Source organism: Terriglobia bacterium (assembly GCA_020073185.1).
Lineage (GTDB): Bacteria > Acidobacteriota > Terriglobia > Terriglobales > Acidobacteriaceae > JAIQGF01.
The window spans coordinates 1-49,341 of record JAIQFT010000029.1 but is presented as its reverse complement, the minus strand read 5'-3'; the positions used below and the strand labels follow the sequence as shown (position 1 = coordinate 49,341).

The 49,341-nt window shown below is 60.2% G+C and carries 36 protein-coding genes; 20 read left to right on the top strand and 16 right to left on the bottom strand.

The features are described 5' to 3' along the window. Window positions 1–164: 164 nt before the first annotated feature. The 5 genes from LAN64_12170 to LAN64_12150 all read left to right on the top strand — a co-directional run bounded on the left by LAN64_12170 (window position 165) and on the right by LAN64_12150 (window position 5,224). Entirely contained in the window at window positions 165–722 is a 558-nt protein-coding gene (locus LAN64_12170) for a sigma-70 family RNA polymerase sigma factor (GenBank protein ID MBZ5568596.1), read from the top strand. Window positions 723–747: 25 nt separating this feature from the next. After that, window positions 748–1,080, top strand: a complete 333-nt coding sequence (locus LAN64_12165) for a hypothetical protein (protein MBZ5568595.1) — start codon at window positions 748–750, stop codon at window positions 1,078–1,080. A gap of 177 nt (window positions 1,081–1,257) precedes the next feature. Next, window positions 1,258–1,479, top strand: a complete 222-nt coding sequence (locus LAN64_12160) for a DUF4386 domain-containing protein (GenBank protein MBZ5568594.1) — start codon at window positions 1,258–1,260, stop codon at window positions 1,477–1,479. Window positions 1,480–1,660: 181 nt separating this feature from the next. Then, the gene (locus tag LAN64_12155) at window positions 1,661–3,634 is read left to right on the top strand and encodes a CocE/NonD family hydrolase (GenBank protein MBZ5568593.1); all 1,974 of its coding nucleotides are present in this window, start codon (window positions 1,661–1,663) and stop codon (window positions 3,632–3,634) included. A 249-nt stretch (window positions 3,635–3,883) separates the two neighbouring features. After that, window positions 3,884–5,224: an amidohydrolase family protein gene (locus LAN64_12150; GenBank protein ID MBZ5568592.1), complete on the top strand. Its 1,341-nt coding sequence runs from the start codon at window positions 3,884–3,886 to the stop codon at window positions 5,222–5,224. A 348-nt stretch (window positions 5,225–5,572) separates the two neighbouring features. Here the strand turns inward: LAN64_12150 and LAN64_12145 are convergent, their stop codons facing one another. Both LAN64_12145 and LAN64_12140 read right to left on the bottom strand, forming a co-directional pair. After that, window positions 5,573–6,535 (bottom strand): hypothetical protein, encoded by a 963-nt coding sequence (locus LAN64_12145; protein MBZ5568591.1) that lies wholly within the window; start codon window positions 6,533–6,535, stop codon window positions 5,573–5,575. An 826-nt stretch (window positions 6,536–7,361) separates the two neighbouring features. Then, window positions 7,362–7,832, bottom strand: coding sequence for a response regulator (locus LAN64_12140; protein ID MBZ5568590.1), 471 nt, complete (start codon window positions 7,830–7,832; stop codon window positions 7,362–7,364). Between the two features lie 392 nt (window positions 7,833–8,224). Between LAN64_12140 and LAN64_12135 the strand changes: the two genes are divergently transcribed. The 5 genes from LAN64_12135 to LAN64_12115 all read left to right on the top strand — a co-directional run bounded on the left by LAN64_12135 (window position 8,225) and on the right by LAN64_12115 (window position 15,800). Further along, on the top strand, window positions 8,225–10,621 hold the full coding sequence (locus tag LAN64_12135; GenBank protein ID MBZ5568589.1) for a response regulator: 2,397 nt from the start codon (window positions 8,225–8,227) through the stop codon (window positions 10,619–10,621). A gap of 7 nt (window positions 10,622–10,628) precedes the next feature. Then, complete coding sequence (locus LAN64_12130; protein MBZ5568588.1) at window positions 10,629–11,009, top strand: Hpt domain-containing protein; 381 nt, start codon at window positions 10,629–10,631, stop codon at window positions 11,007–11,009. A gap of 9 nt (window positions 11,010–11,018) precedes the next feature. Then, on the top strand, window positions 11,019–11,390 hold the full coding sequence (locus LAN64_12125; protein MBZ5568587.1) for a response regulator: 372 nt from the start codon (window positions 11,019–11,021) through the stop codon (window positions 11,388–11,390). Window positions 11,391–11,470: 80 nt separating this feature from the next. Further along, a complete protein-coding gene (locus LAN64_12120) occupies window positions 11,471–15,211 on the top strand; it encodes a PAS domain S-box protein (protein MBZ5568586.1) in 3,741 nt (1,246 codons plus the stop codon). Further along, window positions 15,192–15,800: a response regulator transcription factor gene (locus LAN64_12115; protein MBZ5568585.1), complete on the top strand. Its 609-nt coding sequence runs from the start codon at window positions 15,192–15,194 to the stop codon at window positions 15,798–15,800. The genes LAN64_12120 and LAN64_12115 overlap by 20 nt, the downstream gene beginning before the upstream one ends. Window positions 15,801–15,834: 34 nt before the next feature. Here LAN64_12115 and LAN64_12110 read toward each other — a convergent pair whose 3' ends face one another. Beyond that, window positions 15,835–16,560 carry a hypothetical protein gene (locus tag LAN64_12110; GenBank protein ID MBZ5568584.1) on the bottom strand — a complete coding sequence of 242 codons (726 nt, stop codon included), beginning with the start codon at window positions 16,558–16,560 and terminating at the stop codon, window positions 15,835–15,837. A 70-nt stretch (window positions 16,561–16,630) separates the two neighbouring features. Between LAN64_12110 and LAN64_12105 the strand changes: the two genes are divergently transcribed. The 4 genes from LAN64_12105 to LAN64_12090 all read left to right on the top strand — a co-directional run bounded on the left by LAN64_12105 (window position 16,631) and on the right by LAN64_12090 (window position 24,010). Beyond that, the gene (locus LAN64_12105; GenBank protein MBZ5568583.1) at window positions 16,631–18,553 is read left to right on the top strand and encodes a multicopper oxidase domain-containing protein; all 1,923 of its coding nucleotides are present in this window, start codon (window positions 16,631–16,633) and stop codon (window positions 18,551–18,553) included. 878 nt (window positions 18,554–19,431) lie between these two features. Further along, on the top strand, window positions 19,432–21,021 hold the full coding sequence (locus tag LAN64_12100) for a DUF262 domain-containing protein (GenBank protein ID MBZ5568582.1): 1,590 nt from the start codon (window positions 19,432–19,434) through the stop codon (window positions 21,019–21,021). A 239-nt stretch (window positions 21,022–21,260) separates the two neighbouring features. Beyond that, window positions 21,261–21,563, top strand: coding sequence for a HigA family addiction module antidote protein (locus tag LAN64_12095; GenBank protein MBZ5568581.1), 303 nt, complete (start codon window positions 21,261–21,263; stop codon window positions 21,561–21,563). 257 nt (window positions 21,564–21,820) lie between these two features. Beyond that, window positions 21,821–24,010 (top strand): protein kinase, encoded by a 2,190-nt coding sequence (locus LAN64_12090; GenBank protein ID MBZ5568580.1) that lies wholly within the window; start codon window positions 21,821–21,823, stop codon window positions 24,008–24,010. A 183-nt stretch (window positions 24,011–24,193) separates the two neighbouring features. Here the strand turns inward: LAN64_12090 and LAN64_12085 are convergent, their stop codons facing one another. The 10 genes from LAN64_12085 to LAN64_12040 form a co-directional block, all read right to left on the bottom strand. Beyond that, window positions 24,194–25,039, bottom strand: coding sequence for an HD-GYP domain-containing protein (locus LAN64_12085; GenBank protein MBZ5568579.1), 846 nt, complete (start codon window positions 25,037–25,039; stop codon window positions 24,194–24,196). A 21-nt stretch (window positions 25,040–25,060) separates the two neighbouring features. Continuing rightward, window positions 25,061–25,753: a hypothetical protein gene (locus tag LAN64_12080; GenBank protein MBZ5568578.1), complete on the bottom strand. Its 693-nt coding sequence runs from the start codon at window positions 25,751–25,753 to the stop codon at window positions 25,061–25,063. A gap of 1,022 nt (window positions 25,754–26,775) precedes the next feature. Beyond that, window positions 26,776–27,261: a LytTR family transcriptional regulator gene (locus tag LAN64_12075; protein MBZ5568577.1), complete on the bottom strand. Its 486-nt coding sequence runs from the start codon at window positions 27,259–27,261 to the stop codon at window positions 26,776–26,778. 157 nt (window positions 27,262–27,418) lie between these two features. Then, the gene (locus tag LAN64_12070) at window positions 27,419–28,618 is read right to left on the bottom strand and encodes an aminotransferase class V-fold PLP-dependent enzyme (protein ID MBZ5568576.1); all 1,200 of its coding nucleotides are present in this window, start codon (window positions 28,616–28,618) and stop codon (window positions 27,419–27,421) included. A 329-nt stretch (window positions 28,619–28,947) separates the two neighbouring features. Further along, entirely contained in the window at window positions 28,948–31,863 is a 2,916-nt protein-coding gene (locus tag LAN64_12065) for an FAD-binding protein (GenBank protein MBZ5568575.1), read from the bottom strand. Between the two features lie 183 nt (window positions 31,864–32,046). Next, window positions 32,047–35,415, bottom strand: a complete 3,369-nt coding sequence (locus tag LAN64_12060) for a carboxypeptidase regulatory-like domain-containing protein (GenBank protein MBZ5568574.1) — start codon at window positions 35,413–35,415, stop codon at window positions 32,047–32,049. 151 nt (window positions 35,416–35,566) lie between these two features. Next, the gene (locus LAN64_12055) at window positions 35,567–36,502 is read right to left on the bottom strand and encodes a hypothetical protein (GenBank protein MBZ5568573.1); all 936 of its coding nucleotides are present in this window, start codon (window positions 36,500–36,502) and stop codon (window positions 35,567–35,569) included. A gap of 13 nt (window positions 36,503–36,515) precedes the next feature. Continuing rightward, complete coding sequence (locus LAN64_12050) at window positions 36,516–37,085, bottom strand: zf-HC2 domain-containing protein (GenBank protein MBZ5568572.1); 570 nt, start codon at window positions 37,083–37,085, stop codon at window positions 36,516–36,518. Further along, window positions 37,070–37,648, bottom strand: a complete 579-nt coding sequence (locus LAN64_12045) for an RNA polymerase sigma factor (protein ID MBZ5568571.1) — start codon at window positions 37,646–37,648, stop codon at window positions 37,070–37,072. The genes LAN64_12050 and LAN64_12045 overlap by 16 nt, the downstream gene beginning before the upstream one ends. 359 nt (window positions 37,649–38,007) lie before the next feature. After that, window positions 38,008–38,373: a PilZ domain-containing protein gene (locus LAN64_12040; protein MBZ5568570.1), complete on the bottom strand. Its 366-nt coding sequence runs from the start codon at window positions 38,371–38,373 to the stop codon at window positions 38,008–38,010. Between the two features lie 598 nt (window positions 38,374–38,971). Here LAN64_12040 and LAN64_12035 point away from each other — a divergent pair. Genes LAN64_12035 through LAN64_12015 form a run of 5 tightly spaced genes read left to right on the top strand, consistent with a single transcriptional unit; the run spans window position 38,972 to window position 45,536 of the window. Next, window positions 38,972–39,586 (top strand): type II secretion system GspH family protein, encoded by a 615-nt coding sequence (locus LAN64_12035; GenBank protein MBZ5568569.1) that lies wholly within the window; start codon window positions 38,972–38,974, stop codon window positions 39,584–39,586. After that, complete coding sequence (locus tag LAN64_12030; protein ID MBZ5568568.1) at window positions 39,583–40,158, top strand: prepilin-type N-terminal cleavage/methylation domain-containing protein; 576 nt, start codon at window positions 39,583–39,585, stop codon at window positions 40,156–40,158. Before LAN64_12035 ends, LAN64_12030 begins: the two co-directional genes overlap by 4 nt. Before the next feature lie 5 nt (window positions 40,159–40,163). Next, complete coding sequence (locus LAN64_12025) at window positions 40,164–41,231, top strand: prepilin-type N-terminal cleavage/methylation domain-containing protein (protein MBZ5568567.1); 1,068 nt, start codon at window positions 40,164–40,166, stop codon at window positions 41,229–41,231. Between the two features lie 46 nt (window positions 41,232–41,277). Next, the gene (locus LAN64_12020; protein MBZ5568566.1) at window positions 41,278–44,277 is read left to right on the top strand and encodes a hypothetical protein; all 3,000 of its coding nucleotides are present in this window, start codon (window positions 41,278–41,280) and stop codon (window positions 44,275–44,277) included. A 47-nt stretch (window positions 44,278–44,324) separates the two neighbouring features. Next, complete coding sequence (locus tag LAN64_12015) at window positions 44,325–45,536, top strand: hypothetical protein (GenBank protein ID MBZ5568565.1); 1,212 nt, start codon at window positions 44,325–44,327, stop codon at window positions 45,534–45,536. Window positions 45,537–45,612: 76 nt separating this feature from the next. Here the strand turns inward: LAN64_12015 and LAN64_12010 are convergent, their stop codons facing one another. After that, entirely contained in the window at window positions 45,613–46,314 is a 702-nt protein-coding gene (locus LAN64_12010; protein MBZ5568564.1) for an ABC transporter ATP-binding protein, read from the bottom strand. A gap of 105 nt (window positions 46,315–46,419) precedes the next feature. On the opposite strand from LAN64_12010, the gene LAN64_12005 reads away from it, so the two are divergent. Beyond that, window positions 46,420–47,112 carry an anti-sigma factor antagonist gene (locus LAN64_12005; protein ID MBZ5568563.1) on the top strand — a complete coding sequence of 231 codons (693 nt, stop codon included), beginning with the start codon at window positions 46,420–46,422 and terminating at the stop codon, window positions 47,110–47,112. A gap of 14 nt (window positions 47,113–47,126) precedes the next feature. Here the strand turns inward: LAN64_12005 and LAN64_12000 are convergent, their stop codons facing one another. Both LAN64_12000 and argH read right to left on the bottom strand, forming a co-directional pair. Continuing rightward, on the bottom strand, window positions 47,127–47,687 hold the full coding sequence (locus LAN64_12000) for a metal-dependent hydrolase (protein MBZ5568562.1): 561 nt from the start codon (window positions 47,685–47,687) through the stop codon (window positions 47,127–47,129). Window positions 47,688–47,698: 11 nt separating this feature from the next. After that, window positions 47,699–49,144 carry an argininosuccinate lyase gene (gene argH, locus LAN64_11995; GenBank protein ID MBZ5568561.1) on the bottom strand — a complete coding sequence of 482 codons (1,446 nt, stop codon included), beginning with the start codon at window positions 49,142–49,144 and terminating at the stop codon, window positions 47,699–47,701. Between the last annotated feature and the right edge of the window lie 197 nt (window positions 49,145–49,341).

The following is a 49,341-nucleotide window of genomic DNA, read 5'->3' as shown; positions in this document are numbered from 1 at the left end:
CTCCCGCGCCGGGAAGATCGGAATCGGCCGTGCAGAAGTGGAATCTCGATGTCCCGCGCGAAAAACTTGGCGAACTCACGCAACCGAGTACGCCGCTGCCCGTGCCGAAATTCAGCTACTTACACCACGGGCTGCTAGATGAAGGACGCGGCGAGCCTGGAGCGATGGCACTCGAACAGGACCAGCGGATCTCCGAGGTGGTCAAGCGGGAGCAGTCCCGGCTGCGCAACTTCATTCGCCGGCGCGTGCCCGACCCGCGCGACGCCGAGGACATTCTGCAGGACGTCTTCTACAAGCTGGTGGAAGCGAATCGCCTGCTGATGCCCATCGAGCACGTCACCGGCTGGCTGTTTCGCGTGGCGCGCAATCGCATCACCGACCTCTTCCGCAGGAAGAAGCCGGAGAGCTTCAGCGATACCGCCGTCGCCGACGAAGACGGCGAACTGCTGCAGGTGGAAGACCTGCTGCCTTCGCCCGATGCCGGACCGGAGGCGCTTTACGTCCGCAACCTGCTTCTCGATGAACTCGAGTTGGCCGTCGACGAGTTGCCGGAGGAGCAGCGCGAGGTGTTTGTAGCGCACGAGTTGGAAGGGCGCAGCTTCAAGGAGATGGCCGCCGAGACCGGCGTGAGCCTGAACACCCTGCTCTCCCGCAAACGCTATGCGGTGCTGCATCTCCGCGAGCGATTGCAAGACATTCACGACGAATTTACCAAAGCGTGAGGGACTAAACATGAGACCGAGATGGATGAGACTGATTTTCATTGCTCCGCTGGCGATCCTGGGGATGCTGCTATTTGTCTTTATTGGCGGCGAACTGGTGCTGCATCTGTGGAATTGGCTGCTGCCGCCGCTCTTCGGCTGGCGCCAGATTACCTTCTGGCAAGCGCTTGGGATGCTGGCGCTGTGCCGGATCCTCTTCGGCGGATTTGGATGGCGCGGTCCCGGTCGCTCCAATTTCCGCCGTCGCATGGCCGAGCGCTGGGAGCACATGACCCCTGAGGAGCGGGAACGGCTCCGGCAAAGCTGGCGCGGACGTTGGGGCTTCTGCCCATCCACCAGTGAGAGCAAGGAGCAATGAAGCCGTGTCGACAGGCCCAGGGCAATGCCGCTATCCCGGCCCAATCGGCAAGGTCGCCTCAGCGGGAAACGAAATGACTATCAGCGGTATCGGCCAGTCACAACGCAAAGCTGCAAAAGTCGCGGGATTTACTTGCCTATTCACGATGGCGGCCGTGGTCTTTGAGCTAATTTTCTTATCCACGAACGGCTGATTGTCGCGGGCAAGGCTGCGGAAACCGCTCGGAATATCATGGCGCACGAACGGCTGTTTCGTATCAGTATCGTCTGCGATCTGGTTTACTGCGCCGGCCTTGTAGTACTACTCACAGCGCTTTACGTGATTCTCAAGCCAGTAAGTCGGGGCCTTGCTTTGTTGCGGCATTCTGGAGGCTCGTATATGCCTCCATCTCCGGGTTAGGATCGTACGGACGTACGAATCTCGCACCACAAGGCACCGAGTGCCTCGACCCAATCCCAACACTGCAATATTCCTATTGATACAGCACCGGTTGCTTTCATGCTTGCATTTCAGCAGCGCCTTGCCTTACACCTTCCTAGCGCAGCGATCCTGCGGAACGAGGCTAGCGGGGGAACTCTAAATGACAATTCACGACCGTTCTTACGTCTTCCTGCGACTGATCGTGGTGGTGGGCACCGTGCTGTTCCTGGAAACAGGCCTGGCGCAAACGCCGCCGCGACCGCAGTACCCCGGCTTGGCCAGCGAAACCCCGGCTCGGTTCGAGCCGGTCACGAGCAGCTTCGATTACGTCAGGCGCGAGGTGATGATTCCCATGCGCGACGGTGTCAAGCTGCACACGGTCATCATTGTTCCGACGGGCGCCATTCGCGCGCCCATCCTCCTTACGCGCACACCGTACGACGCCAACAAACTCACCCGCCACGCTGATAGCTCGCACCTCGGGCCGATTCTGTACGGATACGACAACGCTACCGACGTGATCGTCGACGGCGGCTACATCCGCGTCGTGCAGGACGTGCGCGGCAGATATGGTTCCGAAGGCGACTATGTGATGAACCGGCCGCTCCGGGGCCCGCTGAATCCTACGCCCGTGGACCACGCTACCGACACCTACGATACGATCGATTGGCTTGTGAAGAACGTTCCCGAAACCAACGGCAAGGTTGGAATTCTCGGTATCTCTTATGACGGCTTCCTGCCTTTGATGGCGCTCGTCAATCCGCACCCCGCACTCAAAGTTTCCGTCCCCATGAACCCGATGGTGGACGGATGGATGGGGGACGACTGGTTTCACAACGGCGCATTCCGCGAACAGGGAATGGGCTACATCCACGACCAGGAGGCGACTCGCGATTCCCGCGTGAAGTGGTGGACGAGCCACTTCGACATGTATGACGAGTTCCTGCAGTTTGGCTCCGCCGGCGAACTCGGACGTCGCCATGGCCTGGAGCAGGTTGGGTTTTGGCGCAAGATCCTCGACCACCCGAGCTACGACGCCTTCTGGCAAGACCAGGCGGTGGATAAGATTCTGGCCAAGGAACCGCTCAATGTTCCGGTGATGCTGGTGCACAGCCTCTGGGACCAGGAGGACATCTATGGAGCCATCTCCGTTTACATCGCGATCGAGCCGAAGGACAAGAACAACGACAAAATCTTCCTCGTCATTGGCCCTTGGCATCATGGGCAGGAGATCCACGAGGGCAGCAGCCTTGGCGAGATTAGATTCAACAGCGATACTGCGCTGTATTTCCGGGAGCACATTCTGACGCCATTCCTGGCTCATTACCTGAAAGACGAAGCGCCGAGGCTGGACGTTGCGCCCGTCAACGCCTTCGAGACCGGAACCAATCGGTGGCTGCGGCTGCCGGCTTGGCCCGCGGGGTGTGCAAGCGGTTGCACGGTTCGCCCGGCGCCGCTTTACCTGGGCGCCGGTTTGAAACTGAGCTTCGTGGCGCCTAAGGCGGGCGATGCCACATATGACGAATACGTTTCTGACCCCGCCCGGCCTGTTCCGTTTCGCTTGCGGCCGATCGACTCCAGCTTCTCCAGTCACGGTAAGACGTGGTCGCAGTGGCTTGCCGACGATCAACGCGAGTTCTCCAGCCGCACCGACGTTCTGGCCTTCGTGTCCGACCCGCTGACCGCGCCCGTCAAGATCAGCGGTCAACCGGTAGCCAACCTTGTCGCCTCGACCAGCGGCACCGACTCCGACTGGGTCGTGAAGCTCATTGACGTCTACCCCGACGAGGTTGCCGGGCAGCCTTCCATGGGCGGTTATCAGCTTATGATCTCCGCCGACATCTTTCGCGGCCGTTATCGTGAGAGCCTCGAATCGGCGAAACCGATCGCCCCGGATCAGCCGCTGCTTTACCGGTTCGCCCTTCCGACTGCCAATCATGTTTTTCGCGCTGGTCACCGCATCATGGTGCAGGTGCAGTCGAGCTGGTTCCCGCTCTACGACCGCAATCCGCAGACCTTCGTACAGAACATCTTCTGGGCAAAACCTGAGAACTACCGGAAAGCCGTACAGCGGGTCTACCACGCTCCAGGACAAGCGAGTTTCATTGAGCTGCCGGTGGCAAGCACGCCATGAGCAACTTAACTGGCTCACTGCTCGCGTCTCGTCCGCTCCGTGCAACACCTCCGGAGCCATGCTTTGCATCGTGCCGCCGAATCGTTTTCTTGTGCGTCAGCGGCAAGGTCTGCGCCGTTATAGCGGCGGGAGATTCGTGCGATAGTGTCGCTCTCCTGGTGACCGCGCAAGCGCGATCGGAAGATTAAACTGGCCGGTTGACACTGCATGTCGCGTTCGTATTTGATTCCTGCTTCAGTCGAGGTGAGTATGCGAATTGCTCGCGTTGCCGCAGCCCTACTGCTATCCATCCTCGCGTTTGGCCAGCTCTCGCCGGGGCCGCAGTCCGCCCCCGCCACTGCGCCCGCCGAGGTCGTGGTCATCCGCGCCGGGCAGCTCATTGACGGCGAGAGCGATCAGCCGCGCGCCAATCAGGTGATCATCATCCGTGGCAACAGGATCGAGAGCGTCGGAGATGCGGCGGCCGCGCACCCGCTGGCGAATGCGCGCGTCATCGATCTGTCTCGCGCGACCGTGCTGCCCGGCTTGATCGAGTCGCATACTCACATCTTCTTGCAAGGCGAAGACCCCGCCGAGGGAGGCTACGACGCCAACATCCTGAGCCATCCCCTGGCCTATCGCGCGGCGCGGGCCGCGATAGCGGCGCGACGCGCGCTGGAGCAGGGCTTCACCACCATTCGGGACGTTGAGACCGAGGGCGCGGGCTACGGTGACGTCGGCATCAAGGAAGCGATCAACGACGGGTGGATCCCGGGACCGCGTATGTTCGTGGTTACTCGCGCGCTCTCGACCACCGGCGGGTATCCGCTGGAAGGCTACGCGCCAGAGTTTGACATGCCGAAAGGCGTGCAGATCGCCGACGGTCCCGTCGAATTCCGCAAGGCGACGCGCGAACAGCTCTCGAATGGAGCGGACTGGATCAAAGTCTACATGACGCATCGCTCGTGGGTGGATGCGCAAGGCCGGCTACAATCGCAGCCCACCCTGACGCTGGACGAGATCAAGGCGGTCGTGGACGAGGCGCACGGCTGGGGCAGGAAGGTCGCCTGCCACGCCTACAACGGTGTTGGGCTGCATCGCGCTCTGGCTGGCGGCTGCGATTCCATCGAGCACGGCCTCGAGCTCGACGACGCCGCCATCGCGCAGATGGTGAAGCAGGGCACGTGGTACTGCCCGACGCTCTCGCCGTATTACTACTGGTGGGCGCCGGAGAACACTCCCGAAGGCCGGCGCGATCGCAAGCGCGCCGAGGTCCACGGGCCATCGTTCCAGAAGGCACTACAGGCGGGGGTGAAGATCGTCTTCGGAACCGACGTAGGCAGCTTCCCTTGGACCGACCCGAAGTCGCCCATCGCGCAGGAGTTCCCGCGTATGGTGGAATTGGGTATGACCCCGATGGCTGCGATCAAATCTGCGACCTCGATCCCAGCCGAGATGCTCGACATGGCCGGGCAGATCGGCGTCATTGCGCCCGGCGCGTATGCCGATGTCATCGCGGTTGCAACCGATCCCCTACTCGACATTAAGGCGCTGGAGAAAGTCGTGTTCGTGATGAAAGACGGGAAGGTCTTCAAAAGCGAACTACGATAAGCACCTGAGGGAGTCTTCATCACCGCACTGTCTGGTGGTCGATCCGCGCTTGTCCTGAGACCTCCGGAGCATCAAGCGCGTCGCCGTTGCTGGCCTATCTCGCGGGGCAGGCAGCGCGGCGAATCCAGTCTACTGCAAGCTACCCGCTGGGTAATGCGCCTCGAGCGGTTCCTGCAGCGAGGGCGGCTTCGCAGTTTGCCCCAACCGCGACCAGGGCGAAACCGCCAGCACCAGTAGAGCCTGAATTACGACATTGGTTTCCCGCCTCCCCAGAACCGCTTGCTGCGTCCTGTCATGCCCGAGTCGATGGGAGATCGCCGGAGCGGCTTACCGCCCCGGCGCGGCCCCTCAGTCTCCTCCACCCGTCCGGCCGGATGAAGACTGCTGCTTGACGTCTTGCTCGGCTTGGTCGGCTTCCTTCTGCAGACCCTGTATTTCGGCGTCCACGTCCTTGTCCGGCTCCGGCGTGGGCACGCCCGCTGCCGCGGAAGTGCTGGTATCCGGAGCGGTTGGCAGCCCGTTCCTGCCCTGGCTGGCTGCAAGCTGCTTGAGCCCGGCATCAAGCTGCTCGCGGAAGCGGTTGTGCATATCCTGCAAGTCCGCGACTGCGACAGAAGGCTTGGATCCCCTGGCGCAATCGCCCTCCTTACTGCTGGTGACCCGAACCCGGACTTTTTCGTTGCTGTCCGGAGTGTCGTCGATGCGGCTGATCACGTCTCCCGGCGTGAGTTCGCACTCTTTGCCGTCAGGAGTGGTCACCTCGAGGTCGGTAGCCACCACAAACACGGCATGCTCAGGATCAAGAGCAGGCGGCAGTTCTTCCTTGGAGGTCGCAGGCAAACCTGCCGTTGGCGTCGGAGCTGAGGCAGCCTTTTCCGCTGCCAGTTGCTGCTGCACTTCCTCCGCGATCATCCGCTTGACTTCGGGAGAGAGCTGCACCTCGCTCGGATTCGCTGCCGCCACGCGACGTGCTGCGCTGTCGCTCTGCTCCGCCTCATAAGCCATTCTCAAGCTTTCTGCGAGGATAAAATCGGTCAGCCAGAGACCAGCGCCCGGGTAGAAGGGCTCTGGCGCGAAGTAATAGCCGTAGTGCGGATACCAGGCATCGGCGTACCATCCCCACCGGTAGTAAACCGGTGCCGCCCAAGGGTTGTAGGCCCACCCGTAATAGACCGGGCGGTAGTAATAATGTGGTACGTACACGTAATACGGCCGTCCGTGCCAGGAATACGGGCGATACACCACGGCGCGGTAACGCCCGTGCTCGTAATAGGTGCGCATTCTGTACCCGCGCACGTAATTGCGCTCCACGTGGCCATAATTCCGCCCTGCGACCACTACACGGCGGCCTCCCGGCAGATCGCGTACCACGTGGACGTTGTTGTGACGCCCACGATAGAGGGTCGCGCCGCTACGGGTCTGGATGGTTCTGACTCTGCCCCTCCGGTCGTACCCAACATCGTGCCCAGCGACGTTGCGCGTCGTACGCTGCCGCGCTGCATGGTTCGGGCGGTTCCCCGCACCCGCATTCCTCCCAGCGTTCCCAGAGCGTGCCGAATGGGGCCTTCCCGCAGTCGCGTCTCCACCCCTAGCCGACGGATTGCCTCTGCCCCGATCTGCGCGTGCTGCCCCTGGCTTCGTGGTCCTGCCGGGTGCATTCGTCGCCGTGCGCGGGCCTCTGCTTGGTTGGCCACTCCTACTGTCGGCGTTGGATCGCGCACCCTTCACCGTGGTGTTTCGCGCTCCCCGATTCCCGGTATCCTTGTTTTTGTGCTCTTGCGCCCCTACCAGCGCTGGGAGCATCAGCAGAACCACTACGCAAATTGTGCCTAGGAACTTATCTGATAGCTTGGTGAAGCTCATCGCGACCTCCTGCGACCAGAACTTTCTTTGGGACTTCTTTAAGAGGAACGTAAGCTGCGCATGAAATCATGTGGGGCCGCCAGCCGCGGGAGCAGGGAACACGCCAACGCGAACTGGTGCGGCCTGCATAGCTAGGAGCAAAGGGCACGGTTGTTATATAGCGGATTGCAAGCCAGGCATAGGTTACGAATTCCTGATTCCATGACTCACTTTTGGCCTGGTTCCAGATTGGGATGTTTGCCTTCTGCCCAAGTTGTTCAGGACGCTGGAAATTTCACCGCTTTGCTTCCACTATGACCTCTGCGGCCGGCGCCCGGTTCAGCAGCAACCAGTACAGGCCCACTTGTCTCACGGCAAATTGGAATTGCAGAAAATCAACCGGTTTCTGGATGTAGCTGTTGACTCCCAGCCGATAGCTTTCCACCAGGTCTTTCTGCTCTCGCGAGGAAGTAAGTACGATCACCGGGACCATCCGGGTCCGCGGATTGTTCTTTATCTCTCGTAAGACCTCCAGGCCATCGATCTTGGGCAGCCTGAGATCGAGCAGAACGAGATAGGGATTCGGCCCATTCTGCCGGTTGTCATAGACGCCGCGGCCAAAGAGAAAGTCCAAGGCCTCCTCTCCGTCCCCCGCCACATGGATGTTGTTGCAGAGATTATCCCTTTGCAGCGCGTGCTTGGTGAGTTCGACATCCCTGGGATCGTCTTCCACCAGAAGAATTTCAACCGGCGACTGCGATTTCATGCGGCACCTCACGCACGGATAACTCAGCGGCCAGACTTACCAGCCACGGCAGCGAGCCGGCCGGCATCGCTACCATAACCACCTTGAATATCCCCGCGTTCACTTTGCGTTCCCTGCACAGTGTTGGGCGGCAGAGCCGATGATTACAACGCAAAACGCTTCGCGAAACGGAATCGGGATTTCACCGTGGGCGCGGTGCCAGTTTGAAACGCACAGAAGCCAGGGGACAGACCACGATTGTCAAAACGGGCCGAGGCCCAATACGACACGACGATTCGCCTCAGCAGGCGCATTTCCCCACCGTTGCCAATCCAGATGCGGTAAATCAGAGAAGAGGTATTGGCGTTGTCGGCGATTTGCCTTCGGCAAGCGCCCGCGCCGTGGAGTGTCGCATGTCTTCCACCGCAAAACCGGAAATCGAGAACGACGCCCTGCCGCTTAGCCGAACCCTGCAGGTGTTGGTGGTGGAGGATTCGCGGGTGGATGCGGAACTCATGCTGGCGGTGTTGCAGCGGACCGGCTATCGGCTCAGTTTCGATATCGTATGCGGCCCGCACGATTTCGAGAAGCGCCTGCGCGCCCAGGATTACGACATTGTTCTGAGCGACCACAATCTCCTCACCTGGACGGGCATGGATGCGCTGGAGGTGCTGCGACGCACCGGCAAGCAGACCCCGTTTGTCGTGGTGACCGCCACCTTGGGCGACGAAGCAGCGGTGGAGTACATCAAGCGGGGGGCTGCGGACTACGTCCTCAAGCATCGGCTCGAGAGATTGCCATTGGTAATTGGGCAGACGCTGCGCGAGCAAGCTCACCGCCAGCAAGAGCGCGCCTTACAGGAAAAACTGCTGTGCGCAAAACGGGAGTGGGAACTGACCTTCGACACCGTTCCCGATGCCGTCATCCTGGTGGATGCAGAGTGTCGAATACGGCGGGCCAACCAGGCTGTCACCGGGCTGCTGGGGTTGCCCTTCTCCGAAATCATCGGCCACCACTGTTATGAGGTGCTGGCCGGCATCGTGCGGCCAATGCTAGGGTGCCTGCATGAGTGGCGGTTCACCGTGTCGCAGCCTCAACCGCCAACCCGGGATGGCCGCGGCACAGTCCTGGAGGCTTCCTCGACCCCGGTCAGGAATGCCGCCGGCACGCTGCGAGGCTGTGTTCATGTGGTGCGCGATGTCACCGCAAAAACCGAGGCCGAGCAGGCCATCCACCAATCGGAGCGGAAGTACTGGGAACTGGTCGAGAACGCCACCTATGGCATTTTTCGATCTACGCCCGAAGGACAATTCCTGGATGTGAATCCCGCTCTGGTTGCCATGCTCGGCTATGCCGGCAAGCAAGAGGTGCTGGCGCTGAACCTCGCCACCGACGTTTATCTCCAGCCCGCCGATCGCGCCGCCGTGCTCCAACAATATCGAGAAGAGATGTCACATAGTTGTGAGGACCTGTGCTGGAAGAAGAAGGGCGGAGGCACGGTTCTGGTGCGGACCAACGGCCGGGCGGTACGGGACCAGGCAGGGCAGGTCCAGTACTACGAGGTGATTGCCGAAGACATGACGGCACGTCGCACCCTCGAGGCCGAACTGCGCCAGTCGCAGAAGATGGAAGCGGTTGGCAGACTGGCGGGCGGGGTCGCGCACGATTTCAATAACCTGCTGGCCGTCATCCTCGGCAATGCCGAGCTCCTCTTGGAACCCTCCGAATCGCTGGAAAAACAGACACCGCGGATCGAACAGATCAGAATGGCCGCCGGTCGCGCGGCTGAGTTGACCCGGCGATTGCTCAGCTTCAGCAGAAAACAGGTGCTCCAGGAAACTGTGTTCGACCTCAGCGAGGTGGTGAAAGAGACCGCTAAATTGCTGAAGCGCATCCTCGGAGAAGACACCCAACTGGTGATCAAACTGGGTCCATCCCCGCAACGAATCCGCACCGACCAGGCGCAAGTCGAACAAACCTTGATGAACCTCGCCGTCAACGCGCGCGACGCCATGCCCAACGGGGGAAGTCTCGTGATTGAGACGTCCGAAATCAAACTGGCCGATTCCGACGCCCACGCTCATCTCCCTGCGGCCTCCGGGGATTACGTCGTACTCACCCTCAGCGACACCGGCGTGGGTATGAATGAAGTGACGAAGAGCCGGATTTTTGAACCCTTCTTCACCACCAAGGAGTCGGGCAAAGGCACCGGACTGGGCCTGGCGATCGTGTACAACTTCGTCCAACAATCGCGAGGCTTCATCGAGGTTTACAGCGAGGTCGGATTGGGCACAACTTTCATGCTTTACTTTCCCAAAGTCATGACCGCGGCAGTAACGGCCGTGCCGTTTGCTGCCGGAGACCTCGTCGGCGGAACCGAAACCATCCTGCTAGCCGAAGATGAGGATCCACTCCGGGAACTCGTCAGCGAACTGCTCCACTCCATGGGCTACATCGTCATCAGCGCTGACAGCGGCGCCAAGGCTCTGGAGCGCGCACAGCAAACCTCCAACCCCATCGATCTTCTGCTGACGGATGTGACCATGCCGAGCATGTCGGGTCGAGAATTGGTAGAGCGGTTGACGGCGCTTCGGCCCGGAATCAAGGTCATCTACATGTCCGGCTACACCAATGAGGTGATTACGCGAAACGATCTCATGGCGTCGGACGCTGCCTTCGTGCACAAGCCTTTCACGCGGGAAGAGATCGCGGCCGCAATTCGGCGGGTGTTGGATAACGCAGCTCCGGCGCCGGTCGAAAGCCCAGCCGGGCAGCTTCCGGGGGAAGGCTCGATCAGCTCGGGAAGGTGAGGTTGCTTTGCCGGTACAAAAAGATTCTCGCCATGACCAGGATGTGGGTTTTAACCGAGCGGCGCTCATGCGTCACGTGGGTGACGACCTGGACCTGCTGCGCGACATTGTCAATCTGTTCCTCGAAAGTGCTCCGCAATTGTTGAAAGAGATCCGAGATGCGGTTGCCGTGGCCGATGGCGAGCGTGTCGAACTGGCGGCCCATGCACTGCGCGGCGCGGCCAGAAACTTTTTTACTGCCGGCGTCGAGGACGCTGCGCTGGTCCTGGAAACGATGGGCCGAAGTCGCGATTTGGCCCATGCTAAGAGCGCCTGCGGCGTTCTGGCGGCGGAGCTCGACAAATTGCGTTCTTTGCTGCTCTCGATGCTTCACGGCGGGAAAACGTGACGTGGCGTCATGACCATTCTGATCGCGGACGATGACCGCGTGCTGGTGCAGGTGATCAGCGTGCGGCTGAAGAAGGCCGGGTACAGAGTAGTTATCGTGTACGACGCCATGCAGGCCATCGTGACGGCTCTGCGCAACCCGCCTGATGCCATTCTGCTGGACGTGAACATGCCGGGCGGTACCGGACGGCAAGTCCTCCGCCAGTTGAAGAACTCGCCTAAGACCAGCCAGGTTCCCATCATCGTCATCACCGGAAGCAACGAACCCGACGTGGTGGAATCGGTGAAGGCTTTGGGCGCGGATGAATTCATGTCCAAGCCGCCGAATTTTGAGCGCTTGCAAGCGATCTTGAAGGCGCGGCTTTGCACGGAACGGGTTTGAGACCAGCCAATTTTAGTCAGCGCGTGCGCGGCAAGTCCCGGGAAGGGCACATTTGACCCGCCGATGAAAGCGGTGACTTTGTGAGTCTAAAAGCAAGAATCGTAACCGGCGTGATTCTCGCGGTTGTTGTTCCCCTCGTGGTCGGCACCACCGCCGTTATGAATATGCGCAGGATGGCGGCCGGCGATCAGGACCTCTTTTACGACGGCACGGTTCCCCTGACCACCCTCTCGCAAGTCACGGCTCTTTTCCTGAGAATGCGCATCGCCTCCAGAGACTTGCTGGAAGCGGAGGGAAAGCCCGCTGCCGCCAACTATGACCGGCAACTCGATGAGCTATCGGGCGAGATCGACAAGTTATTAGGAGCATACGCAAACACCCCACTGATTCCGGAAGAGAAGATCGCTCTCCAGCAATTCGAGGAAACCCGAAAGAGCTATCTCGATAACGTGGCGCAACTGCGCACACTGTCAAAAACAAACCGCCGACAGGATGGCTGGCGCATCCTGCACAGTGAGCCCTACAACCTGGTGGTCGCCTCTCACCTGGCTGCCATCGACAAGCTGGTAAGCATAGAAGTCGAAGAAGCGAAGCAGCACCTCGAGATCAACGCCGGGCTGGCGCGCAGTTCCATGTTGGAGGTGCTGGCAGCGATGTTCCTGGCGATTGTATGCAGCGTCGGAGGAGGCTTGTGGCTGGACCATTTGCTGTCGAAGAACACCCGCGTGCAAGAGGCCCTGCAAGCCAGCGAAGAGAGATTCCGGCTGGTGTCGCGAGCCACCAACGACGGGATATGGGACTGGGACCTTGTCACCGGGAAAGGATGGTGGAACGAGAACCTGCAAACCACTTTTGGGTACGCTCCCAATGAGATTGAGCCGGGAGTCGAGGGCTGGAAAAGCCACATCCATCCCGACGACCGGGAGCGGGTCGTTCAAAGCATTACGCGCGCCATCGAAGGTGGCCAAGTCAGTTGGGTGGATGAGTACCGCTTCCTTCGTCGCGACGGTTCGTATGCCGACGTGCTCGATCGCGGCCATGTGAGCCGCAATGCCGATGGGCGTCCGCTACGAATGGTCGGGGCCATGACGGACATCACCCAGCGGAAACGGGCCGAACTGCAGTATCGCACCCTCTTCGAAAACATCAATGACGCCGCGTTCGTGACCAGCATCTCGCAAGATGGGATGCCGGCCCGATTCAAGCAAGTCAATGATGTGGCTTGTCGCCGCCTGGGCTACAGCCGAGCGGAACTGCTGCAATTGTCCCCCGAAGATATCGATGCGCCGGAGTTCTTATCGCAGCGAGCCTCCGTGATGGCGCGCCTGGCAGCCGGCGAGCCCGTCCTGTTCGAAACGCTGCAAGTGGCCAAGGACGGCCACCGCATCAGCGTCGAGCTCAGCGCAAGGCGGTTCAATTTCGAGGGTGAGCCGGCGGTGCTGGCCATTGCCCGCGACATCACCGAGCGCAAGCGTGTCGAAGCCGCTTTGCGGGAAAGCGAGGAGCAGTTCCGGCAATTAGCGGAGAACATACACGAGGTCTTCTTCATTGTGGCCGCGGAACCGCCAAGAATGATTTACACCAGCCCCGCGTACCAGCAAGTCTGGGGCAGGTCCCGCGATGAGCTCTATGAACGGGCCAACGCATGGACCGATTCTGTCCACCCGGAGGACCGCGAGAACGCCGTCGAGGTATTTCGCCGCTGTTTGACCGGAGCTCCGGTGGAGTCGGAATTCCGCGTGATTCGACCGGATGGCGAGCTTCGTTGGATCCATGCGCGCAGTTTTCCCGTCTGCGATCCCGGAGGCAAATTTCTGCGCGCCGTCGGCATTGCGGAGGACGTCACCGAGCGCCGGCGAGTGCTGGAAGAGGTGCGCGGCGCCAGAGCGGCCGCCGAGGCTGCCAGCCAGGTGAAGAGCGAATTCCTGGCCAACATGAGCCATGAGATCCGCACCCCCATGAACGGCATCCTGGGCATGACCGAGCTTGCCCTGGACACGAATCTGACCCGTGAACAGCAGGAGTACTTACTGGCCGTGAAGTCCTCGGGGGAGTCGCTGTTGCGTGTGCTCAACGACATTCTCGATTTTTCCAAGGTGGAAGCCGGCAAACTGGACCTGGAACTGATCGAGTTCAATTTGCAGGATTGTGTGGGGGAAACGGTCAAAGCCCTGGCGGTGCGAGCCCATGAAAAAGGGCTCGAGTTGGCCTACCAGGTGGGGTCGGAGGTGCCCCAGCGGGTGGTCGGCGATCCGGTCCGCCTGCGCCAGATTCTGACCAACCTCATCGGCAATGCGATTAAGTTCACAGTCCAGGGAGAGGTCGTGTTGACCTTGAATGCGGCATCCCGCGACGACGGCAAGACCAGTCTGAATTTCGCGATCCGGGATACCGGGATCGGAATTTCGCCGGAAAAGCAGGCCAGCATCTTCAAGCCCTTTGTCCAAGGCGATGCCAGTACCACGCGCACCTACGGCGGCACCGGGTTGGGGCTGCCGATCTCGGCGCAGTTAATCGACTTAATGGGCGGCCAGGTTGCGGTGCAAAGCGCGCCGGGCCAGGGAAGCTGCTTTCAATTCACGATTGCGGTGACGGTCGCCCCGGAGACGTCAAAACCGTTACCCGCCAAACCGGAAATTCTGGTGGGAGTAATGGTGCTGGTCGTGGACGATAACTCAACCAACCGCGAAATTCTCGTGCACGCGACCCGCGATTGGGGCATGGTGCCGTCTGCGGTCAGCGACAGCGAAGCGGCACTTCAGGAGGTGGAAGCTACCCTGCAGCAAGGCAAGCGTTTTCGGGTTGCCCTGATTGACGCGCGTATGCCTGGCATGGACGGATTCGCCTTGGCAGAGCGGCTGCAGCATGATCCGCGAATGGCGGGAGCGGTCATCATGATGCTGACCTCCTCCGGGCAGCGTGGCGACGCCGAGCGTTGCCGGCAGCTCGGCATTGCCGCTTACCTGGTGAAACCGATTGAAATCAAGGACCTGATGCAGGCCTTATTGTCGGTGCTGGGACAGTCTCCGGAGGTAAAGCGTCCGTTGGTGACGCGGCACACCCTGCGCGAAGATCAGCCAGGTCTGCGTATCCTGGTCGCTGAGGACAATCCTGTCAACCAGACGCTGATTCTCCGAGTTCTGCAAAAGCAGGGGCACGCTCCGGAACTGGCGCGCACCGGCCGGGAGGCGGTGTCGCTCGCTGAAACCGGCCGTTTCGATCTGGTCTTCATGGATGTCCAGATGCCCGAGATGGACGGCTTTGCCGCCACCGCGGCCATCCGCGAACGTGAAAAAGTCAGCGGCGTCCATCTGCCCGTCTACGCCATGACGGCTCACGCCATGAAAGGCGATGAGGAGCGTTGCCTGGCCGCTGGTATGGACGGATATATTTCCAAACCGGTGAACTTCAGCAAGGTCCAGCAGGTCTTGGAGGGAGTGCGAGCACAACCACCCCATCCCACTCGGGCTTGGGACAAATCTCAAGCATTGTCCCGCATCGGAGGGGACGAACAACTACTGCGCGAGACAGCGGCAATTTTTCTTCAGGAGTATCCCAAGGCGGCCTCGGATATGCGCCGGGCTTTGGCCGAGCGCGATGCCGGGATGCTGGGGCGAATCGCACATCGCCTCCAGGGCGGGGTCGGATGTCTCGGCGCCGGACAAACCTTGTCGGCGCTCGTGAAGCTGGAGGACAACCTCCGCCAGCCAGACTTGGTGCGCATGAGCCGAGCCGTCGCTGACGTGGAACGAGAGCTTGCTTGCCTCCGACAAGCGCTGGAAGAATTCTGCAAGGTGCCATATGAAAGTATTGGTCGCTGAGGATGATCCGGTAGTCCTCCATCTGCTGGAGCGGCTGTTGGCCGTCGAATACGAGGTGGTCACGGCACGCGACGGTGCGGAGGCATGGGAGGCTCTCCGCCGGGATGATGGGCCGCGGCTGGCGGTGCTGGACTGGCAGATGCCGGGGATGCAGGGGACCGACATCTGTCGAAAAGCCCGGCAGTTGCCCGATACGCCGATGTATCTGCTGCTGATCACCGCCACGCGCAAGAGTGGAGCGGACGTGCTGGCGGGTTTTGATGCGGGCGCGGACGACTACATTACCAAGCCGTTCGATGCCGATGAACTGCGTGCCCGTATCGCCGTCGGGCGGCGCGTGCTGCAACTCCAACAAGCCCTGGCAGAGCACGTTGCCGAACTGCAGGAAGCGCTGGCCTGTGTCCGCCGCCTGGAAGGGCTGTTGCCGATCTGTTCCTGGTGCAAACGCATCCGCAACGACCAAAACTACTGGGAGCAGTTGGAAACGTATCTGGCCGAACACTCCGACGCTACCGTCACCCACGGAATCTGTCCGCAGTGTTGCGAAAAACTGCGCGCCGAAGGGAAATGGATTGTTCACCAGCGATAAGTAGACAACGTCAGGCATTGCGCGGAAAGCGGAGTTAATCCTTTTCCGCGATCTTCGCGGCGCGTCCGTGGCGATAGGTGACGCTCAGCAGGTGACCACCGTTGGCGTACTTGACCACCTTCTCGTCAGGGTCTGCGCCTGCTGGCTGCGGCACTCCCATGCCGACTGCGAAGTCCGCCTGGATTTCGTTCATGCCGGGCTTGACCTGGTGGTTGCGGATCGCCTCCCACACTTCCGCCGGCCAGAAATGGTAGAGCTGGTGCGGATCTTCGTAGAAAAACATCTCGTCAGCATAGATTTGGAACGAGCCGCCGGATTCGGTGCCGATGGGCACGGCGTAGCTGCGGCCACCCATTTCGAATATCGCGGCAATCTGGTGGTGGTTGGCGCGCCCCGGCGTGGGCTGCGCAACGACGTCCGTGATGTGCAACTCCTCGATCGGGCCGAGCAGCCCCTTTTCGTGCGCGAAGTCGGCGCGACGATGCACCCGATCATACGGATAGTAGGTGTAGCGATAGCCCTCTTGCACCCAGACCGGCTGCTTGGTTACCTGGCGCGCCGACGCCAGGTCGTAGGCATGGAGCTTTTTCGGGACAACATAAGCCTCGCGGTTCAGCGGCACCGCCGTGGTTGCGGGCTTCTTGGCGGCGGGCTGCATGCGCTCATAAATCACGAATCCCAGCCGCACCGCGGCCGCAACAATCGCAATGATAAACACCCACTGCAGCAATTTGACGCCGGTGGATCTTCGCCGTTTCACCATATTTCGCTTGCGATTGTACCGGGGAACCGCCAATAATGGCTTTACTACCTTAGCCCGTGGGGTGCCCTTGCAAATTTTGCGCCGCTTCCGCTTCATCGCTCTGGTGTGCCTGTGCGCGCTCGCTTCGGTAGCAGCGCAGGGCGAAAAAGCGCCGGTTTCGATTCTCGCCAACCAGAACCGCATGCCCGCCGGCAAACTTGAGGCCGGCGTGCTGAACGTCCACCTTGAAATTGTCAATGGCGTCTGGCATCCGGAGGCCGACGACGGCCCGCGTTTGTTCGTGCAGGCTTTCGGCGAGAGTGGCAAGCCGGCGCAGATTCCCGGCCCCATGCTGCGCATGCCGCAGGGCACCACGGTCCACGTTGCCGTTACCAATACGCTGAAGACTACGGCCACCGTCCACGGCCTGGACACCCGTCCCGGAGACACCAAAGACGTGCTCGAAGTGCCTGCCGGCGAAACCCGCGAGCGCACTTTTGTTGCCGGCGCTCCCGGCACTTATTTCTATTGGGCGCGCACCACTGAGCCGGTTAAGTTTCTCCCACTACTTCCGCCGCCTCTGCAACCGCTATTTGAGGATGCCCACCTGAACGGCGCCTTCATCGTGGACCCACCGGGCGCGGTCGTTTCCGACCGCGTGTTTGTAATCGAAGCGATGCTCGTCAAACCCGATGTCGTACAGGATGGGTTTGAAGTCGTCTCCATCAACGGCAAGTCGTATCCGTTTACCGAGCCGCTGGAATACACCGCCGGCGACACTATTCGCTGGCGCGTGATCAATCCCGCCTTCAGCGAACATCCCATGCACCTGCATGGCGCGTTCTACAAGCTGCTTAGCCTGGGCGACTGGGAAAAGGACACGCAATTCGCACCCGGCGACCGCCAGTCGGTGGTCACCGAGGACCTCAAGTCTGGCGCCACCATGATGATGGAGTGGTCGCCCGAACACGCCGGCCGCTGGCTCTTCCATTGTCACTTTCAGTTCCACATGTCCAGCGACGAACGCGTCCCTGGTTTCACGCACCCCGTCGCCAGCCAGTACAATCGCAAAGGGCCGGCCGCGGCCGCGTACCGGCACGGCGGCGGCGCCATGGAAGCCATGCCCGACATGGCCGGTCTGGTGCTCGCCATCAACGTAAATCCGGCTGAGGGTGCGCCGATCGCAGCGACTGCCGGCAAAGCAGCGCGAAAGATCGATCTCATCATCGAGCCGAACGCGGAAGCCGGCGCCAAGGAACCGAAGTTCTCCTGCGCGGTGCGCGAGAAGAACAAGGTTGTGGTTTCAGAGGACCGCGCGGTGGGTCCGCCGATCTTTGTCACGCGCGGCGAGCCCACCGAGATCACGGTTCTCAACCACCTGAAGTTGCCAACCACGATTCACTGGCACGGCCTCGTTCTCGAGAGCTATTACGACGGCGTAGTCGGTGGCGGCGTGGGAGACCAGATCACGCCGGCGGTCGCGCCCGGCGGCAGTTTTGTGGCGCGCTTCACTCCCACGCGCGCGGGCACGTTCATCTATCACACGCACGCCGCCGACCCGAACCAGCTAAGCGGCGGCATCTATGGCGCGCTGATTGTCCTGGAACCAGGCCAGTCGTTCGATGCCGAACACGACAAGCTGCTGGTGATCGGCACGCGCGACACTTTCTTTGACGCCAAGCGCATTACCATCAACGGCATGGAGAAGCCGGCGCCGATGACGCTGGCGCGCGGCGTTAACTACCGGCTGCGCCTGATCAACATGGCGGCGAATCTGCCGGCGAACTTCCGCCTGGGCACGGCAGAAAAAGCGGCGACGTGGCGCGCCCTGGCCAAGGACGGCGCCGACGTTCCCGAGCGTTTGGCGAAGCCGGGCGATGCCGTGCTGCACATCGCCTCGGGCGAGACCTACGATTTCGAGTTCCGCGCCGATGCTGCGGAAGAGATTCCGCTCGAAATCCAGAATCCCGTGAGCCAGGCGAAGCTGAGCACGAAAATAGTGGTGCACTAGCGCTCTCGGCGGCGATATCCGCGTCCATAAAGTTACTAACGGGTAAACATTAGAGGTGCCTACCCCCCTCCCACTGCCAGTTAGTGGAATCAGCTAGTTACGCACGGTATACCGCTAGAATCCACGGTAACCGTGGGCAGTTTTACGGGAAATCAATAACTTACGTCCGAGTTTTCTGGAATACATAACATATTGTGTTGTCAAAGAGCAAAGGCCACTTCTGACCACAAGATATAGGGCCGTAAGGTAGTCGCACCCCCTGCGGCCCAAAATGTGACGCCGGATTATCCAGCTACTGACATTGTAAGCAGTTAGTTAACTGTGTCAATAGGGCTTAGTCACAGGTGTGTGTGACGGAAAAGCGGGTCATGCGGTTGTCGGTTTGGGTTGCCACGCCATTGCCGATTGCTGGAACTGCCCCACCCTTCACCAAAACCAGGCGAATGGGTGAATCACCCGCCGGAATTCAGCGGTTGTTCAGGCAATGCCCACGGTGAGAGAATGAGCCCTTCCTCGGAAGTTCCCGCAGAGTTTTGTACAGGAGGAACTGCTCATGTCAGTTGGTGAGAAGTGCCCGCACTGCGGGAAGCAGACATTCCACGATAGGGGAAGCCATCGCTCGTGTTCGGCGTGCGGATGCATTGGCTGGTCTTGGCAGCATCCGGTCAAGAACGTCGGGAAGGGTAAGGGGAACAAGTGCCACAATTGCGGCAACCAAACCCTTCACGCAATCGCCGAACTCGCGAGCCAAGGCGCACGCGAATACCACGTCCGGCGTTGCGGCGTGTGCGACTTCAGTTGCATAGAACCAGCGGTTGTGGCCTGAAGGGGCCGCCTGACGGTTTATGAAAGACCAAAGACTCGAAATCAAAGACATCGTGAAGCACATCGACGATGCTACGCTCGGTAAGCTCGACGTGCCAGAGTTTCAGCGAAAATTCGTTTGGACGGCCGAGAAGACCAAGAAATTCGTGGACTCTCTTTGGCGTGGGTACCCTGTCGGCGCGTTTCTTCTCTGGGAGTCCAGCTACGATTCGCCCAAGACGGCGCTTGGTGTGCAGGCACAGAAGCAGTGGATTGTGGATGGGCAGCAGCGAGTCACCTCGCTCGCGCTTCTTTTCGGCAAGAAGCCCTATTGGTGGGGAGGGAACTCGGAATGGAACAAGAGCCTCAAGAAATTCGACGTGCTGGTCAACGTCAGTCTGCCCAGTGACGCCCTTGAATTCGGACTTCCGAATCCGGTGCGGAAGAATTCACCCGAGTGGGTTTCGGTCAGGAGCATTCTTGCGTCGCCCAGCCTATCCGAGCTCGCGGAACAGATTTCCAAGCGAGACGGATGTCCCGGTTTTGCGGCAGTCCACGAGACGCTCCAGTCCGTCAGAAAGATTGAGAGCTTTCCAATCTTTGAAATAATCATCGACCACGATTTGGAGGATGTCGCCGAGATATTCAGCAGGCTTAACACTGCGGGAACTAAAATCAAGGAGAGCGACGTAATCATTGCCCTTGTCGCAGCCAAGCAGGAAGGCTGGGTTCGGGAAGAGTTCGACCAGTTTCTCAAGGATTTGGATGAGAAAGGGTTCGAGCTTGACCCAAGCGTTCTTATCAGAACGTTGGCAGTCATTGGCAAGGGAGTCGCACGTCTGAAGGAAATATCGGGAGACTTCTGGGATTCGTCCAAAGAGTTCGACAAGGCTTGGCGCAGCGTGAAGGATTCGATAACCTTCGTCCACAAGAATCTCGTGAACCACGGCGTGCTGTCGTCCGAATTACTCCCTGCCCACAACGCCCTCATCCCTCTTTTTTTCCTCCATGCGCACTTCAAGGGCGAGTTCGATTTCGACCGGGGTTTCCGCTGGTTTCTGTTGGCGATTGGAGACGGACGGTACAGCGGCTCCGCGACCACCACCCTCGGCCACGACATCAAGCTGGTCAAGGTTGCCAAGTCATTCGACGATGCCGTCGTGTCACTCGAAAAGGAGTTGCGGATATCCGGCGAGTTTAGTCCCGAGGACTTTCAGAGGGACTACAGGGAAGATTTCTACCGATTGATGCTGTACCTTTGCGCCTTCCGGCGCGAAGCCAAGGATTGGATGCATCAGGACATCAGGGTCGGCTTTGACCGAAGCGACAACCAACTGAACGAGGGCTTCAAGCCGGAGTGGCACCACTTCTTCCCGAAAAAGGTTCTGCGGGGCAAGGCGGACGACTCGACGGTCAATTCTCTCGCCAACATCGTCGTGCTCAACGAAAAGGCGAACCGCTCGTTCTCTTCCAAAGAGCCTCGCCAATACTTGAAGGATTTCGAGGTCAAGACCGAACGCCTGAAGGAACAGTTCATCCCTACCCAGTCGGGTCTGTGGGAGGTCGCGAAGTACGAAGAACTGCTCGACGCAAGGGCGGAGGCGCTGGCACAAGCTGCGACCGACCTCTTGAAAGAATTGGCTGATAGAAGCTCGGCATCCTAACGACGATTCAAAGGCGACTGGGATTGCTGCTTTGGTCGCTGCATCGTGCGAGAATGTTGGACTGCCGTGAAGACTTTGCATCTGGGCATGCTCGTGAGAAACGCGGACTCCTTATCGCCACCGGGCTGGTGGCCCGTATCTGCAGCAGCTTGGGGGTTCTTTCATTTCGCCGGTGGGCGGTTCGATCTCCATCGGACCGATCTCGGCTGTGTCGAAGTGCCGGAAGCTGCTCCACTTCCATGCCCATGAAGAACCCGCCGCATCCCGGAGATTTCATCCGGACGGAAATCATCCGGCCTGCGGGGCTGACGGTAACGGCCGTGGCTAGAGCGCTCCGGGTTTCCCGGCCCGCATTGTCCAGCCTTTTGAACGGCAAGGCAGACCTTTCGGGCAACATGGCGCTGCGCTTGGAGAAAGCTTTCGGAGTGAAGATGGACACGCTGATGCGGATGCAGGTCTCCTACGACATCGCCCAAACCCGTAAGCGGGAGAAGCAAGTCCGTGTACACCGGATCCACCGGGCAACTCCCGTTCACGCGTGAGAGCGCTGGTTCGAGATTTGCAAGCCCACATCTGCCACAGGCGGGCAGGAGTGGGGCACCGTCGCACCATCCGGCGCGGAAAATCACGCATGGTACAATTCTGCCGAGAAGCGAACGAAGTCGTGGATTGTCTTCGGATAGTGCGCACGGTCACCGTAACGTAGCTCCCCCCTGAGATCGTGAGTGAGGGTTTCCGTTTTTGACGCCCCGGCAACGTCAGCATAAGGTGCCTCTACTTTTCGCGGACCGGGGTGTCCATGATCGGCAAGACAATCACTCACTATCGCGTGGTAGAAAAGCTGGGCGGCGGCGGAATGGGTGTGGTGTACCGCGCCGAAGACACCCGGCTGGGCCGTCCCGTGGCGCTGAAGTTCCTGCCGGACAAAAACGCCATCGACGCACAGACGATTGAGAGGTTCAAGCGCGAGGCGCGCGCCGCCTCCGCCCTCAATCACCCCAACATCTGCACTATCTACGACATCGACGAGTACGAAGGCCGGCCCTTCCTGGCGATGGAACTGCTGGAGGGGGAAACCGTCAAGCACCGCATCTCGGGCCGGCCGCTTCCGGTGGAAGAACTGCTCGACCTCGGCATCCAGATGACGGAGGCCTTGGACGCCGCCCACTCGCGCGGCATTGTGCACCGCGACATCAAGCCGGCCAACCTCTTCATCACCCCTCGTGGGCAGGCGAAAATCCTGGATTTCGGCCTCGCCAAGCTGTTGCCACAAGCGCAGAGGGTGGCGGAAGCGGTCGGGGCCACACTGGGCTCGGTGGACGGGTTGACGGCGGGACTCACCAGCCCTGGGGCGGCGGTGGGCACCATCGCCTACATGTCACCGGAGCAGGCTCGCGGAGAAGAGGTGGACGCGCGCAGCGACTTGTTCTCGCTGGGAGTTGTGCTCTATGAAATGGCCACCGGCCGTGAAGCCTTTCCGGGCAACACTTCCGCGGTGATCTTCGATGCCATCTTGAATCGCGCTCCGGCCTCTCCGATCCGGCTGAATCCGGAGCTACCGGCCGGGCTGGAGCCGATCCTGAATCGCGCGCTGGAGAAAACTCCCGCCGCCCGCTACGAGAGTGCGGCCAGTTTCAAGGCCGATTTGCAGCGCTTGAAGCGCGATACGGAGTCGGGACAGGCCGCCGCCGCCGCGCCCGCGGAAAAATCCGTCGCTGTGCTCTACTTTGAAAACCTGAGCGGCGCCAAAGAGGATGAATACTTCCGCGACGGCATGACCGAGGACATTATCACCGAACTATCCAAGATCAAGGGCCTGAAAGTGTTCCCACGCGCAGCCGTGCTGGCGCACCGCGATAAGCCGGTGACGGGCCCGCAAGTTGGCCAGCAACTCAACGCCGTCCACGTGCTCAGCGGCAGTTTGCGCCGCGCCGGCAACCGTCTCCGCATCACGGCGCAACTGGTGGAGACCCGCACCGGACACTCGGTTTGGGCGGAGCGCTTTGACCGCGAACTGAAGGACGTCTTCGAAGTGCAGGATGAAATCGCGCGCAGCATCACGCAAGCGCTGCGGGTCACGCTGTCTCCGCAAGAACAAAAGGCGATCTCCCGCAAGCCCACCGAAAACACGCAGGCCTACGACTACTATCTGCGCGGACGCAGTTTTGCCCGCCGCGTGACCCGCTCCGACCTGGAGTTTGCTCTACAGATGTTCGAGCGCGCCAGCGGGCTGGATCCCGATTTCGCGCTTGCCTATGCGGGCGCGGCCAACGTCTGCGGCGAGTATTACGAGTGGCATGAGCACGACGAACGCTGGATTGGCCGGGGCCGCGCGGCCGCCGACCGAGCCCTGGCCTTGGAACCGAATCTTCCCGAAGCGCTGGTGGCGCGCGCCCGCATCGCCTATGCCCAAAAGCACTGGGACGACGCCACCCAATATGTTCGCCAGGCCATCGCGCGCAAAGCCGATTGTGAAGGCGCCTATTACGTGCTGGGCCGGGCTTTGATGGCCGCCGGCCGGCCGCAGGAGGCGGTGCCGCTGGCGGAGCGTGCCGTTACCGCCAATGGCGACGACTATAACGCGTATCTGCCTTTCTATCTGGCTTTGGAGCGAGTGGGACAGAAGGAAGCCGCCGGCAAGCTGCGTAGTGCGCAGGTCCGAAGTCTGGAGCAACAACTTGATCTGGTTCCCGACGACGTACGCGCGCGTATCCTGCTGGCCACCAATCATGCTTGGTTCGGCCGCGCCGATGAGGCCATCGCGCAGTTGAAGAAGGCGGTGGAAATGCGTCCGAACGACGCCAACATTCTGTACAACGCAGCTTGCACCTATGGCGTCCTGCTACAAAGAACCGAAGCATTAGCGTTGCTGAAAAAGCTGCACGCGACGGGAAATCTCAACCGGGATTACGCTCGCCAGGACCCCGATCTCAACTGCCTGCACGGCGACCCTGAGTTCGAAGCCATGGTCGGCGCTATGGCAGTTTAGGATTGTCTGTATCGGTACCTGGGGTGGCGCAGGCCATCAGGCCTGCACTGTCGCCATCATTCCGGCTTCAGCCGCTGAGGTACATGGAACGGCGGCTACACTATCTCCGAATCCGGTCTAGTTGATGGACGCTATCCGGAAGCGAGAGCGTGAATTCGGTTCCTCCGAGCCAACCCGTTGCGCTCACTGGTTAGAGATTTCGGTGCGCAGATTGTGCCACATGGATTCGGGAATGCTGAGAAAAGCTTTTACCACCTCGGGATCGAACTGGCGTCCTGCCAAGCGGGCGATCTCCTCTCGGGCGGCGATCAGCGATTGCGCTGGGCGGTAAGGCTGGTTCGAGGTGATGGCGTCCAGCGTGTTCGCCACGGCAACAATGCGTCCCCCCGGCGGAATCTCGCTCCCCTTGAGATGGCGCGGGTAGCCGGTTCCGTCCCAGTGCTCGTGGTGCGCGTAGACGATTTCGGCGGCTTCGGCGAGAAAGGGAATTTTGCGCAGCAGCTTGTAGCCGCAGTAACAGTGCTGGCGCATGACCTCAATCTCCTCAAGTGTGAGCTCCCCCGCCTTGCGCAGGATAGAACGCGAGATGCCGGTCTTGCCGATATCGTGCAGGAAGGCGCCGCGGGCAATGACGCGGATCTCATCCGCGGGCAGGCCCATCGCTCGGGTCAGTGCGATGGTGAAGGCGGTTACGCGCTTGGCATGGTGTCCGGTGTCAGCGTCCCACAGGTCGAGCACGTCGCCGAGCGCTTCGAGAGTGATGTCATAGGATCGCTCCAGATCGCTTCTAGCCTTGACCAATTGTTCGGTGTGCTGTGACAGTAATGTCAGAAAATCAGCGTCCGTAACCGCGGACGGGGATTGCCCGGACGCCGCGGCGTCGGCGAGCGTATCTGAAACTCGCGTGCTTTCGGCACGGAGTTCTTGAAGGAGACGCTTGGGGTCCTTGGTGTCCATAATGTTCGTCTTCGGGTATACCACTGCCGTCAACCGGATTATGCTCCCGCGTAACCGTAGAGAACAGCCCATCGCGAACCGCGAGGCAGCGTCTCAGGGATGCGGTTGGGGACCTTCGGCGGTGATCAGCAGCATGGCGCTGCCGGTGGGGATCTTCACGCTCTTCTTTGACTGAAGGACAATCTCACCGATCGGGTTGGTGTCGCCGGCTTGGGCAATTTTCAGGTCGTCAAAGAAATCGTAGGCGCCACAAGCAGAGGAGGCAAAGACCCACAGCGCCAATCTGCGATGGGCGCTGCTGGTTGCGCACCCGGACTCTGCGGTCAACTCGGCCAGCACCCCCTCCGGCACTGGGTCGCCGACGACCGCGTCACCGTGCATGACATGGCCACCGCCGCGATACACTACGTCATCGCCGATTTGAACGGTCGTCCAATTGGCCGGAGATTCCCCGCGGTACGGGCTGTGGCTCGGCAACTGCGCGTGCCGCACCGCCCGCGGTGAGGCGATGGCGCGCAGGCTAGTGGTGACTGGAATGGTGCGTCCATGGCTGCGGACCTGATCGAATCGAATGCGCAGGTAAGAGCCGCCGTCGGAAATCAAGCCTGCCTGCAGCACTTGCCCGTTCACGCGCGAGCCGGAGCGAATCTTTGTGCCTGAAGGCAACGGCACGTCCTGCGCGATGCTGCCGGCGATCGGCTGGCCAGGTTTGGCCTTCATGGCATCGAGGGTAGAGGTCAGCGTGATCGGCAAAGCAGTCCCGGATGGGATCTCTTGGGCCGACACGCATGCTGCCCATAAAAGGATGGCGATAATAACCCTCAATCTGCGTTCTCCCGTAGGAGTCCGTCCTCTGCCGCCGGCCCAGCCGCACGAAATGCTTCCTCCCAGCCTTGAAGTGGCCGACGTCCGGTAGAAATCAGCAGACAGCCGTTCTCGACTCGCAACTCGACCGTGTCACCCTGTCCGCACTGCCCGCTGAGACGCTCGGGAATTCGGATACTGCGGGAATTGCCGATGCGGACGAGCTTGGTGTTCATGCCGCTACGCCCTCGCGATTACATTCTAATCACATCGCACACTCGCGTCGGCCAGAAGCGGAATGAATGTTGGGACGAAGGGTGCGGTGCGCCGAGGCTGCTTAGAAGCACTGCCGATCAGATTGGATCGCTAATTTTCAGCCTGTTGGTGGCGTAACCTCGGCGGCTGCAAGCAATCTATTCGGCGTCGAGCAGTCGGCGAGAGCGGCAGCTAGTCCCAGCCCAAACACGCACTTTTCTGGCGGAGGCCCAGCATGGAGGTTCCGGTTTCAGTCTACTGTAACCGTTGCGACAAATGGTTTTCCGTCGAGCCGTCCGATCTGACCCATCTGAAAGGTCGAAGGCAGGCTCTGTGCGACGACTGCGGCAATCCTATCTACCTGCCAAGCCCGCATATGTGGCCGCTGGTCCGGCAACGAGCCGTCGATCTCCTGCAATCTGTTTTGAGGCGTTCCAAGAGCAGCCGCGTGCCCTAATTGCACGGCCTTTGCCGTAGCAGCCAAGCAGGGGCGGTGGCTAGGGCCAGCAGGGGCAGCCGCAGTGGCTCGGAATGCAGCGCCGTAGCCTTCAAGGGTATGCGCAAGCTGGGGCCGCTGATCAACAGAGCAATGCAATTGGCGATCACCGCGATGGCGCATCCGGTCTGAAACAACAGAACCAAACCGAGCCGAGGACAATGGACAGGCGAGGCGAGGTACTCGGCAGAGGCGATTCTTGAAGCGGGATCGCCTCTGCCGGCTGCGAGGCCGTGACCGCCATGAGTCCACCTCAACTCATGGGGTGCCGTAGCGAGCCGGAAGCCGCCAAGGAATTTCCAGGGGCGGCGCCCTGGCGAAGCATCTTGCGCACCGCAGGCTGGTAGCCGCGGCTCAGGGGCACACGCGAGCCGTCGCGCAGCCGGACGTGCATGCTGCCGCGGGCGGGCATGTGGTACTCCTGCACGCGCGGCAGGTTGACGATGGCGTTGCGGTGAATGCGCATGAACTGGTGCGGGTCGAGCGACGCTTCGACGGTGGCCATGGTGGCGCGCATCAGGTGGCTGTTGGGGCCCACGTGCAGGCGGACGTAGTTGGCGGCCGATTCGATCCAGTCCACCTGATCGACGGGAATGGCAAAGACGCGCGCGTCAAGCTTGACGATAAACCGCTGCATAAACCTGGGCTGAGTATCAGCGGGCGGAACACTCGGCTGATTCATGGCAAACCCCAGCGCTGGATTGAGATTGTTCATGGACATGCCTCGCAGTGTCGCCATCTTCAACACCGGCACGGAAGAATGGCGAGCCTGAGCACTAGAGCGAAGGAAGAAGAAAAGGTTACGCCGTCGTTTTTGTAAATTTTTGGCGACAAATAGGTGTCGGCTTGCGGTTTTCGCGATCCGAGAGCCGAAAGCCGACAGCTAATGGCTGAATCTACCGCGCGAGGTTAGCTTCGACAGGGGTGACGGAGTGTTTGCTGAGCACGTCCATGGCGGCCAGCACGCCACCCGATTTGTGGGGAACGCCGGCGGCGCGCAGGCCCATCTCGACGCCGGAGAGCGTGCCCATGAGCATGAGGTCGTTGAAGTCGCCGAGGTGGCCGATGCGGAACACCTTGCCTTTTACCTTGCCGAGGCCGGCGCCGAGCGACAGGTCGTACTTCTCCAGCGTGATCTTGCGGAAGGCATCGGCGTCGTGGCCTTGCGGCATCAGGACAGCGGTCACGGAGCTGGAATATTCACGCGGATCAAGGGCGAGATTTTCCAGTCCCCAGGCTTCGACGGCAGCACGCGTGGCGGCGGCGTGGCGACTGTGGCGCGCGACAACGTTCTCGAGGCCTTCTTCGTGCAGCATGGCGATGGCCTCTTTTAAGCCGTAGAGCAGAGTGGTCGCGGGCGTGTAGGGGAAGTAGCCGGAGGCGTTGTCCTTGAGCATCTGCTGCCAGTCCCAGTAGGAGCGGCTGAGACGCGCGGTCTTATTCGCGGCGAGGGCTTTTTCGGAGACGGAGTTGAAGGCCAGCCCGGGCGGAAGCATCAGGCCCTTCTGCGAACCGCCGACCACGACGTCAACTTGCCATTCGTCCTGCCTGAGTTCGGAGGAGGCAAGCGAGGAGACGGCGTCGATCATGAATAGAGCGGGATGGTGGGCGGCGTGGATGGCCTTGCGGATTTCCGGAACGCGATTAGTGACGCCGGTGGAGGTCTCGTTGTGGACGACCATGACGGCCTTAAAGGCGTGGCTGTGGTCTTCGATGAGACGGCGCTCGACGTCGGCGGGATCAACGCCATGGCGCCAGTCGCCGGGAACGAATTCCACATCGAGCCCGTGACGGCGCGCGACCTGCTGCCACAGGGTGGCGAACTGGCCGGTTTCGTACGTCAGGACCTTGTCGCCGGGAGAAAGGGTGTTGACGATGGCGGATTCCCAGCCACCGCTGCCCGAGGAAGGAAAGATGATGACATGGCCGGAGGTACGGAAAATGGACTTGATGCCCTCGAGGACTTCGTGGCCGAGGCGGGCGAAGTCGGGACCGCGATGGTCCATGACGGCGGCGTGCATGGCGCGCTGGATGCGGTCGGGAACGTTGGTGGGGCCGGGAATTTGCAGGAAGTGACGGCCGGGGCGATAGGGCATGATGCGTGCCTCACTGGCGATGATGTCGGATGGCGGCGAAGTTTCTATTGCGACATAGGGAACAGGAAAATGCAAGCGGATCAGTTTGATTTTGCGAACATGTAGAAGAAAAGCGCCGCGCCCATGATTACCACTCCCCCAAACGCCCTAACCAGCCACGGGGGCAAGCTCCTAATGGGGTGCCAGGAGCCACGCTTAAACCAATCCGCGTGCCCATCCATAATTGCCTGCGCTGATGCAGGACGGAACGCCAAGAATAATCCCAATGCAAGCCAAATCAGGCCCATTGCTGCCAATCGAACATCCTTCATGCTGCCGCCTCTTTTCCTTCACGTCACAAGCGCCGATTCCAGCACGCGAGCGACGTGGATGGCCTGGCGTCGGGCGCCGGCCTCGATCTGGTGGCGGCAACTGGTGCCGTCGGCGACGATGAGCGCATTCGCGGGCGCCTGGCGCACCGCGGGAAGCAGGCTGCGCTCGGCCATCTTCATCGAGACCTCGTAATGCTCTCTCTCGTAGCCGAAGGCGCCGGCCATGCCGCAGCAGCTTGAATCAATTACTTTGACGGAAAGGTTGGGAACAAGCTGGAGCACGCTGACCACGGCGGGCATGGCGCCGAAGGCTTTCTGGTGGCAGTGGCCGTGGAGGAAAGCCGTCCGGGGGCCGTGATCGTGGAGGTCGAGCTTGAGATTGCCTTGTCCGCTTTCCTGCGAGATGAATTCCTCGAACAAAAGCGCCTGCGCGGCGATGGCGTCCACGGCGTCGCCCTTGAGGAGGGCTTTCAGTTCGTCGCGGAAGGTGAGAAGGCACGAAGGCTCGATGCCGATGATGGGTACGCCGCGCTGGACATGTGGACCAAGGGTGGCGACAACGCGGGAGAGTTCTTCGCGCGCGGGTTCGACCAGGCCGGCGCTGAGAAATGTGCGGCCGCAGCAGAGAGGACGGCCGCGGTTGGGTTCGATGACGTTGCAGCCGGCGGATTCGAGAACGGCGCGGGCGGCGCGGGCGTTTTCCGGTTCGAAGTAGCGGCTGAAGCAGTCAACGAAGAGGACGACTTCTTTCCCACCCAGAACTTCCCCACCCTGTTTCGCCAACCCCGGGCGAGACAAGGGTGGAGCAACCGCGGGTCTGTAAATATCGCCGCGCCACGCGGGCAATTTGCGGCGGGCGCTCAGGCCGGTGAATTTTTCCGAAAGAGCGGCCAAGCCGGGGATCGAGTTGCGCAGGTTGATCAGGGGAGCGAACCGGCTGGCCATCGGCGCGTAATGCGGCAGGTAGGCGGTGATTTTGGTGCGGGTCGAGACGCCCTTGCGCTGGTGCCACTGGTGCAGGAACTCGAACTTCATGCGCGCCATGTCCACGCCGGTAGGACACTCGCGGCGGCAGGCCTTGCAACCGACGCACAGGTCCATCGTCTCCTTCATGGCGTCGGAGGCGAAGGCATCGGGACCGAGCTGACCGCTGATAGCGAGGCGCAGGGAATTGGCGCGGCCGCGGGTTACGTCCTTTTCGTTGCGGGTGGCGATGTAGGACGGGCACATGACGCCGGCGTCGAGCTTGCGGCAGGCGCCGTTGTTGTTGCACATCTCGGCGGCGCCCAGCAGGCCGCCCCAGTCGGACCAGTCGAGAACGGTCTCGATGGGCTTGGGGCCGTAGCCGGGCTTGTAGCGGAACAGGCTGCGATCGTCCATGCGCGGTGCACGCACGATCCTGCCGGGATTGAACAGGCCGCCGGGATCAAAGGCATCCTTGACCGCTTCGAAGGCGCGCACCAGGCGCTCGCCGAACATCTGCTCATGAAATTCGGAGCGGCTGATGCCGTCGCCGTGCTCACTGGAGTGCGAGCCCTTGTACTCGCGCACCATGGCAAAGGCTTCCTCGGCGATGGCGCGCATCTTCTTGATGTCTGCCGGGTCCTTCATGTTGAGCACGGGGCGAATATGCAGGCAGCCGACGGAGGCGTGGGCGTAGAGCGTGCCGCTGGTGCCGTGCTTGCGGAAGACGTTGGCCAGGCGATCGGTGTATTCGGCGAGATCGTCGAGGGGAACGGCGCAATCCTCGATGAAGGAGACCGGTTTCCCGGCGCCCTTCATGGACATCATGATGTTGAGCCCGGCCTTGCGGACGTCGGCAAGCTCGGACTGGGTCTTGTTGTCCACGGCGCGCACGACGGAGTTGGGGAAGCCGTGGTCGGCGAGCAACTCTTCTAGTTTGCCGATGGAGTCGATGAGCGCCGCCTGCTCCTCGCCGGCGAATTCCACGAACAGCAGGGCAGCGGGGTGGCCGCGGACGATGCGGTCAATAGTGGGGCGGAAGGTGGCGATAGCGTGCGCCAACTCCAGCATGGTGCGGTCGAGCAGTTCAACCGCGGAGGGATTGAGCTGGACGATGTGGCGCACCATGTCCATGGAGTCGTAGAAGCGCTCGAAATGGCAGACGGCCTGCACCTTGTGCTTGGGAATGCGGTGGAGCTGAAGCTTGATGCGGGTGAAGAAGCCGAGCGTGCCTTCGGACCCGACCAGAATTTTTGCCAGGTTCAGCGGGGTGGCGTTCATCATGTAGAGGTTGTAGCCGCCGACCTTGCGCATGAGCTTGGGAACGCGCTCCGCGATGTCCTGGGCGTGGTTGCGGTAGAGCGCGCGCAGGGAGTCGGCGAGGGCGGCGACGCGGGGCGCGATGGGGTTTCCGCTCTGCGAGACCTCGCCGAAGAGGCAGCGGGCGCCGTCGGCGAGGACGGTTTCGATCTCCAGGACGTTGTGCACCATGATGCCGTACTTGATGGAGCGGGCGCCGGCGGAGTTATTGCCGGTCATGCCGCCGAGGGTGGCGCAGTTGGAGGTCGAGACATCCACCGGGAAATACCAGCCGGTGGACTTCAGCTTGGCGTTCAGGTGGTCCAGGACGATGCCGGGCTGGACGACAGCGGTGCCGCGCTCGGGGTCGAGTTCGAGCACCTGGTCCATGTGGCGCGAGGTGTCCAGGACGAGCGCCTGGTTGACGGTCTGGCCGTTCTGCGAACTTCCGGCGCCGCGCGGCAGGACGGGGAAGCCTTGTTCGCGCGCCAGGGCAATTGCAGCTTCGACGTCGGCGGTGTCGTGCGGCAGGGCAACGCCGATGGGCTCGATCTGGTAGATGGAGGCGTCGGTGGAATAACGCCCGCGGGTGAAGGCGTCGAAGAGAACTTCGCCGCGAAGCGCCTGGCGCAGGCGAGCGGCGAGTGCGGGATCTCCGATTCTGTTACCCACGGGCTTAACCTATAAAGGATGCAGTCCGCCGCACCCTCAAAGTGGCCAACAGGCCACCTTAGCCTCTCGGCGTGGCGGGAGTTGCAGGATATCAAAAATAGACTTGCTTGCCGTGAAAATGCAGCAGACGATACCGCGCGCCGGGCGACGTAAAGGCATTTCTGCATATGCCGGCTGTTGCGGTTAGAACTCTACTTTGGCAGCGAACTGAATGATTCTCGGATTGCCAATAGTTTGAGTGATACTTCCGAAATTACCGGCTGACATAGACCCGTTTGGATTCGCGAAATGGGGAGTATTAGCGAGGTTGAAGAACTCGACTCGAAATTGCACTCTGCCCCACTCCTTGAGTCTGGCGCCCTTGAAAACTGACAAGTCAAGATTCACGAAGCCAGGCCCCCGGAGAACGTTGCGCGGCGCATTTCCAACATCGTGTAGGTGCGATCCTGTAAAACGAGACGTGTCGAATGCGCTGACATCAAAGTACTCCTGCAAGGTACGCTTCGCAGGGGGCAGATTCGGATCGCGCAGCAGGTCCGGGCGTAATCCTTCAAGACCCGAGTCTTGTATGCCGCGTACGACATTGATAGGCGAACCAGAATGCGCTACGAAGATACCGTTAACCTGCCAGCCTCCTAAGACGGCTCGCCAGATACTACTACGGTTTCCTGGAAACTGCCGGTCACGTCCAAATGGAAGTTCGTAGATATAGCTGAATACCAGATTGTGAGTGATGTCGTCGTCGGCGACACTCCGCTCCCGAGCTAGGTCGAGCGGATTCTGAGGCTGATTGTGCGCATTGAGGTTATGACCTAAGTTGAAAGGAGCCGGTCCATTATCCATGGTCTTGCCGAAGGTATAGGAAGCCAGGAAGCTTAGGTGGGAAGAGTATCGCTTGGTTGCTTTGACCTGCAAGGCATTGTAACTGGCGGAACCTACGGCAAACTGAGCTTGTATCTGGCCGAGCGCGTCTGTGATGCGATGGTTGGCATTGAGGTTCCCCACAGCGTAGGGAAGCTTATGGCTGACCGATCCAACATACCCGGCTTCTAATGTCGTAGTGGAAGTGATTTCACGCTGTAGGGTGAGACTGTACATCTGAGAATAGCCGGCGGGGAAGTCCGGAGCGACAGAGAATACATTTTGCTGGGAGTTGGTAGCTGTCTCAATTTCGCCGGGAGTCAGGCGGGCGACAGCGGGTGAAAGTGGAATGGACGTAATTCGCGGCACTCCAGTATCGAGGTAGTAGGAAAAGGGTGGCCCACTGAAGATATCATTGAAGAAGCTCTGTTCCACGGCGTAGGGATAGTTTTTGGTGAGTATGTCGCTACGAGCGTCGTTTTCGGGCGAATAGTGGATGCCGTAGCCGGCACGCAAGACCGTCCTGGGAGTCACTTGAAGAGCAAAACCGACGCGCGGGGCGAAGTTGTTTTTGTCGGGTCGCACCAGGGAGTCGGAGTTGCCGCCACGACCCGCCAGCAAGATGGCGCCGGAAGCCAAGTCGAAAGTTGCCGCCTGATTGCGCGCTTCCGTATATGGACTTTGATACTCGTAACGAATTCCGTATAGCAGCACGAAGCGGTTAGTAGCTTGCCAGGAATCCTGTACATACCCACTGCCCTCCCAGCTCCGGGTGGTGGGAGTGGTTAGTTGCAGCCCTTCGGTTACGGTGAGCGGTAAGCCGAGTAGCAAATCGGCTACATCGGAGCCACCGTTGCCATAAAACGCGTTGGGATCAAAAAACGAGAAGTAGGGATCGCTGGTTAAACTGGCAAAGGGACCGCCATAAAACTGGAAGCCGGTGGGAAAGAAGGAAAAGCGCGGTTTAGACGTGAGCCGACGGTAATCGACACCTGCCCGGAACTGATGCCGCCCTAGTCCGCCGATTAAGCTGTCTGCAACCTCCACATTTCGGTCCTGGAAAAATAACGGCTTAAATGTCGAACCGCCAGTCTGGTATCCGCTCCCCAAAAAGACAGCCGGAAAACCGGCGGTTTGAGGAAACCCGGGGAGGTTGACATTTCCCACGCCAAATTGTGCCGCCAGGTTCCTGTTGTTCAGTAGGCTGAGTTGACTCAGAGAAAACCTGGTATAGCCCAATCTGATTTCGTTGCTCCATCGCGCTGACAGCAGGTGCGTTTCGGCAAGCGAGACAGATTGGCTCCGCTGCTGGGTCTGATCGCCAGTGTCAGCATCACCCCCGCCGCTGACCGGTATGTGTCCAGCAAAGCGGTCGCCGAGAAGGGATCCGAAGTCGCCGTAATGATAGGCCACGAAAATACGGTCGGTGTCGGAGAAATAGTGATCGATGCGTGAATCGCCGGTATTCAAATCGAACGCATACCTCTGATGGGAATTGAAATTATTGAACCACCCATTAAGAATGCCCGGCAGAGTGGGTCGAGGGAAAAAATTCAGCAGCGTTGCCTCGCCGGCTGCGCTGACACGGTTCGAAGGAATGATGTTGCCAGGAAATCGCTGGGACGTATTAGGGTCAAAGATTGGGATCTGCTTCCCGGTGCGAGGATCCTTTAAGCTCGAAAGGTCCACGTCACCGTTCGGCAAGAACCGGACTTGATCCACGGGCGGAACCGAGTCCAGGAAAGAAAAAGCATCTCGCAGCCTTTCCCGCTCGTAAGAAACGAAGAAGAAGGTTCTGCCCTTCTTGAGAGGTCCACCCAGTGTCCCGCCGAAATTATGTTGATTCAATTCCGGCGGCTGTAGAGAGAAGAAGGTCTTTGCCGCGGTTGCATTAGGACGAAGAAATTCGTACAGGCTGCCATGAAATCGGTTTGTTCCCGCCTTGGTCTGAATCGCTATGACTCCTCCCGCGGAGCGGCCAAATTCGGGCGCATAGCTGGAAGTGAGGACCTTGAATTCTTCGACGGAATCTACACTGGGGCGAAGGCTGGTGTCATTGTTGCGATTGGTCGTAACTTCCACGCCGTCCACAAGAATTGAATTAGCGAACTCTCGCTGCCCACTGATCGAAAGGTTCACATTGTTGCCTTGGCTGCCGCTCTGAACCCCGGCAGTTAGCCGGGCAAGGTCGAGGAAGTTTCGTCCTAGAAGGGGTAAATCCAAGATCTGGCGTGACCGGATCACTTCGCTGGTCTCCGCCGTCTGGGTCTGTAGCCCGGTCGCCGGCGCGACCACGCTGATGTGCTCGGAAATCGCACCGATTTCGAGTTGCGTGTCGGCACGAACTTCTTGATCAATCGAAAGTGCCAGGTGGCTGAGCTGCGCAACACGAAAGCCCTGCTTGCTCAATGTAATCGTGTAAGTTCCGGGTGGAAGCTTGGCCAGTAAGTACTTGCCAGAGCCGTCGGTGGAAGTACGCTGGGACAATCCGGTCGCTTCGTTCGCAGCCTTGACCTCGACCCCGGGAACCACCCGCGCTTGCGGATCGGTGACATGGCCTGCGATTGTGCCGGTGGTAGCCTGGGAAAAGCATAGTGATGTCGGGAGAACAGGAAGGGAGAGGCTGGCAAGCAGAGGGAAGATAAGACTGTTTCTGCGGATCCTTCGCGCTGCCCGCATGATGCCGTTCATGGTTGTCTCTGGCCCCCCAGCGCAATTTCTGTTTGACACAGCCTGCGGGCCAGGTTGTATCAATTGCGGGATTAGGTTACTGCAGCATCGCGCCGAGAAGATCGTTTTGCTCATCTGCCCGCCGGCAAATCGTAACGGGGAATTCGACCACTCAAGCTGCCGTCAGCCCCGGACTCTCCACCGTATCTGCAAGCCTGGCATGCGCCGTCCGCAGTGCCTCCCACTGATAAGCCGGGGCAAGGGCAAAGGCAGCGCTCGCTGGGTACCAGAGATACCAGCTAAAAGCTGTCTGCTTCCAATCCAGGACACCGTATGCGGTCAGCCAGTTCAGCAGGCTGCACAGGCTAGTCAGGAAGATGGCTGCAGCGAAGGCGCTCCACACCTTGCTGACGTATCCCCACCCCATTTCTAAGGCGGAGCGGCGCAGGAAAATCGCTTCCAAGAGCAAAACGCTGAGCAAATAATCGTTGGGCCAGGTGAGTGCGCGGCCGTATGTGACCGGTGAGGTGCTGCTCCACATTCCCACAACGATTCCATGGATGACGATCAGAGAGTAGGCCATCGCGGCGCCGATCAGCACCATGTCCACTGCTTTTGGCTTGGCGAGCATGCCGCACCTCCGGTATAAGCGCAGGCTCAGGAAAAGGCCGCAGGTTAAGAGCGCCATCTGCGTTGGTCCCCCGATCACGCCTCCCCAGCGCCGTAGGGCGTCCGACAACTGAGTGTCCCAACCCTGAGTCAAATAGTGAAGAGGATTCATCTCGGAGTTTACCGCCAGCAGATGCTTCAAGATTACGCCTGTGAAATGGCACACCGCCGCTAATATGATGAACAGCCACGCCAAGCGTAACGGTTGATCGGAAGAAAACTGCCGGTAAGCCGAGATACTCAGGACAACCTCGAGAGCGCTGAAAATTATCAGGATTAACGCTCCCTGGTAGTCAAAGTAGTAGCGCAATACGGATGGATTGCCGGTGACAAGCCAGACCGTGTGGGTGCAGATTCCGGCCAGCAGATGCGCGGTAACAATCCCCAAGATCCAATCCGTCAGGGAAACCGACGGCAGGATCAAGTTACGAGCACTCATAGGTGGACCTCGATCATGCGGCGGTTCCTTGCGCACGACTCCAGATTCGAACCACTGTGGTGGCCACCGCTGAACCTGTCTGCCGTCCAAAGAAACTCGCGACCAGCGGTTCGATCACCGCCGTGAGGTCTGCGGGCCGCACCCCGGGTCGGTTGCACGTTTGCAGTACAGCCTTGGCGGTGCGCAGCCCCATGTAGATGCTTAGTTCCGCGACCAATTTCTCGCTGACAGCTGGCGGCAAGGCCGGTCCCAGCTCCTCTGCCTGGCCGGAATCGGGATGCTGGTCGTTCCACGCCTGAATCGCCCCACGCAAATGTGCCAACCCTTGTTCGAGAGGAAAGTCAGCCGCCAACGGGTGCAGGACGTCCTCGTAGAGACGCAGCCCGGCCTGAAGCTGTTCAAGCCGGTTACGGCAAGCTGCGCAACGGCCGAGATGCCGCTTGACCCTGGCGCTGTCGCCGGCCTGCAACTCTCCATCGAGCGATGCCATATTGTCGAGCGATGTCATAAGGGTCGCCGCCGACGGGTGGAGAATCGCTTTCTCTTGCAGCCATTGGATGAGGGTTCTCAGTGCGCTTCGCACGGCACCTCCCGCTTGCCGAAAGCCTTGCGGATCTTGTCTCCACCCCGCGCCAGCAGAGCGCCCACGGTTCCCGGTTCAATACCTAAAATCCCACCGATCTCTTTGTACGTGAAGCCCTCGCTTCTGAGCTGCAGGCACTCGAGCTCTCGCGGGGACAGTAAGCGGAACGCTTGACGGACCGCTTCCGACCGTTCCAATTCCTTGTCGGGAGAATGCCGCTTGTCGGCGCAGCCTCGAGCCAGGTCCAGGCTCACTGAACTTCTTGCACTCAACGACTTCTGCTGGTCGAGGATGTAGTTACGGATCACGCGGAACAGCCATGCACGCCCAGCGGAGTGAAGCGCGCCGCTGGCGCGTTGGACATAAAATTTCAGGAATGTTTCCTGCACTGCTTCCTGTGCCAGACTGCCATCCCTGGTCAGCAGGAACGCATAACGGAGCAGGTGTCCCGCTGTAGATTGGTACAGTTCGGTCACTTCTTGCTCCAACGACGCAGAGGGGGAATGCTTCTTGCTGTATTCCTCTCGCGCCGCGCGAGCCGGGTCGTCCGCCTTGTTGGGCAAACTATCCTCCCCCGAAATGAAATCGCGCCGCCAAGTGGAATGTCTGTTCTTTGGCAGCGAGGATATCAGATGGGCGCTGCCGCGAAAACCAGATAGGGCTAGCGCGCCCAAAACGCCCGAGAACTTCCGCGGGCAGGCTGCACTTGCACCGCTGGTCCACGCCAATTCGTATGAGACGATCATTTCCCTGGTCTAAGAATTCTTGCGATTGCTCATACACTTGAAACTGGCTGGGAGCAATCTTCCCGCAGGACAGTGCCAAGGTTTCGAAGATCCGTTCGTAGCGGAACAAGGGCTTTGGGTAGGGCTTGCGAGCGCCTGGAGCCGATCCGCCCAACTTCACCCTTCTTGAATTTCGTTTAATCCTGCCGACTGGCTTCGAGGCGCAGGTCGACTGGGTCCACGAATTCGAAGCCGTATCTGGACCCGTAGTGATTCCTAACGACAGCACGCAGATTGGTTTCGGCACCGCCCCCAGCATCAAATCTTAGCCGCACGTTCTGGTGGACGTGAAGATCGCCATAAACAATCGCCCCCAAGCCACACTGACTGATGTCGCGGCACACGCCTCGATAAGTCTGATTTCCGGTGGTCAGCACAGCGAGCGGGGAGCCCAATTTAGTTCTTGGCACTCTTCTTTTCTCTCTGATTCTGTGCGAAAGGTTCAAAGCTGAGGCCGCCCGATTCAGCACATTTGTGACCCAGTTAATGACGGCTATTCTCATGCAGTACTCGGTTACAATGTCGAGGTTCTGCCCGGCAAGTTTCGGTTGCGCAGGCGCATCGCGTCTTGTCCTAACGAAACTGGAGCGGAGTTCTTCTGGTTGTACTCCTCTCGCATCGGACTAGAGCGATTCCACGGTTGCTAGGCCGGTCCTTCCACCGTAGGATGGCGGCTACACGGAGAGCGGAACTGCTCTAGCGGGCAGCTCCTTGAGGGACAGGGACGAGGATATCAGAAAGGAGCTGCCTTTCCTGCCAGCACCGACGGCATTTTTTTTAAAGGGACTGTAAAGAAAGTGCGTGCCTGATTCGTCTGTTTGAGCAGAAGTAGAGGCTTCGCATTCCAGACGGCGCTGCGGTCTTATGCGCCAAGTAGGGAAGTTGTGCCATCACCAACTGCATGAGTCACCTGCAATAGCGATTCCAAACATCGTGGGACGGCGTTAGCGATAGGCCAGTAAATGGTAAAATACCATCGTGACGTTGCTGGCGCCCGCAATCACACGTATTCTCATCGCAATTCTTGAGCAAGTGTGGGATTGTCCGTAAACGCTTTTTCTGGCGCGTAAAAGGTCGTTAGGGAGAAAGGACGAAGACAGCGTGAAGAGCGATCAAAACGCGCAAGGCTTCAGCATGATCGAGCTCCTCGTCGTCATCGCAATCGTGCTGATTATAAGCGCGGGTGCGCTGTTTCAGTTCGCGCCGGTGACGAAGAATGCGCGCGTGGAAAATGCGTTGCAGACCACTCTCGGGCAAGTCCGCAATGCTCGCGGGCTCGCGATTGACCAGAGGAGGCGATACCGTCTGAGCTTCCTGGCTCCCAGGACGATTCAACTAGATCAAGTCGTGGTGGATCCAGCCACAGGGGTACAGTCGTTCCTCTTCGTCAGCCGCATCGATCTGCCCCAGGACACACAATTTATTGCCATTTCGGGAATTCCGACTTCGGGCAGCGGGACGCCGCCTGACTCGTTGCCCACCACCGGGGCGGCGATCGACTTTAGCCTGGATTACGGGGGCGGCGGTACGCAAATCTTTTTCCAGCCCGATGGCCGGGCCCTGGATGCGGTAGGTCGGCTCAACAATGGAGTTGTGTACGTAGCCCGGCCGGGTGAACTGATGTCGAGCCGTGCAGTTTCGGTTCTCGGCGCAACCGGGCGCGTCAAGGGATGGCGTCTGATTCAGAGCGGCACTGCTAAGGTGTGGACCGAATGAACACCTTGCCAACACCGGGTCGGTCAAGCCGGGCGCAGCCCTCGGCAGGCTTCAGCCTGCTGGAAGTCATGTTCGCGACCGTGATTCTCGCGGTGGGCCTCTTGGCCCTTCTGGCCGTATTTGCACAAGCTGTATCCGCCACGAAGTATTCGCGAGAAGATCAAATCGCCAAACAAAAGGCGCGTGAGGCGCTGGAAGGCGTGTACAGCGCCCGCAATGACACCGCGGTTGCCTTCGCTGACATTCAAAATATTTCCAACGGGGGAATCTTCAAGGATGGATTTCAGCCGTTGTATTTGCCCGGGACCAACGGCATCGTGGGAACGGCGCAAGATACCACTACGTTTGATCGCACGGTTTTGCCCGGTCCCGATGGCAAGCTTGGCACCGGCGACGATGTCATCGTCCCTTTGGTTAACTACCAGCGCCAGATCCTGATCACCAGCATTACCAATCCGGATGGCAGCACCAATCCCGACCTGCGACGCATTGCGGTCACCATCCGGGTGGCAAGTCCCGAACGTGGACAGCGCGACTACGTAGTCAGCGGATTCATCTCACGTTACCCGTAGGAGCCATGAAGGAAAAGGGATTTACCTTTGTCGAACTGATGGTTGCCATCGCCGTCCTACTGGTGGTGATGGCGGCGGCCACCAGTTTGTACCAGAAGTCCGTGCAAGTCTCCACCATGGTTACGCAACAGGCGGAAATGCAGGCGGAACTCAGAGGGGCGGCGAATCAACTGGCGCGAGATTTAAACCAGGCAGGAACCGGGATCCCAATGGGGGGGATTCCCATTCCCAGCACCGCTTCCGGTGGGACGAATCCCCAGTTCGCCTGCGATAGCGTCAGGTGCTACATCACGGTGAACAATAAATTTACTCAAGGCGTTCTGTACAAGGTCACGCCGGCCAACGGCGTCGGGCCCAACGTGGTGCGAGCCAGTGACGCGATCATCATCACCTACATTGACCCTGGACTGAACTGGAGCGCATACACCACGCAGGTGGCTGCCAAAGACGGCACCACCCTAACCATGCCGGCCGGCACCACGCCGGCGCTCGGTGATCCCGCTGTTGGGCTAACTATCGGCGACGTGCTTTTGCTACAGAATGCGAACGGCGCCGCGGCCGGGGTGGTCACCAACTTTGACACCACCACCAGAGTCATCACATTTGCCAACCTCGATCCGTTGAACATCAACCAGTCCGGCGCTACCGCCGGTAATATCAAGTCCCTGGAGTTCAGCCCAGTACCCGGAACCGCTCCCTATTACCCTGCCATTACCGTTTCTCGCATCATGATGATCACCTACTTCATTCAGCAGATCGACACACCCAGCGGCCCGGATACGCAGTTGATGCGCCAGATTGGCGCCAGAACTCCTACGCCGGTGGCGGACCACATTGAGGACTTGCAGTTCACCTACGACGTCTTCGACACCAATACCAGCACTCTTACCACCGCCTTGCCCGACGCCGCCACCGGATCCCCCGCAACGCCGGTACCTAACCAGATTCGAAAAATCAACATCACCATGTCGGTCCGCTCCCCCCGTCGCAATGCTCAGGGGGTTTACGATCACTTCTCCCTCACCACCTCCCTTGGCCCGCGCAACCTGAGCTTCCATGACCGTTACAACTGAGGTGTCAGGTATGTCAGACCAACATTCAGGCTCGCAACGCACACAAATGCAACGCGGATTTGCGCTGATATCGGCATTATTGTTGCTGATGCTCATGTCCGCATTGGCGGTGGCCGTCCTTATCAAGGTGAACACCGAACAGCGCCTCCAGAAAACTGATTCGGGCAACAATCTGGCATATTACGGTGCTGAGGCCGGTATGGAAAAAATGACGGCTGACCTCGGTACCCTGTATGTTCTGAATGCCGCCCCGAATTGGTGTGACATTACGAATCTGCAAACCGGGTTTCCCTCGTTTGCGGACGTGGGGGTTACCTACTCCACGTATGCCATCACCATTCCCGTTCCTCCCGCCGGCTGTGCCGCTCCTCCGTCGCGCGTGCAGACGATCAGCCAAGGGCCGAACGCAGGATTGTATGCGCAGATAGTCCCCCTCACCTTGCAGGTGACGGCTTTCCGGCCCGGCGGTGAAGAAGTGAGCATGGTGCGCCAGGTTGAAGTGGCTTTAATCCCGGTTTTCCAATTTGGTGTTTTTTCCGAAAGCGATCTTAGCTTTTTCCCCGGACCTCCTTTCGACTTCAACGGTCGTACGCAGACCAATGGAAATCTGTTTCTGGCCGCTGAGGGCACCCTCACCTTCCACACCTTCATCCGAGCGGCGAAGGATGTGGTCCGGGACCAGTTGGCTAGCGGAGCGAGTTCTACTTCTAATCCGGCTCGCACGGCAGCCATCAACATTCCGAAGCAGCCCGCTGGCTGTGACGGCGCCCAACCAGCGTGCCGCAATCTCACGGTGGCTCCTAACGAGGGCAGCTCGATTGGTGGTCCGAGCGCTACCTATGGCGGAACCGGCGCAGTCAACCCGAATTGGACTTCGCTGTCGACCTCAACCTATAAGAGCATGATTCTGAGCGGCAGCACGGGGGTCAAACCGCTGAGCCTCTCGTTTGTGCAAAGCGGTGTGAATCCCATCGAAATCTTGCGTCGTCCGGCGCCCGGCGAGTCGGTGAATTCGGCAGTGGGTGAATCGCGCTTGTACAATCAGGCGCAAATTCGCGTGCTGCTCTCCGATGATCCGGACGAACTTCCCGGGGGCGCCAGCGATGCCGACAACATCCGCTTGGCCGATGTGCAAACCAATGCCACCGCTCCTGATTACAGTCAAGGTGTGACGGCGGCAGTGCCAACCGGGTTGCCCGCCATGCCTTCCGGTTCGGGCAAGCCCTACGTCACCTACTTTGCCGAAGGATCGACGGCGGTGCAGGACCCAAGCAGTTGGTCTGGGAGCAGCGCGCAGTTTTGCCTGCCGTCGGATTGGGCCACTGTTCCTTCGACTCCGGCGCCAGCCAGCAGTTCCTTCACCTTGCTGAATTACGAAAGCAAGCCGGTCAATGTAGCCGATGCGAGAGCGGCGGTATTCACGGCTCCCACCACCGGTTATGCGCCTTTCATCGGCACCGCGAATCCGACCAGCCCTAATCCTGTTTGTTTCGCGACCGCGACGCAGGCGGCAGCGATGGTTCCCGTCCAAGCCGCCAGCGCGCCCGCTGCTCCGGGGACCACGTGGAACCTGATCGATGGCTACCTGCGGGTGGAGATTCGCCAGGCAGACAACACCTTCCTGCCCGTGACGAAGGAATGGCTGGAACTGGGTTTTGCCCGTGGACTGACCCCGCCAACCGCTGCTGCTCCCAATCCTGTTCATCCCAACGCGATTCTCCTTTTTCAGCAGCCGGCTGATCGCAATGGAAACGGTTCCCTGGACCCTCGGGTGGATGCGGTTCAAACCACTGCAAAAGTGGCGACCAACCCCCCCTGCGGAGGCTATCGCCAGCCGGCCTGTATCTATCAAACCGTGGTCAACGCCAAGGGCATCGAGAAGCCTGCCGAAGTGCAAACCGACACGCACTCCAACAGCGTCTACTACGGCGATGGCAACGACTCCACAAGCGTTACCCGGTACAACTGGTATCCCATCACCTTCTATGACGCTCGCGAAGGCGAACTGAGGGAGAACTCGCGCGCCTCCACGACTTGCAGTGTTGGCGGGGTGATGAACGCGGTCGAAATTGACGTCAAGAATCTGCAGAGATGGCTCAATGGCACGACCGGTACCAACGGTAAGTTGACGGAAGCGGTTTCGCAAAACGGATACGTGCTGTACTTCTCGGATCGTCGCGGAATGTTGCCCAATCCGAATGCCGGGACGGTGAAGAACGGCGAGTACGGGTTTGAAGACATCATCAATCCCGCAGTCGCCCTGGGTACACCGAATGGGACCATGGATACCGGCGAGGATGCGGACGGCAACGGCAGGCTGGACACTTGGGGGGCCGCGAACCTTGGCTTGGGCTTTGGCGCAGGCAAGTCAGGCAACCCGGCTGCCACGGTCGACTGCACGAGCATGGCGCGGAAGAATTGGATATCGGGTGCACGTCGCGCCGTTCGATTGGTGGACGGCAGCCGAGGCAACGTTCCAGTTCGCTGGGACACGACGCCGGTTGGCGGAGGAGGCTTCACTGTGGCCAGCGAGAATCCGGCTTACATTCTCGGCGACTACAATGCCAGCGGCGGGTTCACGGGCGCGCACGCTTCTTCCGCCGTGATTGCCGACACCGTGACACTGCTGTCCAACAGTTGGACCGACCGCGAGAGTCTTACCAGTCCGGCCGACGATGGAGGCCGCTCCGGGGCCACCACCTACTTCCGGGTTGCCATCGCATCAGGAAAGAACATCAATTTCCCCATACCAACTTGGGCCGGAAACCCCACCGTGCCGCGCGATTTCGGCACTGACGGGGGAGTGCACAATTTCCTGCGCTATCTGGAAAACTGGGGAGGCAGCAGTTCCAACTACATGGGATCGATGGTGAGCCTCTACTATTCGCAGTATGCGACCGGGATATTCAAGTGCTGCGGCACCGTCTATTCGCCTCCTAATCGTAACTACGCGTTCGATCTCGACTTTCAGGACGTCACGAAGCTTCCGCCGGGCACTCCCAAGTTCCGCGACGTAGTGGACGTCGGGTTCCAGCAGGTGTTCTAGCGGCGTCGTTAGAGGGCTCCATTGCTGCTTGACAGGCGCACGCGCCAATGAGGTACGACGGGATCCTGATTGCAGTGCTGGTGGCGACCCCGCTGGCGGGTTTCGTCATAGAACTCCTGCTGCGCCGGATGCGACTGCGCGGTTACGGCCACATCGCCGGCGATGTGCGCGCTATTGTCAAGGCCGTTCACGGCGAGACGGACCGTGATAGCGGCGACTTGTTGATCCGTGGCAGCATGAGTTCCTCGGCGGTCTTGGTCAGGTTCTCCCGTTCCGACCAGCGGCCGGGTCTCAACATCCAGGTGCCGGCAGCCGGCAATATTTCTCTCTTCTGCGTTCCCAAGGGTTATGAGACAGAAGCCGGGCGAACACCTCTGCCCTCATCCGACCTAATGTTCAACGCACGATTTCGACTCAGCAGCGACCACCCGGGGGTAGCGGAAATGCTCTTTTGCACCCCCACGATCCTGGCCGAAATCCACCAACTTTGCCGCTCATCCGGTAACTTTCTGACCCTCGAACAGCAGCGCTTGGAATTTAGCGAGTTGCTGCTCGAGGAAGCAAGTCTTTCCCACCGCGTATTGGACTGTATCCGACGGATGCTAACCATCGCAGCGGCTTCACGCCAGATGCCGGGAGCGGATTCCGAGCGCGTGATGCTATTTCCGCGCCGCTGGAATTGGTTTCGAACTGCCTATATTGGCGGGCCAATTCTGCTGCTGTCGTCGATACTGCTTCTTGCCAAGCTGCAAAAGCCGGTTGCTGTGCCGCATCCTCCGTCTGCGCCGTCCGGCATTGCACAGGATGAGGCGAGTCAGATCCCCGAGCTTCAGCACTGGCGATTGGCACAGCTTGGTGATTTCGATCCCGATGCCGTGGCATGGCTGCAACAGCAGGGGCAGCAAGCCCAAGCAGCCATCCGGGGCGTGTTCGCGGGTGAGGACCGCGAAGATTCAGCGTATGTTCTCAAGCGCATCTCTGCGTCGCCCGGGGATCCGAGCCGCTTGGTAGTGTTCTTGAAGGGACAGGTTCGATTCGACGCCAACATGCCGGAGATCGCCATCGCAGCGCGGATCACGAAAGATCGGATCGCCTCCATCGAGTGGCGTGGCCGCAGACCCGCGGGGCCGCCTGACGGGGATGGAATCTTTATTATTCAACGCTACCAGGACGCTTCCAGCTCCCTTGTCCTTTTCGCCAGCGGCGTGCAACTGGTCATCGGCCATCCGAAGGATTTTCATACGATCTCCTTGCAATAGAAGCAATCTCGCGTGTCGCATTGCTCCTCGCCACCAGTGAGGAGCTGCGCCCGAGATTACGAACTCCGGACTACCATCATGGCTGAGCGATCTTACTCTCCTCGCCGGCGATCTGGCCGTCACGCATGTGCAGAATGCGCCCGGCAAAGGCGGCTGCCTCAAGATTGTGGGTGATCATGAGCACTGTCTGGCCGAGCGTGCGGTTGGTCTCCTGCAGCAGGCGGAGGACGATTTCGGAATTCTTGCTGTCGAGATTGCCGGTGGGCTCGTCGGCCAGAATGATAGCGGGCTGGTTGATGAGCGCGCGCGCCAGGGCGACGCGTTGCTGCTCGCCGCCGGACAGCTCCGAGGGCCGGTGCTCGAGGCGATCGGCGATACCGAGTAACTTGGTGATCTGGTCGAACCAGGCGGCGTCGGTGTGTTGGCCGTTGCGGCCGGCGATGTCCTGGGCAATCTCGATGTTCAGGCGCGCGTTGAGGGTCGGCAGCAGGTTGAATTTCTGAAAGACGAAACCGATTTTGCGCTTGCGCATGCGCGTGCGCTGGGCGTCGGAGAGACGGGCGAAGTCGTCGCCGTCAATGATGATGCGGCCGGAGTCGGCGTGGGTCAGGCCGCCGAGCATGTAGAAAAGAGTGGATTTTCCGCTGCCTGAGGGACCGACGACGGCGACAAACTCGCCTTTCTCGACCTGGAATGAGACGCCGCGCACCGCCGGCACTTCGACCTTGCCCAGGCGGTAAATCTTGGTGACGTTTTCGACCTGAATGATGGCGGCCATGCGGGCAATCTCTGATCTTAACATTAAGGATGCGCCGCCCGGACGCGCCGGAGTTTCGCGATATAATCCGCGACTTCAGGGCACTTTGGTGGGGAGACGCCTCGTATGCCGCTGCGATTGGACGCGCGCCGCGTAGGGAAGGTCACGATCGTGAAGTGCAGCGGCCGAATTGCGGCCGGGCAGGAATCCGACCACCTGCACCGGGAGCTCACGAAACTGCTGCCGGAACAGAAACATTTCGTGCTGCACCTGGGCGAGGTGGAGTTCGTGGATAGCAGCGGGCTGGGCATGCTGGTGCGCCTGCTGGCGTCGGCGCGCTCGGCGCACGGCGATCTCAAGCTGTGCAACGTGACCAAGGGCATCGCGCACACGCTCGACATTACCAACCTGAACCAGTTGCTGGAGGCGCATGCGTCCGAGGTGGAAGCGGTGTCGGCGTTCTACCAGCGCGGCGGCGTGAAAGACGGCGCGCTGCGGCCGGGGAAGACGGTGGTGTGCGTGGACCAGTCGGCGAACGTGCTGGCGTACGTGCGCGAGGTGCTGCGGCAGGCAGGGTACGATCCGCTGACCACGGCCAACGTGTCGGATGCGCGCATCCTGGTGAAGGCGGCAAGGCCGGCGGTGGTGATTCTGGGGCCCAACGTGATGGTGCGCGGAGGCGAAAAAAGCGACGCGCTACGGCAGGCGCTGCACGGAATTCCGACCATCGAGTTGGGAAGCGCGTTTTCGACGATTGATGCGGGCGAGGCAGCGCAACAGGTGCTGGCGCAGGTGAAAGCGCATACGGCCGGGAATTGACGATCTCGGATTGACTATTCGCTTGCCGCCTCTACTTCACGTCGACTTGCCCAACGCACGATCAGAACTAACCCTGCGAACAATATTGCGGGGAGCCAAATCCACAGCAGTTCACTTTGGAGAATGGCATATCCGCGGGCGCTGAAGAAACGCGTTACCGCGATTGGTGAAACACGAACCGGTCTCCACGGCAAGAAATAGCGGCGATTGTCAAAAGGCGAGAAAAACGCCACGCCGAGCCCGCCGTTCGTCATGGCGTCCAACAGTCCGTGGCTTGCTGTCGCCAGAAACAAATACGCGAAGACGGAAAACCTCCCAATCCCGAACACTCGGTGTCGCAACGCGAGAAGGACCACCGCACCCGCCAGAAGAACGGCGAAGACGACCGAATGCGTGAATCCGCGATGCCCCCAGAAATCGCCGTACCGAATGCCAAATCGAAACCCGATCACGTCAAGATCAGGCAGGACGGAACAGATTACGCCCGTAATCCAAATGCTCTTGGGTATTTGGGGTCGGTAGAAGCAAGTTCCGATGCTGAGGGCGGCCACCGCGTGCGAGAATGGAGATGCCATTGGTGGTTTCTTCAGTCAATGCCTTGTTTTACCTTACCTTGACTGCCCGCGATTGCAGAGACTCTGCCCCTCGATGTGTTGCCATCCTTCTTAATCGCGTTGATATGCCTTCTCGCCTCTTGCAACGCGTCCTTGACGCGCGCCGGCGCGGTGCCGCCCGCGACGTTGTGGCTTTCGAGGACGGATTCCAGCTTCAGGCAATCGAAAAAGTCGCGCTCGAATTCCGCGCGGAATGGCTTCAGCTCCTCCAACGTGAGGCCGTCGAGTTCGCATCCTTTTTCTAACGCCAACCGGACCGCCTGGCCGACGGCGGAGTGCGCAATCCGGAAGGGGACGCCTTTCTTTACCAGGTAGCGCGCGGCGGCGGTAGCGTTAAGGAAGCCGGACGAAGCAGCGTCCTTCATGCGCTTGGTGTCGAAACGGACAGCGGCCATGAAGCCGGTGGCAACTGGAAGCGCCTGCGCCATGCTGTCGGTGGCGGCAAATAGCGGCTCCTGCGCTTCCTGCAAATCCTTGTTATAGGCAAGCGGCAGGCCTTTGAGCACGGTTTGCAAGGTGGCCACCGCGCCCAGCACGCGCCCGGCTTTGCCGCGGATCAGTTCCAGCGCGTCGGGGTTTTTCTTCTGTGGCATGGCGCTGGAGCCGGTGGAGTAGGGCTCTGGCAATTGCACCAATCCGTACTCGACGGTCGAAAACAGCGCCATTTCCTCCGCCCAGCGGCTGAGGTGCAGGGCGAGCGAGGCGAGCGCGTGCAGATACTCGAGCTCGAAATCGCGGTCGCTGGTGGCGTCCATGCTGTTCGCGGAGATGGCTTCGAATCCGAGTTCAGCGGCGAGGGCGGCGCGGTCCAGTTCCATGCCCGGGCCGGCGACCGCGCCTGATCCCAGCGGTAGGACGTTGACGCGGCGGCGGCAGTCGGCGAGGCGGTCCGCGTCGCGCAGCAGCATCTCCACCCACGCCAGCAGCCAGTGCGGGACCAGAACGGGTTCGGCGCGTTGCAGGTGCGTGTACGACGGCATGACGGCCCCGACGTTGTGCTCGCCTTTGCGTACGAACTCCCCGGCAAGGACGGCGATGGCAGCGCGAAACGAGTCGATGCTGCGGCGGGTGTAGAGACGAAGGTCGGTGGAGATTTGTTCGTTGCGGCTGCGCCCGGCGTGCAGCTTGTATCCAGTGTCGCCGATCAACACGACCAATTCCTGCTCGACGAACTGGTGGATATCCTCGACGCCGGGAAAGTCGGCGGGATTGGGCGCGGGTTTGGCAGCCAGAGTGCCCAGCCCGGTGAGCACCGCATCGAGTTCGGTGGCGGTGAACACGCCCGCGCTGCGCAGAACTCGCGCATAGGCACGGCTGGCGGCGATTTCGTCGGCCAGCAGGCGGACGTCGAAGGCGAAGGACCGCTGCCACTGCTCGAATTTGGGATCAAGCGGCTCGCGGAAGCGGCCGGACCACATTTTCTTCAAGAGTTCGGGCTCCCGGCGCAAGTCGAAGTAAGAAGTAAGAATTAAGAATGAGGGGTATCTATTTAGCTCAGGTAACCCCAATGGGTTGTGGTTTCAGCTCCGGCCCGCCTGAGCCGACCGGACTATCGCCTTGTAAGTTGTTGGCTCCACGGCAGCGGCCTGCTGGACAAGGCGGAAGAACAGCTTCC

Coding starts and splice junctions, on each gene's coding strand:
- LAN64_12170 (MBZ5568596.1), top strand. CDS start 165: ATGGCACTCGAACAGGACCAGCGGATCTCCGAGGTGGTCAAGCGGGAG.
- LAN64_12165 (MBZ5568595.1), top strand. CDS start 748: ATGAGACTGATTTTCATTGCTCCGCTGGCGATCCTGGGGATGCTGCTA.
- LAN64_12155 (MBZ5568593.1), top strand. CDS start 1,661: ATGACAATTCACGACCGTTCTTACGTCTTCCTGCGACTGATCGTGGTG.
- LAN64_12150 (MBZ5568592.1), top strand. CDS start 3,884: ATGCGAATTGCTCGCGTTGCCGCAGCCCTACTGCTATCCATCCTCGCG.
- LAN64_12140 (MBZ5568590.1), bottom strand. CDS start 7,832: ATGAAATCGCAGTCGCCGGTTGAAATTCTTCTGGTGGAAGACGATCCC.
- LAN64_12135 (MBZ5568589.1), top strand. CDS start 8,225: ATGTCTTCCACCGCAAAACCGGAAATCGAGAACGACGCCCTGCCGCTT.
- LAN64_12125 (MBZ5568587.1), top strand. CDS start 11,019: ATGACCATTCTGATCGCGGACGATGACCGCGTGCTGGTGCAGGTGATC.
- LAN64_12115 (MBZ5568585.1), top strand. CDS start 15,192: ATGAAAGTATTGGTCGCTGAGGATGATCCGGTAGTCCTCCATCTGCTG.
- LAN64_12095 (MBZ5568581.1), top strand. CDS start 21,261: ATGCCCATGAAGAACCCGCCGCATCCCGGAGATTTCATCCGGACGGAA.
- LAN64_12090 (MBZ5568580.1), top strand. CDS start 21,821: ATGATCGGCAAGACAATCACTCACTATCGCGTGGTAGAAAAGCTGGGC.
- LAN64_12085 (MBZ5568579.1), bottom strand. CDS start 25,039: ATGGGCTGTTCTCTACGGTTACGCGGGAGCATAATCCGGTTGACGGCA.
- LAN64_12075 (MBZ5568577.1), bottom strand. CDS start 27,261: ATGGCGACACTGCGAGGCATGTCCATGAACAATCTCAATCCAGCGCTG.
- LAN64_12070 (MBZ5568576.1), bottom strand. CDS start 28,618: ATGCCCTATCGCCCCGGCCGTCACTTCCTGCAAATTCCCGGCCCCACC.
- LAN64_12060 (MBZ5568574.1), bottom strand. CDS start 35,415: ATGAACGGCATCATGCGGGCAGCGCGAAGGATCCGCAGAAACAGTCTT.
- LAN64_12055 (MBZ5568573.1), bottom strand. CDS start 36,502: ATGAGTGCTCGTAACTTGATCCTGCCGTCGGTTTCCCTGACGGATTGG.
- LAN64_12040 (MBZ5568570.1), bottom strand. CDS start 38,373: ATGAGAATAGCCGTCATTAACTGGGTCACAAATGTGCTGAATCGGGCG.
- LAN64_12030 (MBZ5568568.1), top strand. CDS start 39,583: ATGAACACCTTGCCAACACCGGGTCGGTCAAGCCGGGCGCAGCCCTCG.
- LAN64_12025 (MBZ5568567.1), top strand. CDS start 40,164: ATGAAGGAAAAGGGATTTACCTTTGTCGAACTGATGGTTGCCATCGCC.
- LAN64_12020 (MBZ5568566.1), top strand. CDS start 41,278: ATGCAACGCGGATTTGCGCTGATATCGGCATTATTGTTGCTGATGCTC.
- LAN64_12015 (MBZ5568565.1), top strand. CDS start 44,325: ATGAGGTACGACGGGATCCTGATTGCAGTGCTGGTGGCGACCCCGCTG.
- LAN64_12010 (MBZ5568564.1), bottom strand. CDS start 46,314: ATGGCCGCCATCATTCAGGTCGAAAACGTCACCAAGATTTACCGCCTG.
- LAN64_12005 (MBZ5568563.1), top strand. CDS start 46,420: ATGCCGCTGCGATTGGACGCGCGCCGCGTAGGGAAGGTCACGATCGTG.
- LAN64_12000 (MBZ5568562.1), bottom strand. CDS start 47,687: ATGGCATCTCCATTCTCGCACGCGGTGGCCGCCCTCAGCATCGGAACT.
- argH (MBZ5568561.1), bottom strand. CDS start 49,144: ATGTGGTCCGGCCGCTTCCGCGAGCCGCTTGATCCCAAATTCGAGCAG.